General features: G+C 40.1%; 54 protein-coding genes and 3 pseudogenes (1 of these 57 running past the window's edge). 39 read left to right on the top strand and 18 right to left on the bottom strand.

Annotation, left to right across the window (positions count from 1 at the left end; translation table 11 throughout):
- Nucleotides 1–133, bottom strand: partial view of a hypothetical protein gene (locus tag Q0Y52_RS00280; RefSeq protein ID WP_297816451.1) — the start only. Its footprint begins 287 nt before the window's first position; 133 of the gene's 420 nt are visible here — the first part of the coding sequence; its start codon is at nt 131–133; its stop codon lies off the left edge, out of view.
- Nucleotides 134–1,427: 1,294 nt separating this feature from the next.
- Here Q0Y52_RS00280 and Q0Y52_RS00275 point away from each other — a divergent pair.
- The 18 genes and pseudogenes from Q0Y52_RS00275 to Q0Y52_RS00195 all read left to right on the top strand — a co-directional run bounded on the left by Q0Y52_RS00275 (nt 1,428) and on the right by Q0Y52_RS00195 (nt 14,923).
- On the top strand, nt 1,428–1,793 hold the full coding sequence (locus Q0Y52_RS00275) for a rhodanese-like domain-containing protein (RefSeq protein WP_297816448.1): 366 nt from the start codon (nt 1,428–1,430) through the stop codon (nt 1,791–1,793).
- 400 nt (nt 1,794–2,193) lie between these two features.
- Nucleotides 2,194–3,984 carry an acetate--CoA ligase gene (gene acsA / locus Q0Y52_RS00270; RefSeq protein WP_297816445.1) on the top strand — a complete coding sequence of 597 codons (1,791 nt, stop codon included), beginning with the start codon at nt 2,194–2,196 and terminating at the stop codon, nt 3,982–3,984.
- A gap of 20 nt (nt 3,985–4,004) precedes the next feature.
- Complete coding sequence (locus tag Q0Y52_RS00265) at nt 4,005–4,265, top strand: thiamine pyrophosphate-dependent enzyme (RefSeq protein ID WP_297816443.1); 261 nt, start codon at nt 4,005–4,007, stop codon at nt 4,263–4,265.
- Nucleotides 4,201–4,545 (top strand): annotated as a pseudogene (locus tag Q0Y52_RS19335) (thiamine pyrophosphate-dependent enzyme). Before Q0Y52_RS00265 ends, Q0Y52_RS19335 begins: the two are co-directional and overlap by 65 nt.
- The gene (locus Q0Y52_RS00255; protein ID WP_297816437.1) at nt 4,515–5,003 is read left to right on the top strand and encodes a thiamine pyrophosphate-dependent enzyme; all 489 of its coding nucleotides are present in this window, start codon (nt 4,515–4,517) and stop codon (nt 5,001–5,003) included. The pseudogene Q0Y52_RS19335 and the gene Q0Y52_RS00255 overlap by 31 nt, the downstream one beginning before the upstream one ends.
- A complete protein-coding gene (locus Q0Y52_RS00250) occupies nt 5,000–5,383 on the top strand; it encodes a hypothetical protein (protein WP_297816434.1) in 384 nt (127 codons plus the stop codon). Before Q0Y52_RS00255 ends, Q0Y52_RS00250 begins: the two co-directional genes overlap by 4 nt.
- Complete coding sequence (locus Q0Y52_RS00245) at nt 5,362–5,523, top strand: hypothetical protein (RefSeq protein ID WP_297816688.1); 162 nt, start codon at nt 5,362–5,364, stop codon at nt 5,521–5,523. The genes Q0Y52_RS00250 and Q0Y52_RS00245 overlap by 22 nt, the downstream gene beginning before the upstream one ends.
- Nucleotides 5,524–5,582: 59 nt before the next feature.
- The gene (locus Q0Y52_RS00240) at nt 5,583–6,059 is read left to right on the top strand and encodes a transketolase C-terminal domain-containing protein (protein ID WP_297816431.1); all 477 of its coding nucleotides are present in this window, start codon (nt 5,583–5,585) and stop codon (nt 6,057–6,059) included.
- Entirely contained in the window at nt 6,049–6,183 is a 135-nt protein-coding gene (locus Q0Y52_RS00235; RefSeq protein WP_297816428.1) for a biotin/lipoyl-containing protein, read from the top strand. Before Q0Y52_RS00240 ends, Q0Y52_RS00235 begins: the two co-directional genes overlap by 11 nt.
- Nucleotides 6,146–6,733: an E3 binding domain-containing protein gene (locus Q0Y52_RS00230; RefSeq protein ID WP_297816425.1), complete on the top strand. Its 588-nt coding sequence runs from the start codon at nt 6,146–6,148 to the stop codon at nt 6,731–6,733. Before Q0Y52_RS00235 ends, Q0Y52_RS00230 begins: the two co-directional genes overlap by 38 nt.
- Before the next feature lie 10 nt (nt 6,734–6,743).
- Nucleotides 6,744–6,995, top strand: a complete 252-nt coding sequence (locus tag Q0Y52_RS00225; RefSeq protein WP_297816422.1) for a 2-oxo acid dehydrogenase subunit E2 — start codon at nt 6,744–6,746, stop codon at nt 6,993–6,995.
- A complete protein-coding gene (locus Q0Y52_RS00220; protein WP_297816419.1) occupies nt 6,988–7,131 on the top strand; it encodes a 2-oxo acid dehydrogenase subunit E2 in 144 nt (47 codons plus the stop codon). Before Q0Y52_RS00225 ends, Q0Y52_RS00220 begins: the two co-directional genes overlap by 8 nt.
- A gap of 5 nt (nt 7,132–7,136) precedes the next feature.
- Nucleotides 7,137–7,262 carry a 2-oxo acid dehydrogenase subunit E2 gene (locus Q0Y52_RS19330; RefSeq protein WP_366939205.1) on the top strand — a complete coding sequence of 42 codons (126 nt, stop codon included), beginning with the start codon at nt 7,137–7,139 and terminating at the stop codon, nt 7,260–7,262.
- Nucleotides 7,259–7,462, top strand: a complete 204-nt coding sequence (locus tag Q0Y52_RS00215; protein WP_297816416.1) for a phosphopantetheine-binding protein — start codon at nt 7,259–7,261, stop codon at nt 7,460–7,462. The genes Q0Y52_RS19330 and Q0Y52_RS00215 overlap by 4 nt, the downstream gene beginning before the upstream one ends.
- Nucleotides 7,463–8,107: 645 nt before the next feature.
- Nucleotides 8,108–10,168, top strand: coding sequence for a DUF1302 domain-containing protein (locus tag Q0Y52_RS00210; RefSeq protein WP_297816414.1), 2,061 nt, complete (start codon nt 8,108–8,110; stop codon nt 10,166–10,168).
- Nucleotides 10,169–10,179: 11 nt separating this feature from the next.
- On the top strand, nt 10,180–11,547 hold the full coding sequence (locus Q0Y52_RS00205) for a DUF1329 domain-containing protein (RefSeq protein WP_297816411.1): 1,368 nt from the start codon (nt 10,180–10,182) through the stop codon (nt 11,545–11,547).
- A gap of 55 nt (nt 11,548–11,602) precedes the next feature.
- The gene (locus Q0Y52_RS00200; protein ID WP_297816409.1) at nt 11,603–12,601 is read left to right on the top strand and encodes a YCF48-related protein; all 999 of its coding nucleotides are present in this window, start codon (nt 11,603–11,605) and stop codon (nt 12,599–12,601) included.
- A gap of 6 nt (nt 12,602–12,607) precedes the next feature.
- The gene (locus Q0Y52_RS00195) at nt 12,608–14,923 is read left to right on the top strand and encodes an MMPL family transporter (protein ID WP_297816406.1); all 2,316 of its coding nucleotides are present in this window, start codon (nt 12,608–12,610) and stop codon (nt 14,921–14,923) included.
- 185 nt (nt 14,924–15,108) lie between these two features.
- Here Q0Y52_RS00195 and Q0Y52_RS00190 read toward each other — a convergent pair whose 3' ends face one another.
- Nucleotides 15,109–15,396: a hypothetical protein gene (locus Q0Y52_RS00190; protein WP_297816402.1), complete on the bottom strand. Its 288-nt coding sequence runs from the start codon at nt 15,394–15,396 to the stop codon at nt 15,109–15,111.
- Nucleotides 15,397–15,408: 12 nt separating this feature from the next.
- Here Q0Y52_RS00190 and Q0Y52_RS00185 point away from each other — a divergent pair.
- The 3 genes and pseudogenes from Q0Y52_RS00185 to Q0Y52_RS00175 all read left to right on the top strand — a co-directional run.
- Nucleotides 15,409–15,674 (top strand): annotated as a pseudogene (locus Q0Y52_RS00185) (IS3 family transposase); the annotation flags it as partial.
- A 769-nt stretch (nt 15,675–16,443) separates the two neighbouring features.
- Nucleotides 16,444–16,683 (top strand): type II toxin-antitoxin system ParD family antitoxin, encoded by a 240-nt coding sequence (locus tag Q0Y52_RS00180; RefSeq protein ID WP_297816399.1) that lies wholly within the window; start codon nt 16,444–16,446, stop codon nt 16,681–16,683.
- Nucleotides 16,683–16,976 carry a type II toxin-antitoxin system RelE/ParE family toxin gene (locus Q0Y52_RS00175; RefSeq protein WP_297816397.1) on the top strand — a complete coding sequence of 98 codons (294 nt, stop codon included), beginning with the start codon at nt 16,683–16,685 and terminating at the stop codon, nt 16,974–16,976. Before Q0Y52_RS00180 ends, Q0Y52_RS00175 begins: the two co-directional genes overlap by 1 nt.
- Nucleotides 16,977–17,360: 384 nt before the next feature.
- Here Q0Y52_RS00175 and Q0Y52_RS00170 read toward each other — a convergent pair whose 3' ends face one another.
- Nucleotides 17,361–17,726 carry a transposase gene (locus Q0Y52_RS00170; RefSeq protein WP_297816395.1) on the bottom strand — a complete coding sequence of 122 codons (366 nt, stop codon included), beginning with the start codon at nt 17,724–17,726 and terminating at the stop codon, nt 17,361–17,363.
- 141 nt (nt 17,727–17,867) lie between these two features.
- On the opposite strand from Q0Y52_RS00170, the gene Q0Y52_RS00165 reads away from it, so the two are divergent.
- The gene (locus Q0Y52_RS00165; protein WP_297816391.1) at nt 17,868–18,230 is read left to right on the top strand and encodes a hypothetical protein; all 363 of its coding nucleotides are present in this window, start codon (nt 17,868–17,870) and stop codon (nt 18,228–18,230) included.
- 623 nt (nt 18,231–18,853) lie between these two features.
- On the opposite strand, the gene Q0Y52_RS00160 is transcribed toward Q0Y52_RS00165, so the two are convergent.
- The 5 genes from Q0Y52_RS00160 to Q0Y52_RS00140 form a co-directional block, all read right to left on the bottom strand.
- Nucleotides 18,854–20,578 carry a hypothetical protein gene (locus tag Q0Y52_RS00160; RefSeq protein WP_297816388.1) on the bottom strand — a complete coding sequence of 575 codons (1,725 nt, stop codon included), beginning with the start codon at nt 20,576–20,578 and terminating at the stop codon, nt 18,854–18,856.
- Nucleotides 20,579–20,970: 392 nt separating this feature from the next.
- Nucleotides 20,971–22,152 (bottom strand): TerB family tellurite resistance protein, encoded by a 1,182-nt coding sequence (locus tag Q0Y52_RS00155; RefSeq protein ID WP_297816386.1) that lies wholly within the window; start codon nt 22,150–22,152, stop codon nt 20,971–20,973.
- Nucleotides 22,139–22,630 carry a hypothetical protein gene (locus Q0Y52_RS00150; RefSeq protein WP_297816383.1) on the bottom strand — a complete coding sequence of 164 codons (492 nt, stop codon included), beginning with the start codon at nt 22,628–22,630 and terminating at the stop codon, nt 22,139–22,141. Before Q0Y52_RS00150 ends, Q0Y52_RS00155 begins: the two co-directional genes overlap by 14 nt.
- 471 nt (nt 22,631–23,101) lie before the next feature.
- On the bottom strand, nt 23,102–23,275 hold the full coding sequence (locus Q0Y52_RS00145; protein WP_297816380.1) for a hypothetical protein: 174 nt from the start codon (nt 23,273–23,275) through the stop codon (nt 23,102–23,104).
- Nucleotides 23,276–23,481: 206 nt separating this feature from the next.
- Entirely contained in the window at nt 23,482–24,561 is a 1,080-nt protein-coding gene (locus tag Q0Y52_RS00140; protein WP_297816378.1) for a ParB/Srx family N-terminal domain-containing protein, read from the bottom strand.
- A gap of 670 nt (nt 24,562–25,231) precedes the next feature.
- On the opposite strand from Q0Y52_RS00140, the gene Q0Y52_RS00135 reads away from it, so the two are divergent.
- From Q0Y52_RS00135 to Q0Y52_RS00100, 8 genes are all read left to right on the top strand, one after another.
- Nucleotides 25,232–27,205, top strand: a complete 1,974-nt coding sequence (locus Q0Y52_RS00135; RefSeq protein WP_297816375.1) for a hypothetical protein — start codon at nt 25,232–25,234, stop codon at nt 27,203–27,205.
- A gap of 3 nt (nt 27,206–27,208) precedes the next feature.
- Nucleotides 27,209–27,925 (top strand): OmpA family protein, encoded by a 717-nt coding sequence (locus tag Q0Y52_RS00130; RefSeq protein WP_297816373.1) that lies wholly within the window; start codon nt 27,209–27,211, stop codon nt 27,923–27,925.
- Nucleotides 27,926–27,973: 48 nt separating this feature from the next.
- A complete protein-coding gene (locus Q0Y52_RS00125; protein ID WP_297816370.1) occupies nt 27,974–29,065 on the top strand; it encodes an HNH endonuclease signature motif containing protein in 1,092 nt (363 codons plus the stop codon).
- 152 nt (nt 29,066–29,217) lie between these two features.
- Entirely contained in the window at nt 29,218–30,423 is a 1,206-nt protein-coding gene (locus Q0Y52_RS00120; RefSeq protein ID WP_297816367.1) for a DEAD/DEAH box helicase, read from the top strand.
- A gap of 576 nt (nt 30,424–30,999) precedes the next feature.
- Complete coding sequence (locus Q0Y52_RS00115) at nt 31,000–31,839, top strand: transposase (RefSeq protein WP_297816364.1); 840 nt, start codon at nt 31,000–31,002, stop codon at nt 31,837–31,839.
- An 80-nt stretch (nt 31,840–31,919) separates the two neighbouring features.
- Nucleotides 31,920–32,936, top strand: coding sequence for an IS110 family transposase (locus tag Q0Y52_RS00110; RefSeq protein ID WP_297816361.1), 1,017 nt, complete (start codon nt 31,920–31,922; stop codon nt 32,934–32,936).
- Between the two features lie 421 nt (nt 32,937–33,357).
- Entirely contained in the window at nt 33,358–33,537 is a 180-nt protein-coding gene (locus tag Q0Y52_RS00105; RefSeq protein ID WP_297816359.1) for a hypothetical protein, read from the top strand.
- A 182-nt stretch (nt 33,538–33,719) separates the two neighbouring features.
- On the top strand, nt 33,720–33,920 hold the full coding sequence (locus Q0Y52_RS00100; protein WP_297816356.1) for a hypothetical protein: 201 nt from the start codon (nt 33,720–33,722) through the stop codon (nt 33,918–33,920).
- 194 nt (nt 33,921–34,114) lie between these two features.
- Here the strand turns inward: Q0Y52_RS00100 and Q0Y52_RS00095 are convergent, their stop codons facing one another.
- Nucleotides 34,115–34,762: a PEP-CTERM sorting domain-containing protein gene (locus Q0Y52_RS00095; RefSeq protein ID WP_297816353.1), complete on the bottom strand. Its 648-nt coding sequence runs from the start codon at nt 34,760–34,762 to the stop codon at nt 34,115–34,117.
- Nucleotides 34,763–36,336: 1,574 nt separating this feature from the next.
- Between Q0Y52_RS00095 and Q0Y52_RS00090 the strand changes: the two genes are divergently transcribed.
- Nucleotides 36,337–36,621, top strand: a complete 285-nt coding sequence (locus tag Q0Y52_RS00090; RefSeq protein ID WP_297816351.1) for a hypothetical protein — start codon at nt 36,337–36,339, stop codon at nt 36,619–36,621.
- Nucleotides 36,622–36,760: 139 nt separating this feature from the next.
- Nucleotides 36,761–37,917 (top strand): IS3 family transposase gene (locus Q0Y52_RS00085; RefSeq protein WP_297816348.1). Its coding sequence is split into 2 segments (ribosomal slippage): nt 36,761–37,007 and nt 37,007–37,917, totalling 1,158 coding nucleotides; the frame shifts between segments, so codons are not numbered across the junction.
- Nucleotides 37,918–38,123: 206 nt separating this feature from the next.
- Here Q0Y52_RS00085 and Q0Y52_RS00080 read toward each other — a convergent pair.
- The 3 genes and pseudogenes from Q0Y52_RS00080 to Q0Y52_RS00070 form a co-directional block, all read right to left on the bottom strand.
- Complete coding sequence (locus Q0Y52_RS00080; RefSeq protein ID WP_297816345.1) at nt 38,124–39,167, bottom strand: acyltransferase family protein; 1,044 nt, start codon at nt 39,165–39,167, stop codon at nt 38,124–38,126.
- Nucleotides 39,168–39,343: 176 nt separating this feature from the next.
- Nucleotides 39,344–39,514 carry a hypothetical protein gene (locus tag Q0Y52_RS00075; protein WP_297816343.1) on the bottom strand — a complete coding sequence of 57 codons (171 nt, stop codon included), beginning with the start codon at nt 39,512–39,514 and terminating at the stop codon, nt 39,344–39,346.
- A gap of 283 nt (nt 39,515–39,797) precedes the next feature.
- Nucleotides 39,798–40,673: pseudogene (locus Q0Y52_RS00070) on the bottom strand (transposase); the annotation flags it as partial.
- Between the two features lie 163 nt (nt 40,674–40,836).
- On the opposite strand from Q0Y52_RS00070, the gene Q0Y52_RS00065 reads away from it, so the two are divergent.
- Nucleotides 40,837–41,993, top strand: a protein-coding gene (locus Q0Y52_RS00065) for an IS3 family transposase (RefSeq protein WP_297816341.1) whose coding sequence is annotated in 2 segments (ribosomal slippage) — nt 40,837–41,083 and nt 41,083–41,993 — 1,158 coding nt in all. Because the reading frame shifts where the segments join, the coding sequence is not laid out codon by codon here.
- On the opposite strand, the gene Q0Y52_RS00060 is transcribed toward Q0Y52_RS00065, so the two are convergent.
- Nucleotides 41,968–42,396 (bottom strand): hypothetical protein, encoded by a 429-nt coding sequence (locus Q0Y52_RS00060; protein ID WP_297816339.1) that lies wholly within the window; start codon nt 42,394–42,396, stop codon nt 41,968–41,970. The two genes, Q0Y52_RS00065 and Q0Y52_RS00060, sit on opposite strands and share 26 nt — an antisense overlap.
- A 56-nt stretch (nt 42,397–42,452) precedes the next feature.
- A protein-coding gene (locus Q0Y52_RS00055) for an IS3 family transposase (RefSeq protein WP_297816336.1) occupies nt 42,453–43,621 on the bottom strand; the annotation gives its coding sequence in 2 pieces (ribosomal slippage) (nt 42,453–43,372 and nt 43,372–43,621; 1,170 coding nt in all).
- Between the two features lie 360 nt (nt 43,622–43,981).
- Between Q0Y52_RS00055 and Q0Y52_RS00050 the strand changes: the two genes are divergently transcribed.
- Nucleotides 43,982–45,057 (top strand): IS3 family transposase gene (locus Q0Y52_RS00050; RefSeq protein WP_297816334.1). Its coding sequence is split into 2 segments (ribosomal slippage): nt 43,982–44,165 and nt 44,165–45,057, totalling 1,077 coding nucleotides; the frame shifts between segments, so codons are not numbered across the junction.
- A gap of 79 nt (nt 45,058–45,136) precedes the next feature.
- On the opposite strand, the gene Q0Y52_RS00045 is transcribed toward Q0Y52_RS00050, so the two are convergent.
- Nucleotides 45,137–45,739, bottom strand: coding sequence for a hypothetical protein (locus Q0Y52_RS00045; RefSeq protein ID WP_297816331.1), 603 nt, complete (start codon nt 45,737–45,739; stop codon nt 45,137–45,139).
- Nucleotides 45,733–46,476 carry a hypothetical protein gene (locus tag Q0Y52_RS00040; protein WP_297816329.1) on the bottom strand — a complete coding sequence of 248 codons (744 nt, stop codon included), beginning with the start codon at nt 46,474–46,476 and terminating at the stop codon, nt 45,733–45,735. The genes Q0Y52_RS00045 and Q0Y52_RS00040 overlap by 7 nt, the downstream gene beginning before the upstream one ends.
- Nucleotides 46,477–48,905: 2,429 nt before the next feature.
- On the opposite strand from Q0Y52_RS00040, the gene Q0Y52_RS00035 reads away from it, so the two are divergent.
- A complete protein-coding gene (locus Q0Y52_RS00035; RefSeq protein WP_297816326.1) occupies nt 48,906–50,141 on the top strand; it encodes a site-specific integrase in 1,236 nt (411 codons plus the stop codon).
- Nucleotides 50,142–50,486: 345 nt separating this feature from the next.
- On the opposite strand, the gene Q0Y52_RS00030 is transcribed toward Q0Y52_RS00035, so the two are convergent.
- Together Q0Y52_RS00030 and Q0Y52_RS00025 are read right to left on the bottom strand one after the other, a co-directional pair.
- On the bottom strand, nt 50,487–51,101 hold the full coding sequence (locus tag Q0Y52_RS00030; protein ID WP_297816322.1) for a LysE family translocator: 615 nt from the start codon (nt 51,099–51,101) through the stop codon (nt 50,487–50,489).
- Nucleotides 51,102–51,608: 507 nt separating this feature from the next.
- A complete protein-coding gene (locus Q0Y52_RS00025; RefSeq protein ID WP_297816319.1) occupies nt 51,609–54,326 on the bottom strand; it encodes a cation-transporting P-type ATPase in 2,718 nt (905 codons plus the stop codon).
- A gap of 571 nt (nt 54,327–54,897) precedes the next feature.
- Here Q0Y52_RS00025 and Q0Y52_RS00020 point away from each other — a divergent pair.
- The 4 genes from Q0Y52_RS00020 to Q0Y52_RS00005 form a co-directional block, all read left to right on the top strand.
- Nucleotides 54,898–55,362: a cytochrome C gene (locus Q0Y52_RS00020; protein ID WP_297816316.1), complete on the top strand. Its 465-nt coding sequence runs from the start codon at nt 54,898–54,900 to the stop codon at nt 55,360–55,362.
- Between the two features lie 32 nt (nt 55,363–55,394).
- Nucleotides 55,395–55,778: an ATP-binding cassette domain-containing protein gene (locus Q0Y52_RS00015; protein ID WP_297816313.1), complete on the top strand. Its 384-nt coding sequence runs from the start codon at nt 55,395–55,397 to the stop codon at nt 55,776–55,778.
- Nucleotides 55,732–56,028, top strand: a complete 297-nt coding sequence (locus tag Q0Y52_RS00010; protein ID WP_297816310.1) for an ATP-binding cassette domain-containing protein — start codon at nt 55,732–55,734, stop codon at nt 56,026–56,028. Before Q0Y52_RS00015 ends, Q0Y52_RS00010 begins: the two co-directional genes overlap by 47 nt.
- A gap of 108 nt (nt 56,029–56,136) precedes the next feature.
- The coding region (locus Q0Y52_RS00005; RefSeq protein ID WP_297816307.1) for an ABC transporter permease at nt 56,137–57,671 on the top strand (1,535 nt) is incomplete at its 3' end.

The following is a 57,671-nucleotide window of genomic DNA, read 5'->3' as shown; positions in this document are numbered from 1 at the left end:
ATGGTGCATCTTTCCAATCAACTGTCTTTATGGAAAGCCGCTTCTCTAATTTATCACTCAGTAGGGTCACAAGGTTTTTAGGTACTCTCCCATCATAATCAAGTGATTTATCAACATCATCTCCTGTAACCAAGCTTGCTATATAATCCTTTTCAGATTCGCTTGCTTCTAGAGGATCAAAAAAGTGAGTAGGTATTGTGACGCTAATAGTAGCTTCCTTAGCCTTATAAAAGGATCGGAGTACATCTATGTACTAATCGTTATATGCGCAGAACAATCCTCATCTGGTCGCGTGCTAAAGAACTTGAAGGTGAAACCACCAGATTTTGATATGCATCAATACATCACTAAAAACTCACGTTAGAATTTAGATACGGTTGCTACAAAAAATAGCACTCAGAAGTTTTAAAGTCTAAAGATTATAAAGGACTCAGTAACGAAGTAGGCAAAGACGGTGTCCAAGACCGTCTTATCACAAAAGATTTATAAGGAATATAAAACTGTGAAAACGAATTCTAGCCCTAGTATTGAAAACAAAATAAATACCTATTCCTCATCCAATAAAGAAGTAAATCCTTATTGGCCAAAAGCTCTGGTCATACCATCATCTATAAATAGTAGGCCTGAACAGAAGAAACCTAAATCCTCCCTTTTTTTAAAATTAAGTAAGGCCTTAAAAAGTAAATTTATTTGTAATGATTCTCAGGCAAAATAAATGACTTGTATCTCATCAGTAGTTTCACAATACCTATGTTGACTCATTTTCTTTGTTTAAATGTGACGGCTATATGATTAGTCAGTCACTATTTGATGTCATAATTTAGAACGTGAATGCAGATATTAATGATAGCAATTGACTTAAAATACAAACAATTAATCATAAAGACATTATCTAAGAATTAATATTATGTATATTGTGACATTTCAGCCTATCAACTTTTGGCTATTATTTGGTATATTTTGACTCGGATCATTTCTTCTGTTTTGAACTGTATTTTAATTAAAGTGTATTGATTATTCATACAATTAAATATCGTGATTACTTTAATTTTAGCTGACCCAAAGCTCGCCTTTGTGGTGTCAGAATTCTGCTGAGCAGACTAAGAAGTTTTGTTTGGCATTCTTGGATAAATCTAAGAACAATCAATCGGCTAATGACACAAATGATACATATTGTGTGAGATCAATGCATTATTTTATATGAACTTGCGGAGTCTCGGTTAAACCTGAACTAGAGTTTGGTAGAGCGCACCGGAACATCGATTTCCCTTTACCCAACTGTGTTAATTTGGGATTCAAAAAATAGATGTAGAGACCTGATACAAAGCACTATTCCTGATCCGCCATATTATAATTGGTTGGGCTAAATTCAATAAAAAAGCGCAAATTTGATTAAAAATCGATTTTGCAAATGTACTGGATTTTTTATGTTAAAAACACTTTCACTGTTATTACAGCAAGCGACACAAAACGTGCAACTTATAACCGCCAAAAAAGCAGCTCTAGACCGCCTTAATAACAAAGGACTACTGATAGATGTGAGGGAATCAGCAGAACATTTCGCATCACCTGCTGTCGGTGCGATCAATATACCTCGAGGTGTACTAGAAATAAAAATGTTAGAAATAGAAAAAGATCCAACACGACCTATTTATCTTCATTGTGCATCTTCGCTGCGCGCTGCATTAGCGGCCGAACAATTAGCCAGAGTTGGCTATACAAATGTCAGCGTAATTAGTTGTAAGATGGATGAAGTACATAAGATGTACCAGTATTCAGAGGAATCACTCTAGGGTAGTAAAACTTCTCCTTTGTCTGCATAACATTTATTTATACTTAGTAAAATATCTACAGTTGATTCGGTTTTCCAAAAATTTTTATATCTTCAGTATCGCTGACACCTTTACTAATTAAAAACTAATATAAACATTTTTTGAAAATTTTGAAATTGCCCTGGCTGGAAGAGATTTCACAGATTTAAATTAAGGTAACTATCTCAAATATTTCTATATGGTGCATTAAACCCAAAAGTAAATGAGTGCCGTTTTTTTAAACACAAATCCAGAGCCACATACTCATTTTAGAATGTCATTAATCCATTATGGGATGTGGCTTTTAGTTTTAATTTTGATACAGATCAAATTTCCTGGAGCATGTTTGATTAGGCTAACTAGAGCTTCTTGGAAAATTGGAATGAGTATGGATTATGTCACGATTAAGAAAGGGACAAGTAGACAAGACAAGCCACCAAATATGCAAAGTTATCAGGAAAGTTATATTGATTTTAATTGGCAACAGGCCAATGCGTTAATTAAGGGTTACAAAAACGGTATAAATATTGGTTACGAAGCTGTCGATCGCCATGTTGAAGAAGGTTACGGTGATCAAACTGCGTTAATTTTTTTAGGTAAAAAAGACCAAAGGCATATTTTATCGTATCGCCAGCTGCAACAAAATAGCAACCAGTTTGCTAATCTTCTGAATGACTTTCAGATTGAAAAGGGGCACTTACTGTGTAGTTTGACCGATCGAAGCCCGATAATGTATACGGCTATAATGGGGTGTTTAAAATCTGGCGTAGTGTTCAGTCCATTATTTGCTGCATTTGGGCCAGAGCCAATAAAATCTCGCATGAAAATAGGCGGCGCCAGAGTACTACTTACAAGCGCTCGGCTTTATCGTAAAAAAATAGCGCCTTGGCGCGATGAATTAAAGTCTTTAAAACAGGTGTTACTTTATGACTGTAAAGGCCAATGTCCTGAGGGTTGTGTTGACTTAGACCTTGTATTAAAACAACACAGTGATGCATACCAAATATGTGAAACAAGCTCAAAAGATACGGCTCTTTTACACTTCACAAGTGGCACAACCGGTAAACCCAAAGGCGTGGTTCATGTGCATGAAGCAGTCATTTATCATAAATATTCAGGCTACTGTGCGCTGGATATTCATCCTCAAGATATTTACTGGTGTACCGCTGATCCAGGCTGGGTAACGGGTATTTCTTACGGTGTCATTTCGCCATTATGTAACCGCGCCACACTTGTCGTTGACAATGCTGAATTTGACCCAGTTCGATGGTATAGCATTTTGGAAGCAGAAAAAGTCAATATTTGGTATACCGCGCCTACCGCTATTCGGATGTTAATGAAGTCAGGTAACGAATTGTGCCAAGATTATGATTTATCAGTACTGCGCTTTTTGGCAAGTGTAGGAGAACCCCTTAATCCAGAAGTAGTAGTTTGGAGCCAAGAGTACCTAGGCAAACCTTTTCATGATAATTGGTGGCAAACAGAAACTGGTGGGATCATGTTGGCCAACTTTATTGGTGAAAATGTTAAGCCTGGTTCAATGGGCAGACCATTACCAGGTATTGAAGCCGCAATTATTAAGACAGATGACCAAGGAAATATCATCAGAGTTACCACACCTGGTGAATCGGGAGAGTTAGCATTTAAAAAAGGTTGGCCATCCATGTTCCGTAATTATCTGCACGAAACTGAACGATATCAAAGTTGCTTTAAAGGTGATTGGTACCTCAGTGGTGACTTAGCCTATCAGGATGAGGACGGGTATTTTTGGTTTGTGGGTCGTAGTTCAGACTTAATTAAATCTGCGGGTCATTTGATTGGTCCGTTTGAAGTTGAGAGTGCATTAATAGAACATCCTGCCGTTGTTGAAGCTGGGGTCATTGGCATACCTGACCCAGTTGCAGGAGAAATAGTTAAAGCTTTTGTGTCACTCAAATTTGGTTGCGTACCCGACTCTGATTTAATTAAAAGCATCATGGCCCATGCTCGCAAAAAATTGGGCTCTGCTTTAGCGCCAAGAGAAATTGTCGTTAAACAAAATATACCTAAAACCCGTAGTGGAAAAATTATGCGAAGATTGTTAAAAGCGCGCGAACTTGGCTTGCCCGAAGGTGATATTTCCACTTTAGAAAGTGACGAAAGCGATAGCATAAAAATAAGCAATGAAGACTAGCTAAATGAAGAAAAAACAATATGAATATTGAAAACAGTAAAGTCCATATGGACATCGCACACTTGCAATTCTTGTTCAAACAAATGTTACGCATCAGGCGTTTCGAAGAGAAGTGTGCCGAACTCTACACCCAAGAAAAAATCCGTGGCTTTTTACACCTCTACATAGGTGAAGAGGCTGTTGCAGTAGGTGTGATGCAAGCATTAAAAGCTGAGGATGCAGTATTTGCCCACTTACCGAGAACATGGTCATGCCTTAGCCCGCGGTTTAAGTATGGATAAAGTGATGGCTGAAATGTTTGGTAAAGTCACAGGCAGCAGCAGAGGCCGAGGTGGATCAATGCATATTTTTGATGTGGAAAAAGCGATTTTATGGAGGCAATGCCATTGTTGCTGGAGCCCTACCATTAGCGGTTGGTTTAGCTTTAGCCAATAAAATGCAGAAAAAAAATGATGTTGGTGGTATGTTTTTTTGGTGAAGGTGCGGGTAGCAGAAGGGGAATTTCACGAGAGCCTTAATTTAGCTCAGCTGTGGCAACTACCCATCTTATTTGTGTGTTGAAAATAACGGCTATGCCATGGGGCACTGCTCTGGCAATTTCAGAGTCGGAGCAACACATATTTCGTAAAGCACAAAGTTACGGTTTAATGTCACATGCTGTTGATGGAATGAATGTGGTCGAGGTCGAATCAGCTGCGACCCAATACTGTCAAAGAATTCGAAAAGGTGGTGGACCCTGTTTATTGGAGTGTAATACTTATCGTTTTCGTGGTCATTCGATGTTTGATACTCAGCTTTATCGTGAGTCTGATGAAGTAGAAGCATGGAAAAGCAAAGGCCCGATTATGAAGTTACAACGATGGCTTGAAGTGAACGGAAAGCTAAGTAGCGCTGAATTAAAACTGATTGAAGATCATGTGGCAGAAGAAATTAACCTGTCTGTATCTTTTGCCGAGTGTAGCGAGATAGAAGATATATCTGACTTATATCTTGGGGTTTATGCGGAGTCAGGATCTTGAAAAATAAAACTTTAACGTATCGAGAGGCACTCAAAACAGCCATTGGTGAAGCCATGCGTAACGATGAACGTGTTTTTCTGATGGGCGAAGATGTAGGTAACTACGGTGGTTGTTATGCTGTATCAAAGGGGCTATCAGAGGAATTTGGATCTGACAGAGTGATTGATACTCCCTTATCTGAATCAGGCTTTGTTGGCGCTGGTATAGGGGCGGCTATAGGTGGAATGCGTCCGATAGTCGAAGTGATGACTGTTAACTTTAGTTTGTTGGCACTCGACCAAATTGTTAACAATGCAGCCACGTTACGGCATATGTCTGGGAATCAAATTGGTGTGGCCTTTGGTTATACGTATGGCCACTGGGTTCCGGCAAACAATTAGCTGCACAGCATTCCCATAGCTTAGAAAATTGGTATGCACATGTTCCAGGCATCAAAGTACTCGCACCTGCTACAGTGGCAGATGCTCGCTATATGCTCCGTATGGCTCTGAAAGATCCAGACCCTGTCATACTCTTTTGAACATGTTATGTTGTATAACGCGACTGCTGCAATTCCAAAGCCTGAAGATTGGCCCAGATATGCATCAAGCGTGGGTCAGAAAAGGTGGTAATGATATAAGCTTAGTTACTTACGGTGGTTCGCTTTCAAAGACATTGCAAGCTGCCGGTGAATTAGAGGAGCAGGGTATAAGTGCAGAGGTCGTTGACCTAAGGTGTTTGCGCCCCCTTGATACTCAAACCTTGTTTAAATCGGTGAATAAAACCCATCGTGTATTAGTGATTGACGAGGGGTGGCGTACCGGAAGCTTAGCAAGCGAAATATGCGCACTAGTAGCAGAGCATTGTTTTTGGTCGCTGGATGCACCACCAAACCGAATCTGCAGTAAAGAAGTCCCTATTCCTTATTCGCAACACTTAGAACGCGCCGCCACACCACAAGTTGCCACAAATAGTCGAGGCCGCTTTGGTATTGTTGAACCGAGATGTTGCATAATGAAAATACTCACTATGCCATCTTTTGGCGCTGACATGGCTGTGGGCACTATTGTTAAATGAGAACGTGAAACCTGGCGACTCAGTATCTAAAGGCGATATTATTGCCAGCATTGAAACCATGAAAGGTCTTATTGATATGGAGGTGTTTGACGACGGTATCATTGTTACATTATTGGCGGGGTGAGGGGGATGAATTAGAAATTGGTTGTCCTATTGCAGAACTTCAGCTAAAAAATGAAGAAGATTCAAACAATAACCCTGAACAAATAATGGAAAGTGTTGTGCCGCATAGTCTTGAAGTTGATTCCAATAGAGCTGTTAGTCAAGAGATTGCTGGCCACTCATCAGATAGTCAACATGTTGAAGGTAAAGTGAGGAGGGTGCCCACAGACGTAGAAGAAAAAAGCAGTTATAGCCTAAATACTAAACGACCAAAAATATCCCCCGCAGCACGCAACAAAGCAGAACACTTAGGCATTGATTGGCGTCAACTTCCTCAAGGAACAGGGCCAGATGGCGCTGTGTTGTTAGATGATATTAATATTGCAGATAAACGACCTACAGAACCAGCATCAGATAACGTTAAAGACTCTAACGATATGATGCGAGAAGCCATTGCTTTGACTGTCAGTCGTTCAAAGCGAGATATTCCTCATTATTATCTGCAATTAGATATGTTGCTAGACAACACATTAAATTGGTTGAGCCACCACAATGTAGAACTGCCCCCCTAGTCAACGCATATTGAGCAATGCGGTTATCTATTCAGCTATTGCTCGTGCATTAACGGCGTTTCCTGCGTTTAATGGTTTTTATCGCGACGGACATTATCAGCCATCAGACTCTATACATTTGGGTAATGCAATTAGTTTGCGACAAGGCGGTTTGATGGTTGTAGCAATCCATGATGCGCAACGCCTAGGGCTGGTCGAGTTGATGGAAAAAATCAAAGATCAAGTAAATAGAGCCAGAAATGGAGGGGCTACGCATGTCTGAAATGCAAGATGCGACAGTCACCGTATCTAATCTTGGAGACAGAGGCTCAGACACTATTCAAAGTATTATTTTCCCGCCTCAGGTGGCCTATAATTGGTATAGGAAGGCCGCGCATTGTGCCCTGGGTAATCGATAAACAGGGTGACTAGTGCAACCATTGTCAGCATGAGTCTTGCCGCAGATCATCGAGTCAGTGATGGTCATTCTGGGGCCCGCTTACTCAACAAAATTAATGCACTTTTACAAACACCTGAGAGACTAGTATGAATAACAACCAATCATTGAAAGACCTAGTGTGTAAGCTAATATTAAATATTGCACCTGAAGCAGATGTGCAGCATCTCGATCCTAACGAGGAATTAAGAGAAGAGCTTGATTTAGACTCGATGGATTTTATGAACCTACTGGATTTAATCGTAAAAGAAACCGGTGGTGAATGTGCGCTGAGAGTGATTATGCAAAAGTGAATTCCTTACAATCTTTGAGTGAATATATTGACAGGCCGAAAATAGTTTATTTTTAAAGTGATGGTGAGCTTCAAACAATATAAAAATTTATCAACTCATGCCCATGGGCCTTAATTAATTCAGCAGTCTGACCAATTTGATTAAGACCCTTGAGAATTTTTTCATTATTTATAGCAAAATTTTTTAGGAACCTGTCTTGGTAGCTTCTCAAAATTTTTACTCGTCATAACTGTTGTTATTAATCCTTCCCCAAATTAGCCCTTAGACGTTCTTTTAAAGATACGAGTACTTAATGAAAGCTCAACACATTTGGTGTTGGTATTGGCTGTAGTACTCAAAAAAGTGTAACGCCAGAAAATACAAGACCCAAATTACAATCAACTAAGTGTAATCTTCTTTTTTACATGACTTTCCAAGGCGAATATCATATTTCTGGGTGAGTGATAACCATAGAATTAGGCTCTGATTTTTTAAATTTAGATTTGTTTTTAGACAATAAGACACAGTCATAACTATAAAACGCTGCATGGATATATTAAGCCTTCATCTTACTACTTTTTGATCTCTGTCAATTTTTTTGAGGGGCCCACGGCATACGCCTAATGAAGAGTTTACTTTAATGCTAGAAAATTAGGGAGAGTTAGCATGAGCCATGGAACCACACTATTTAAAAAAACCTCTATTGCTCTGGGGATAGTTACTTTAGTAAGTACAAAATTTGTTTCTGCCGCTAGTTGGAGTAGTGGAGACTGGTCTGTTAGCTTTGATTCCAATTTTTCACTTGGCACCAGTATTAGAACAGAAACACGTGACTTATCACTAGTTGGAAACAGTAACCAATCACAATTTGACTGGACTGGTTATAATCCAGCCACTAACCCTTTATACAGCCCAGCACAAGTGTGGGCACAAGCCGACGGGGCTTATTCTACTAATGGTGATTTGGGCAACCTTAACTTCGACAAGAATAATACCATTTCTACTCTGTTTAAAGGGGTACACGAATTAGACCTACAGTATCAAGATATGGGGGTGTTTTTACGGGGAATGTATTTTTATGATATGGAGTTGAAAGACAAAACACGGGATTGGCAAAATCCTATTACTGCACAAACACAGGACCCTTGTGAGTCGCCAACGGCTAGTGATGAGTTATGTTCAGATGTGCGTTTGTTAGATGCATTTTTTTATTCTGACTTCTACCTAGGGGATGTTCCAGTGAGCTTGCGAATTGGTCAGCAGGTTATCAGTTGGGGAGAAAGTACCTTTATTCAGCACGGTATTAATACTATCAATCCAGTCGATGTTTCTAGGGCACTGGCACCAGGTGCTGAGTTAAAAGAAGTGTTTATTCCAATTGGAACTGTCTTTGCTTCTTTTGGATTAACAGATGAATTCAGTGTGTCTGTTTATTATCAATATGAGTGGGAACGTAGTCGTTTACCGCAAGCGGGGAGTTACTTTGCAACCAATGACTTTGCAGGTGAAGGTGGGCAAAGTAGCAATATTCAACTTGGCTTTAGTGGCAACCCAGATATTGATTTAGACATTTTATTGGCTAGTCTTAATGGCTTAGGTGATGCGCTTCGCCTGGGTGCCGATGCATCATTAATTGGTCTGGCTTATCTGGCTAATTCAACTAAAGTTGCATTAAGAGGCTATAGCGACAGTGCCCACGATGATGCAGATGATGATGGGCAATATGGTATCAAACTGTCATATTTCGCTGAAAATATGAATGAAACTGAGTTTGGTTTATATCTGATTAATTACCATAGTCAACGTCCTTTGATTTCTGGTGTAGCCTCAAATTTCACTTCTGCTGCTATTGGTGCTGATTTGGGATATATCGCAGGGCAAGAACTCACTAAGGACAATGTAACGGACCTCCAAGCCTTTACAAAAACACGTTTTGTCTACCCTGAAGATATTAAATTATATGGATTGAGCTTTAATACTAATTTGGGGGATACCGCTTTGGCGGGAGAGATTGCATATCGTGTGGATGAACCCTTACAGATAGATGATGTGGAGTTGTTATATGCCGCCATGCCTCAACAACTAGCCATTGCTGGTATTGCCCCACCATATGCGGGTATTTCTCAACTTGATAATTATCTGGGGTATGTGGTTGGGCCCGGCGAGACAGCCCAAGGGTATTTAACTTCAGATACAGTACAAATTCAGGCCACGGCTACTCATATATTTGGCCCTGTGTTAGGCACTGATAATCTAGTGATTTTAGCAGAGCTGGGTTACGTAAGTATTGAAGATTTTCCTGACCCCAATTTAATTCGTTTAAATGGTCCAGGAACAGCGCGTAGCCCCTCACTTCAACCTACAGCTGACGGGGATCCTCGAACTGCATTGCATACAATAATATCGAACGGCCCTGAACTTAATCCCTTCCCAACTAACAGTGCTTGGGGTTACAGACTATTAGCCAATGTTACTTTTAATAATGTGTTTGCAGGAATTAACATCAACAACAGGTTCACTTTTGCACATGATGTTGATGGCATTACCCCAGACCCCATGTTTTTGTTTGTTGAAGGACGAAAATCGGCCAGTGCTTCTGTAACGTTTGACTACCTGAATAAATGGTCTGCAACAGCTGGTTATAACGCTTTTTGGGGAGGAATAGGTACTACCAATGCTCTCTCAGATCGTGATTTTGTTTCTTTTAACCTTAAATATTCAATATAGGACGTCAAATCATGATGAAGAAAATAAATCTGGTTTTTGCCGCTTTAACCCTCACAATTGGCGCAAGTCATATACAAGCAAAAGTCTCTGAAGAAGAAGCAGCAAAGCTAGGTAACGAACTTACACCTTTAGGCGGGGACAAATCTGGCAATGCTGATGGTAGTATTCCCCCTTGGACTGGGGGTATTACCAGCCCACCCGGGGGATATCAGCCAGGTGATAACCATCCCAACCCTTATCCTGATGACAAACTGTTATTTGAAATAACAGGGGCAAATTATAAAGAATACACTGATTTTTTGAGTGATGGCCAACAAGTATTATTTGAAACATACCCCGACACTTATAAGCTACCTATTTATCCTAGTCGTCGCTCTGCTTCATCACCACAGTTTGTTTATGATGCCACTAAAAAAAACGCACTCAGTGCTGAATTAGTACAAGGAGGAAACGGTATTAAAAATGCTATTATTGGTATTCCTTTTCCTATTCCCACAAGTGGTGTGGAGGTAATTTGGAATCATATATTACGTTATCGCGGAGAAACCATTAAACGTTTTGCTGGCCAAGCTTCACCGACCGCTAGTGGAGACTATAATATTATTGGTTTTGAAGATGTGTTGCTAGTCAAGTATTCAGCTAAAGAAGCCACTGCCGATCAATTGTTTGAAGAAAATATTTTGATGAAGTTTAAGCAAAAAATTACTTCGCCAGCGCGTCTGGCTGGTACTGCATTGTTGGTGCACGAAACGATGGATCAGGTTAGAGATCCTCGCCAGGCATGGACTTATAATACGGGCCAGCGTCGCGTTAGAAGAGCACCTAACATTGCTTATGATGCCCCGGGAACTGCTGCTGATGGATTAAGAACCACTGACGATTTTGATATGTTTAATGGTGCACCAGACAGATATAATTGGGAATTAAAAGGTAAAAAAGAAATGTATGTGGCCTATAACAATTATCAGTTACACAGCAGCAGTGTAAAGTACGCTGATATACTTAAGCCTAGGCATATTAATCCAGATTTAACGCGTTTTGAGAAGCATAGAGTATGGGTGGTAGAAGCCACATTAAAAGATGAGTTTAGGCATATCTACCATAAACGCATTTTTTATATAGACGAAGATAGTTGGCAAGTTCAACTTGCTGATATGTATGATAGTCGAAACGAAATATATCGGGTGGCCATTGCATATGGCATTAATTATTACGAAGTGCCAGCACAATGGTCAACCCTAGATGTTTTACATGATCTTAACTCTCGTCGTTATTTAGCATTAGGCTTAGACAATCAAGAAAACATGTACCAGTTTGGCATTGAATTAGATGACCGCGAGTTTACGCCCCAAGCATTGCGCCGTGAAGGAAAGCGTTAAGTCATCTAAAATGGTGGCAATGCCAACCGTTTTTTTATTCATAAAGAAGCCTCATATGAAAATAAGAACAGCTAGTTTTATCGCGGTCATATTATTCATCACCCCTTCCTTGGCTAAGGTTGACGTGCAATCTTATCCAGCCCCCTTAGTATCTAGCTCACTGCTTCTAGATATTGCTCAGTCCGACTCACGGCTGATTGCTGTGGGGGAAAGAGGGCATGTTTTATTATCAAAACACACTCAGGATTGGTCTCAGGTTGTAGTCCCTAGTTTAGCCACTTTGACCGCTGTCGACTTTAATGGAGATAAAGGCTGGGCAGTGGGTCACGACACCACTATTTTGATGACGAACGATGCTGGTGTGAGTTGGTCATTGCAATACTACACGCCACAAATAGAACGTCCCTTGTTGGATGTTCATTTTTTTAATGCTAACCATGGTATTACTATCGGCGCGTATGGCACTTTTCTAAGAACCCAAGATGGCGGTGCAAGTTGGGTATCTGAAATACATTCAGAATTTTTGAGTCAGGACGATCTCGATTATTTAGAAGAAATTAGATTAGAGGACGAAGCCTTTTATATAGAGGAATTAGCCTCAATTTCACCTCACTTAAACAGCGTTTCACAAAGCGGTGAACGATTATATCTGGCTGGAGAAGCAGGGCTGTTGGCCATAAGTGATGACATGGGACATACCTGGCAGCGTATGGATATTGATTACTACGGTTCTTTTTTTGACTTCGCTAAAACCGAGTCAGGCAGAGTTTTCGCTGCGGGTCTTCGTGGTCATTTATTTGAGTTGGACCATGATAAACAACAATGGAATACGATTAATTCCGGTAGCACCTCTTCTCTTAACGCCATTATTTCTATTGATGAAAAAAACTCGATGATTTTAGGTAATAATGGTGCCCGGGTTCGTATCTCAGAAACACAAGTAACTTATACCCAAAGTGATGATGGAAAAGCGATCCTCAATGGTGTTTTTCAAGACGGGCAGGTTGTTGTGGTCACAGAAATTGGTATTAAATATATACACAAGGATTTGTAATTCGCCATGTCTACAATCATCAATTTTACCGAGTCACTCATTTTTAGAAACAGACTGATCGTTATTTTTATATTTTTAATCGCTACCCTGTTTCTAATTTACCAAGCATCACAGCTTAAATTAGCGGCTGGTTTTACTAAAAATATTCCCTTGACCCATGAATATATGCGTAATTATATGAAACATGCTAAAGACTTTGGCGGGGCAAATAATGTATTAGTATCGGTGTGTGACAAGGATGGGGATATTTTCAATGCAGCGTTTTTTAATACCCTAAAAGAGGTACATGACCAGCTGTTTTTTATTAATGGTGTAGACCGCTCTTTGGTTAAATCTTTGTTCTCTTCGTCTACACGATTTACCGAAATTGTTGAAGGCGGGTTTGCAGGCGGTCCAGTGATACCTGCTGATTTTAAAGCGACCAATCCGGCAGCCTTACAAACCGTTTCCCAGAATATAAATAAAGCAGGAATTGTTGGACGATTGGTGTCTGATGATTTTAAGTGTGCGATGGTTACCGCGCAATTACTGGAACTGGATCCCGATACAGGGAAAAAGCTAGACTCCTTGGAAATTGCTGAAGAACTTGAACAACAAGTGCGCGTTAAATTTGAAAACGAACGGGTCAGTATTCATATTATCGGCTTCGCCAAAATGATTGGCGATGTGGCTAAAGGTGCACAAGGTGTGTTGGTGTTTTTCGCCATCGCCATCGCTATCACTGCGGTTCTGGTATTTTTCTTTTGCAAATCAATGATGTTAACTCTGCTACCTTTATTGTGCTCGGTAATAGCGGTTATCTGGCAACTGGGCTTGTTAACCCTGCTAGGATTTGGATTGGATCCTATGTCAATATTGGTGCCTTTTTTGGTCTTTGCTATAGGTATCAGTCATGGGGTACAGATGATTAATGCTTTGGGTAAACAGGTGGTTGCTGGCAGTGACGTAGGACCAGCAGCACAACTGGCTTTTCGAACTCTGTTGATTCCAGGTGGCATCGCTTTGTTATCAGATACAATAGGATTTATGACCTTATTGGTGATTAATATTGGCATCATACGGGAGCTTGCGATTACCGCAAGTATGGGGGTGGCGGTGATTATTTTGACCAATTTGGTCTTACTTCCTGTGCTTATGTCGTTCGTGAAACTTGGCGATAAATACAAGAATAAGTTTAGTCATAAAACCCAATGGTCTACAAAATTTTGGCATGTCATAAGTGCCTGTGCTAGCCCAAAGGTTGCGCCTGTAGTCTTGGTTACCACAACAATATTGTTTGTATTTGCATGGTTTCAAGCACAAAACATGAAAATTGGCGATCTCCATGCTGGGGCACCTGCATTACATAGCGACTCTCGTTATAATCTTGATACTGCTTTGATCACCAGTAAATATGGTATCAGTGTGGACTATTTATCCATACTAGTAGAAACAACACCAGAAGCCTGTACATCATATCAGGCGATGAATGCCATTGATGAATTGCAATGGAAAGTATCCAATATTCAGGGCGTACAGTCTGCTGTTAGTTTGGCATCCGTTGCCAAATTAATTAATGCTGGTTATAACGAAGGTAATCCTAAGTGGCGTGTTTTACCCCGTAACCAACAAACATTAGTACAATCTATCTCACGTATCCCTACATCTTCAGGTCTGCTTAATGGTGATTGTTCAGTGATGCCCATCATTTTATTTATGCAAGATCATAAAGCAGAAACGATTAGCCGTGTCATTAATGCAGTTAAGGCGTTAAGACAGGAATACCAAACCGATAGTTTACAATTTAAATTGGCGTCTGGGCCTATTGGTGTCATGGCTGCACAAAATGAAGCGGTGGATGCAGCGCAAGAGCCGATGATGCTCTATGTATTTGGCGCTGTTATTTTATTATGTTTAATCAGCTTTAAGTCACTACGGGCGACACTTTCAGTGGTGATCCCTTTATACGTGGTGTCGGTGATGGCTCAAGCGTTGATGACCTATTTACATATTGGATTGACCGTTGCTACTTTACCCGTCATAGCCTTAGGAGTAGGCATAGGGGTTGATTACGGTATCTATATATTATCGACCATGAATAATAAACTGAAGGAAGGCATGGCTGTGCGCCAAGCATATTTTGAAGCACTGATAGAACGGGGCAGTGCGGTATTATTTACTGCCGCCACGTTAGCCGTAGGGGTGAGTACCTGGGTTTTTTCAGCCTTAAAGTTTCAAGTGGATATGGGGGTTTTACTCACTTTCATGTTTGTTGTAAACATGTTGGGAGCTATTATTGTTTTACCAGCGCTGGCTTCGATTTTTTGGCGCAAACAAGGCTGATTATTATGAGCATAATCATGCGTATAATGACGAGCTAAGCCTAGAACTAACACTTTGCAGCACTGTAATCCCAACATCATAATCCCAACACTATAATCCCAACACCCGCGGTTGAAATCGTCTTGCCTTCGACCTTATCCACACACGGCGCGAGGTGTTTGTAAATAGACCAGTTGATAAGTTTTTTAGTACTTTTCAACATCGGCAGTTGCACGTGAATATTTCCCTCCTGTTACAGATAAGAGCGCATCAATGAATGCTACCCACATGTCATACCTTAATTGCTGCTGTAGTGTAGGAGAGGGTGCTTCATATCGTGTTGAGTGTGGGTCGATAACTTCTGCACTGCCATCAAACAGGGCTTGACAGATTACATTAACAGAGCATTTTTTCGAAATGTCCGTAATGATTTTTTTCTTGTCCTTGATGTCAAATGGAACACAATATGCAACTGCTTGTGGTCGCGTATGCATAACCGTTTCAACAAAATAGTCATCATCTCACATGGCTTTGTCGGCATCATGAGTAAAAAGGATGTTGCTGGGACAATGCTGTAGCAGAAAGTTTCTTTGGAAGTCTAAAACAAGAGCGAGTGTATTGGCGTAATTACTCAACCCAATTTAGCGCCCAACAATATATCTTGAATTACATAACCATGTGGTACAACAGCCATAGACTTCATTCGTATTTGGATTACCAAAGCCCTAATGACTTTGAAAGACAAAACAATGATTTACAAAAAGTAGCTTAACTGGGGGGGCGTTTTAGGTTGACCACGTCACCCTATTTATTTAGGGCTTTTTTTGCTTGAAATTAAGTGATTTGTATTTATAAGATTTTATAAGGCTAATCCCATAAACCATAAACCATAAACCATAAACCATAAACCATAAACCATAAACCATAAACCATAAACAATAGCGTGGAATACCGAACAACTTATTTGACACTAAGCGTGGATATCAAGGTAGTTGGAGTTTCTAATAATGTTTATCAGAAAGTTCAGTAAGGCGATCTAGCCTTTCAGTTATTTCATCAAGCTGTGTGAAATGAACGTTTAAATTTGAGGTTATCCATTCTTCTGTCAGTTTATCAATAGAATCTTTTGTATTTGACGGCTGAAGAATTACAGAAAGAAGAATGGAAAATAAAATTATTTGGGAAATGTCGATTGGGAATTGCGAAAGTTCGATGCTTGGAAAAGCATATAGGACATAATTTATTCACTAGAAGTGAGGCATAAGAAACGCCTAATAAAAAAACACATAGAGAGAAATAGCAATTATGGCTATGGATACCAAGCTGGATATTAGTACACCATACTTGAAATTTTCTAAGCTGTCTTTAATGCTCACGAAAGCCTACTTTTGATGTATAACGCCCAATTAACAGGCAAAAAATAGTTGGTTAAAATAAGCGACGCAGGAGCAAAAACCAACTGTTTTTTGTCCTTTAGAATGACTTGTTATATTTTTTATACCATAATGTAATATATATAGGTACTTATAGGGTTTGATATCATGGCTAAAAACACAAGCGTAACATTAGGCGATCATTTTGATCAGTTTATAAACCAACAACTTAATACTGGTCGTTATGGCTCAGCAAGTGAAATTATTAGAGCTGGATTAAGAGTGTTAGAAGATCAAGAAGCTAAACTTTTAAACTTACGCAATATGCTAATCCAAGGCGAACAAAGCGGGGTTGCCGAATACAGCTATGACAATTTGTTGATTGAGATAGATAAAGATAACCATTAATGAATAAATTTTTACTATCTTCGAAAGCCAAAACCGATTTAATTAAAATAGCTAAATATACCCAATTAACTAGGGGAATAGCTCAACGTAACGATTACCTAAAAGTATTAGATAGCATATTTCAATTGTTAGCTAATGAACCTGAGTTAGGGTTTAATTGTGATTACATTAGAGAGGGTTACAGTAAATACCCACAAGCTAGTCATGTGATTTATTACAAAGAGTATAAAAACAGCCAAATATTTATAGTGCGTATATTGCATAAAAGTATGGACGTTAAATCCGCACTCTAGAAAAATATAACGCTTTAGTGTTTGTACGGCGTGCTTTTCAATGCCGTGTAAACCTGTGTTGAACGTTTTCAATTGCCGCATCTCTAAATTTTAGTTTGATTCATGCTGTAGGAATTTGTAATTTTTGCAAAGACGAGGTGGGCGACTAATTTATTGGAGAGGTTTACGATTACCTATTTATTATTCATCACTTTCTATTTCTCACGTCGACGAGTACTGCAAATTAGCTGTGTCATTCCAGTTTCGCTAGATCTGCATTCCAGAGTTGTGTCACTTCTATTCCAGCGCTGGAATTGGGTTGTTTGAATATCAATAAGTGAAGTGGTCAAGTCATTCTGGCCACGGGTTTGTAGTACTGATGCCGATATTCCGATTCATTTGGTGTCAATCCACCATTATATGAATGCGGCCTAAACTCACTGTAATAGCCAATAATATAATCATTGATAGCGTGCTTAGCTTGACTAAAACTGCAATAGCCAGTTGTTGGTATATTTCCTTCTCAAGCTCAGCTCGCGCAAGCTTCTTCTTTAAATCCTTAATTTCTAGCTGGTCAGGCGACATTGGGGTTTGCTCAACTCTCACGCCTTTACGTTCTTGTTGAAGTTGTTTTACCCACTTTCCTATCGTTGAAAAACCAACCCCAATTGCCTTAGCAGCTTCGTCGTGAGTGTAACTTTGGTCAACAACCAGTTGTACTGTTTCCAATCTAAATTCAGGACTAAATGTCCGTCTTATTTTTTTACTCATCTTTGGCACCTAATCTTGCTATGCTGATAGCATAACAATCTCTTGTTAGGTGGCCAAATTAACTATGCCACTTCACCTAGGGGTGAGTTCGGCCTAGGTAGCATTAGATAAGAAGCATGTTTCATTTCGAGGTTGGATAATATGGGAAGTATGGTGGAGGCGACTTGCGCATGTGGTTACTCCTCAGGGGTTATGGGTTTAGGAGGAGATCGTGGTAATTATCTTACTTATTGTGGATTTCCATGCTATTGCAGCGCCTGTAAGAGTTTATTTGTGGCTAACATGTATGCTCCAGATGTATTATGTGCAAATTGTGATGCCAGTTCTGTTGTGCCTTATGATGATCCTATCCTTGAGCTAACACATGGGGTAGTAAACGAAATATTCTCTTGGAATACTACAAAGAGATTAGGTAGAGAATTGAAGCTTCATGACAGTAAGTATTTGTGTCCGAGTTGTGATGATGTCTCTCTCACGTTTGAAAGCACAGGTGTTTTCAGTTAAAAGTTCATTAGGATAACAGGTTGGATTGGCAAACTATTTCATTTATGAGGGGGAATTGTGAAAGTAGATGACCATAAGTGATATGCAAAGGCGGGCGCTGACTGATTTGCTACCACCGAAGTAAGAAAGCAATCAATGGGGTCTAAGTGAGCCTGCTACAGTTTTACTGACCACAGTTTTACTTGTTTGTAGATGTTCGGTGGTTGTTATGAGTTTGAATTAACACAGTATTGCCCGCTAAATGACTTCATCACTAACAAAATGTTTGTAGTTGTAGCTTTTAAACCTTCATCTGTAGAGCAACAAAAAATTTTATCTTCATAGAATTGACACTTTTGAAAGATTTCACCAATGTGTTGAATCGGCCAGTTAAACTCACAGCCAATATCAGACATTAACTGTAGACTTAATTCAGGCGGAAAAAGCCTAAAAATGCCTTCCATAGCATTGCCAAAGATGTGGGTAATCGACTCTTACGATGAATGTCTACGTAATTCGTGTAAATGCTTAAATTAGCTGACGTATAAGTTTTAAAGTGACTCTGCCACCACTTTCATCCCCAACTTTACGCGTATCGATTCATAGTTGTCTAAAGAAATATGGCCAAGTTTAAACCAGTAAAGCTAGCTTTGCGTCGACAGGAGAGAGATCATCGCGGCTTCTTGTTCATTAATCGACCGACCGATATCTCTGTGAAAGTCTTCTCGACTCAGCTCCTCTTCAAGAATCAACATTAACTTGTCGACACTGACACCAATAAACAATCCGCTTAAGATTCCAACTGCTGAGCCAAAAAAAGTTCCGACAACAGGAAATAAGCTGCCGATCGTAGCACCGGCGGCGGCTCCAGCCAGAGTCGAACCGGCTTTAGCTGTTGCGGCCTTGGTCATTGCAATGGTGGCAATTTTAAGTGTCCCTTTAGCGACCAATTTTTTCGATATTGCTGCTGCTACGATACCACTTACAGCGCCAGCACCGAAGCGAGCCTGTAGGTCTAGCTGTGGATCAAAATGGATCATGGTAGGTGCTGATTCGAACTCCTTGATGCGGAAAAATAACGGCTGCTCCCAATTCGTGTTTTCGGCAAGGATCGCTGCTCGTTCTTCTGTGTGTATATCCAACTCTCTAGAAAGCACTGCAAGGGTACCTTCCATATTTTTGAAAGGCTCTCCTATTTCAAGGTAGTCCTTAACGTCTTTTTCCAGCGCGTCCTCCAAGTTGCCGGTAAGCATAGCGCCAAGTCTAAAGTATTCTGCTGGCAGGCTATAGTAGTGATCTAGATATCTATCAACATTCAGACGCACCTGTTCAAAGCCCTGTCGTATTTGTTTAACTAGTTGAGCGTTATGTTCTGAACGATTCGTTAGCAAACTCAGGTCATGCTCTTCTAGTTTTCTGCACGTGCCAGGAAGAGCTATTGTTTCTTCACAGTTCTCGAGTAGAGTGATCTTAGAGCGCGCAAATGACTCCACCGACAATACAGTCGCAGGTAAAATGAACGCTACTATCAATGTGGCAAAAGCAGAGCCGAAAATCACGGTACTACCGGAAAGTGGAGTCGGTTGTCCACCGATCTCAGCTGAGCTAAATATTCTCCGGAGCTCACTTCTTGGGATCACAAAAAAACTTAAGGTTGCCGAAATCCCCCAGAATATGCCAGCTGAAACTAGGGCAACTGCAGCCGATTTCCATAAAAGTCCGTGACCGTCTAATAGTGCAGCTAACGCTGACTCTCTAAAAACCTGCACATACTTCATGAGGTAGACGCCAAGCTGCAAGAGAAGGCTACCACTTTTGCTAGCTTCTACTGAGCCTAGTTCCGCAAGTCTACTGGAGATACTCATGCCGTTCTCGAGGGCATTAGGAAAAATAAAGAGATAAACCAAGATTGATATTACGGTTGCCATCCATCTAGCCAAAATGATAGCGCGATATGTAGCCATAAAAGTTTTGTATTCGGATTGAGTAAATCGCAGCAGCAAAAGAAAACACATGTAGAAAGAGACTACAACGATCGCTATAGAGAGCCATTCGGCTTGTCTGATACCAGCAAACCATATGGCAGTGGAAACCCCTAAGGTTGTGGCTATTAATAGCCATTTAATGAGAGACCCTGCACGTCTCATGGTCCACCAGTATAGAAGACCTCGCGATTTAAAGGATTTACCGCGTTCGATCTTGCCAACTATCGCGCCGTAGTAGCCAGACAAGAATATGGGGGTTCCAAAAAAAAGCGCCCCAATAATCAGAAACCAGGGCAGAGCTTCCAGACTATTTGTTTGATACCACCATCCAGCGGCACACCATACGAGTGAAAACAGCAAATATTTAAATAGTGCGGGCATCATGTCTCATCTTTTCTTATAGGAAGCTGTGGTGGTGAATGCAGTCGTAAAAAAAGTGTCTTTGTTGTTTTACATACCGTTTCTCAATACAGGATGCAAAAAGTGCTAAATGGCCTTCAGGTGAACACAGAGTACGCTGAGTGTTATTCACATCATGTATTAGAGGTGTGTAGATAAATAAAAACTCATTTCCATAAACTAATTTAAGAAGTATTAGGCTCAGACTCCAGGCTATGGGCACAAGTATTAAAGGATATTGGACTCCGGCCAGTATACTTATCAAAACGACTATGGATAAAATGCGGTACAGGAAAAACTTACTCATTATATTAAATCCAGATAACTTTGTTTAATAGGGCAGGCCAAGTCATCTTGGCTCGAAGGACCTTGGATGTTCATGAACGATTATTACTACCCTCATCGTTTTTATTCACTTTCATAGACAGTGAATTCCATAGTGACTTGGCTGCTTTGGAGGTGGTTTCTTTGGCTACGGCCGCATATTTAATTCCACCATCTACCCCCGTTGAAGCAATCTCTCTGGACTTGTTAGTGAATTGTGCGGTGCTTGTTTTGAGAGCTCTGGTTACTTCTGATTCTGAAAACTCTCGTAATAGTTGGGAGGATTTATCTACTGCACTTTTTCCCGTATCAGCCACATATCCCGTGCCCGCAGATAGACCTGATGCCGTTGCGTTTCCGATTGATAATGCAACGCCTGCCGCTAACTTTGTTGATTGACTCAAGCGCTCAGATGCAGCAGTAAGCGCATTGGTAACTGAAGAGCTTCCGCCCGCTTTTTCGGACTCACTGATTAATAAGCCTGTGAGGTAATTTAACTCTTCTACTTCTTTCTCATCTATAACGCCATCTGCTTCTATGACCTCACGAAGGTGCTTAATGAAGCCAGTCATTATCGCTTCTTTGTCACAGTCCTTGCTTTTTGCACAATACGACCCGAGCGAGCCAGCTAGCTTTGAATATGATACTAAGTCAGTTTGGGTTCGATATTCGTCGATTAGTCTGCTAACGAAACTAGGGTTATAACCCCATTCTTCAGAAAAAAAACGCTTAATTGCTCCTAATTCTGACGTATGCATGCTGCCACCAGCATTTGCCATTTTTAAACTGACTGGGAGCATCAGCTCAATCAAAGCAACTGAAATTATATCTAGAGGAGTGTTTATATACTTGGGAATGACAATTAGGCCGTTATCTTTGCTACTCTCGAATAGACGACTAACGCCGACATATGCGCCACCTGATATAACTCCAGCAGCGATCACCCAGCCAATGGGCGTAACTGCAGTTGTGCCTAAGCCTACAACAGACAATGTGCTGGCCATGAATCCGCTACTGGCAAAAAATGTACCGGCCACTGCCCCGCTAGATGCTATAGCTGAGCCAGTTGCGCCAACGCCGATGGCCTCACTGAATGTTGTCATATGCTCTCTGGCCCGAAGCAAACCGTATGCACGTTCACCGATACCGAGCTTTGCCTTAAATTTTAATGGCTCGTTAACGATTACTTCTTCGTTTTGGTCAAAAAAATCATCTAGGTCATTAGCTAACGACATTCGCGTCACTCTTCAGTGGCTGAAACATTGCTGAAGCCTCAGCAACTTTTTTGGCTAGACTATTGTCTCGAAGATCATCCATATATCCAGTCGCAAGGCCAAAGGCTGCTGCTATTGGCAAAACGAAGGCACCCAGTAATCCACCGATTAGAGGTATAGACGTCACTAACGCGCCAACAATTAATCCTAAGACTAATCCAAATGTTGCGTTAGGAAACTTGGAGACAATCATGATCACAATTTCCACGATTTTCTTCCCAATTCGAATAACCATTTCTCCAACTCTAACAGCCGTCTTCAGGATAGAAGCGATTAGTGCCTTGGCATCCGCGGGAAGGTCTAGGTTGTCGATGTAGGATTGAAGCTTGGTGTCACTAACGCGGTCCTGCGTCAATGCCTGCAATGCTTCAAGATTCTCATCCGGAATTTCTACTTCTATCGTTTTTCCAGTGTTGAAATCTTTAGTAAATGCCTTCATTGGTCTACTCCTGTAATTTCTGCTCTGTCAATATCAGCTGCGGGTATAGGTAAAATAAAATATCATTTTTTCTAAAATCAAATTACATGATGCCTCATATTTTTATTACCATCTATTTTATATCTTTGAGGGAGTCAGCGTTGGCTATTTATCTATTCGGCCATGGTGTGACTCATGTTCACATAAAAATATTACGTTAGGTGTCTGCGTCATTGATACCCAATAATATGGGTTATGCATAGTGTCATAATGTCATAGTGTCAAAAAAAGTAATTATGACACCAAAAACCGACTGATGTATTAGCATTACACTGTTAGCAAATTAACAACTAATATAATTGTTTTGCGCAAGCAATTATAAAATTCTCTCACGCGTGAGACAGGCTTACCGTCACACAAATCACATATCCAAAAAAAAGAATTGATTGATATTGACGTTGTTAGTTGGTGTTACCAAATGGTTTTTTTGGATTAACTGCTGTCATCTGCCTCAGAAATGGTATTTCTAAATTGTTCAAGAACTGTGCCCATGTCAATGAATATGCCTTCTTTGGCATCATCTATGCCTAATCTATAACCTTCTTCAAATGCCCACTCTAATTTATCTAGAATGTCACCTTGACTTATATTATTTGATGCTTTCAATTGCCTACTCCTTATCCCTGACATTGATATACTTCATATCCATATAAAAGCGATTGACATGTAATTACTCTATACTATGAACACATTCACTGTATTTTTATCATACAAAAAAAAATTTTGCTATCGAAATAGTGCTGTTTATCGCGTGCAGATAAACAGCACTTTAAGAACATTATGCCAAAATAATTGATCCATGTGAATACTGATTATTCTTGATTTTCGAGGAAGTCGATAACATTGTTCATCACCTCTGTTACCTCTTTAGTATCGTTCCAATTGATACTTTCCCAGTTAATTCCCATATCCAGGCTCTGCAAATTACAGGTTAAAAGTTGCTGTATGGTATTGCTCGATTTTATCTTTTTAATACGCAGTGGAGTAGGAGAGGAGCTAACAAGTTTTTCACCCGATAATAGCATTTCTATTTTCTGAGCGATTGCACGTTTGTCGTGGATATTAAGCAGTGTCTTTTCATGCTCTTCTTTATAATCGTGTTCGATTTGAAGTACTATTTTCTTTGTTTTTACAAACGGGTATTGCAAACCATTATTATAGGCTTCCAATACACATGGGTAACGAGTGAGAACATTATAGTTGTCGTAAGCCCCCATTGAGATACCCATGATTGACACGGTTTCTCTAACCGATATAGAACTTCGCCCTAATTGTTTGTTAGCCGAAGACAAAGCATCAATTTCAATTTTTGCGGCATTAAAAGCACACAATTTTCCGTACTGGGGTAGGTCTTCACGGCTAGAATTTTCTTGAAACTGCTTTATTTTTTGCATCAAGGGCTGGGAGTCATATACCTTAAATTGGCTAGGAGCATGATTGCCTTTTGAATAAATTAAAGCGAAAAAACGCCTGTGGCCAGTTAATACCTGATAGTTGTCGTCTTCCAATGGAAAAATAGTGGGTACCTGAATAAGATCAGACACCTTAATATTATTCGCCAATTCTGTGATTGAATCGATGTTTTTATTAACATTACGCCACTCTGGTGTGTCATACTTCATACAGTTGATAAAACATGATTTACCTACCAACACATGTCCTTCACCCTTGTAGATATCAGCTAACTGGCGTTTGGTGAGCAGACGTTTTACAAATAAGTCTGCGTGTTCATCATCAATAATGATGGCCGGGAAGTACCTGAAATTGGTTTCGTCAGGTAACACATGATTTAAAAACAAAACTTTATAACTAAAGGTATCGTCGCAAGGGATGGCCTGATTGTTATGTTTAAGACCTGAAATAAGTCTCTGAGTTAAGCTTATATTTGACAAAAAACACCACCTAAAGATTGTAATAATGCTGTTATTCGCATTTATTTACATTCTAATCAATTTTGAGAATTTTTGATAAATTAATTTACAGTTACTAGCGACAATTTTAGCTTAGTTTATCATATTAACGTGCATTTTTTGTTGTATGTAGTAACGTATCAGAGTTTCTAATTATTGTTGAATACTTGACCATGTATTTGTAAAGTGGCTACATAGCTGGTGTTTCGGTACAAAGAAATATTAAAAATTATTTCTCTAGTCGTTATGGTGCATTGAATATGGGAGGGGTTTGTGAATTCACTTCTCTTGCTTCACATAAAGTAACAGCTAATTACTGGTCAAAACATTTTTAGCTAAAGCTGAGGTGTTACTTATCTTGCGCTATTGCATTTTAAAAATTGGCAATACGTCTTTTTCAAATTAAGTAAAACAGTCACGTGAGTTTTTTAATAATTATAGGAATTAGTAAACTTGTTTTATATAGCCACTTCTTGTTTGGCCAACCACTTTAATTAATTGGTTTTGCGGAAAGTAACATGCTCAACACATGGAGAAAATAGACAAGTAAACAAATCATTAATACTCACTATAAAACATCCACACAAGGCACTGACAACTTAAAACAGTAATGTGTCAGTAAAAGAAGTATCCAAAAGCTAAAGGAGTCGTAATGATAGCAAATGGAATAGAAGGTATATTAAAAATAACCCAAGCCTCGATTTTATCAGAGATTGTTTGTGGGATAATTTTGCTGGTTTTTGTGTTTGGTTGTTTCTTCTCAATTAAATCTAAATACCCCAATTTTGTTTCTTATACGCCTGCATTACTTACATCGTTAGGTATTTTCGGAACATTTGGCGGCATTGTTATTGGATTGATGTTGTTTGATGAAAAAGATATCGATGGCAGTATTAGTCTATTGTTGGGTGGTTTGAAAACAGCTTTTGTTACCAGTTTGCTTGGAATTCTAACCTCCATCATTTTTAAAGGGCTGCAATCGATGGGTTTCTTATCTCCCAAAAAAGAAACAACCCAAATAGATAGCGCTACTCCAGAGGATATTCTTGCCGCAATTACTGGGCAAAATCAATCTTTAGTCTCTTTAGTTACAGCGATAGGCGGTGACGGTGACGGTTCATTGGTTAGCCAACTTAAATTAATGCGAGGTGATGTTAATGACAATCAAAAATTAACGTTAAAGGGCATGGAGCGGTCTGAGGAACATTTGAAATCTATGGATGAGAGTATTACATCCCAGAAAGAGAGCTTTAATACTTTCTCAGACAAACTTTGGATTAAGCTACAGGACTTTGCAGATACATTATCTAAATCAGCAACAGAAACGGTTATTGAGGCACTTAAGCAGGTTATTACCGATTTTAATAACAACTTAACCGAACAGTTTGGTGAAAATTTCAAACAACTTAACGAGTCAGTTAAAGAGTTAGTTATCTGGCAAGAAAACTACAAAGTTCAAATCGCAGATATGACAGAGCAATATAAGCTCGGTGTTTCATCTATAGCCGCAACAGAAACGTCAGTAACAGCGATTAGTCACGAGGCTAAAGTTATCCCTGAAACTATGACTAATTTGAAACAAGTGATGGAAGTAAACCAGCACCAGTTGGCTGAGCTTGAACGTCATCTTGAAGCATTTAAAGATATGCGGGATAAAGCCGTGGAAGCAGTGCCCGAAATCAGGACCCAAATTCAGGAAACGGTTGATACAATTTCTAATTCTGTGGCCCTTGCCAACAAACATTACGAGGCACTTCTAACAGAGTCAGATACTCATATTCAAAAAACCGCTGAGACCATTTCCGAGTCGGTTGCCCTTGCCAATAAACATTACGAGGCACTGCTAACAGAATCAGATACTCATATTCAAAAAACTGCTGATACTATTTCTGAATCGGTTGCCCTTGCTAATAAACACTACGAGACACTCCTAACAGAGTCAGATACCTACATAAAATCTCATATTATATCCTCTAATGATTTACTCGATAAATTTGTCACAAATACCAAAGAAGGTGTCAACACTATCGGTGAGAAATTGGCAGAAAGTGCAAATCAAGTTGAGAAAGTGATTACAGAGGGTGCCAAAGAATTTGAAGATAAAGTACATCAAACAAACGGCGCGCTAACTTCTACAGCAGATCATGTGACTAGCCAAACAGAAGTAATAAAAAATGCACTTAAAGATACCGCAGACGACTTAAGCCAGCATGTCAGGGATATGATTAATGGCTTGATTAGTGATTCAAAAGATATTTCCACTACACTCACCGATGCCAATAAATCATTAGTTACAGATACTTCAAACATTAGAGACGGTGTAGTTAAAAGTATTGAAAATATGCAAAGTCGCCTTGAATCATCACTGGAAGATGTATTTTCATCACAAACTCAGCATATGCAAAAAGTATTCTCAAATATTGACTCTGGTTTAAAAGACCAAGTGAGTAAAACGGGGGACGCGGTTGAAAAACAATTAGGCATGATCGACCAGTCTATGCAGCAGGAGCTTAATCGTTCGATGAAACTTTTAGGCGATAACCTAGGAAGCATAACGCAAAAATTCACTACAGATTATAAGTCATTGGTCCGTGAAATGACGAACGTAATTAATCAGGCTGCCTGATAGATGTCTTCAAATAATTCAATTTTTGGCTCTTCCAAGCCTACAGAAGATGGTGAACATTGGTTGTCGGTGTCGGATCTCATGGCGGGGTTGATGATGGTTTTCTTGTTTGTTGCCATCGTGTTTATGCGTCATGTGTCAATTGAGCGCGATAAAATCAAAGACGTGGCAGTCGCTTATCAGGAAAACCAGGTAGCTATTTTTGATGCACTCAATACTGAATTTTCTAGCGAACTCAGTATATGGCAAGCGTCAATCGACAAAGAAACTTTATCTTTTCAATTTGATTCACCTGAAGTGCTATTTGATACCGGAAAAAGTACTCTAAAAATTGAATTTGAACAGATCTTAGCCGACTTTATTCCTCGTTATCTCAAAGTACTTGACCAATACCGCAAGAGCATTGATGAGGTCAGAATTGAGGGGCATACGTCATCCGAATGGGGCATTAATACCCATGCAGATGACGCCTATTTTTTTAATATGACACTGTCTCAAAACAGAACACGTAGCGTTCTAAATTACAGTTATTTTTTAAAACAACTTACAAGCGAACAAAAAATCTGGATTAAGTCCTCTTTTGCCGCAGTAGGCTTAGCGTCTTCAAGATTCAAATCTAATGCTGATGGTACCGAAAACAAACAGAAGTCGCGCCGTGTTTCATTTCGTGTGATCACCAATGCTGACATTCAAATACGTAAAATCATTGATGGCCTTTAAATGAAGCTGACTGTCGATTTTTCGATATTAAATAATGCTGTTAGCCAAATGGGGGCAGACTTAATAGATTTTTCGCATTCAGTCAAACTGGACATACTTGACCCTATTGACGCACTTCTTGGCGAAGGCTTCGAAGTTAATTTTAAGGATATTGAATTTGAAACAGGTCTTGCGAGTTATCAAGGCAGACAGGTTCTCCTTTATATAAAAGATCATAGTTACAACGAGAAGATATACGCCGTAATCGAAGATGGAACAAAGGGAAATAGGTTTCATATTGCTGATTGTGAAATGTTAGAGCGCATGAGACAAAAAGGCCGATTTGACAGATATGTGGTTACGAACAAGTTGGATGGAATATTTGCCGTATCTGGCACTAATAATTCAAATGAATTAATAGAGGGGGATACCAATCTAAACGTTTGTCAGTACTGCTTGGATGCGCTTAATTATAAAAAGTTTTCTTCAATGCCGAGAGGGGCAATCAGGAAAAAATTTGTTTCCACCTTCGAACTCGCAGAATTTTTCGACACCTACAGTTCTTTTTTCAAGTACATGCCCACCGGCGTTGCGAATAATGCCAGCGCAGGTTACACCGATGATTGGGATGATATTTCAAGGAAAATTAGAGCGCAATTTAACTATAAGTGCCAACAGTGTGGCCTGGATCTCAGCAGTCACAAAGGGTTGTTGCATGTTCACCATATTAATGGAGTGAAGTCTGACAATAGCAGTCGTAATTTAACGCCACTATGTGCAGATTGTCATAGAAAGCAGCCAGATCATCAGCACATGTTTATTAAACATGAAGAAACAAAAACGATTAATCATCTGCGGCAGGAACAAAAACTTAACAAAAAAGAAAATTGGAAGGACATCTATGCTTTGGCTGACCCTGCCATGAATGGCGTTATCGACCTATTAGAAAAGCACCAGGTATCCCTGCCAGAAGTGGGTGAAGAAATTCAGAACGATAAACAAGAAGTTGTCACAGAGCTTGAACTCTCTTGGCCATTGAAAAAAGTAGGAGTAGCGGTAGACAAGACATCTGCCTTAGCAGCAAGCAAACAAGGTTGGAAAGTTTACAGTATGCGCCATGCCCTCAGTCAAATGGATGATTTGGCGCAAAGCTTAAGATAATACAAATAGTTTTAAAATTCACAACCGTAATTTTAGAGCCCAATAATTCGTAAAACAGCAAATGTGGCGCATAGCTCAACGCTATTTGTCATTGTGAAACAACATTTCTAACGTAATACAAAGTTATTTGCACAGGGAAAAGAGATAACAACATGAACGTAGCCTATAGAAAACTAATCACCTATGCCCCAGGCATGCGCATTGTCGTGCGAGATGCTGAGTGGATAGTGCGCCGCGCCGACCCAAGTGCCGACGGCGGTTACTTAATAGAATGTGAAGGCCTATCTGAATTAGTCCGTGGTAAAGAAGGGCGCTTTTTAACCTCTATTGAAAACGATCCTGCCATTGGTGCTAAGCCCATTGAAATTCTAGATCCTGCCACAACAAAACTGGTTGAAGACAGATCATCCAATTACCGTGGTACCTTGCTTTATATCGAAAGTTTACTGCGTCAACGCGTACCAACCGATGAGAATATTCACTTTGGCCATCAGGCCGCCATGGATCCCTTACCATTCCAATTAGACCCGACACTCACGGCGCTTAAACAGCCGCGTCAGCGTATATTAATTGCTGACACAGTAGGCTTAGGTAAAACCTTAGAAGCGGGCATCTTAATGTCTGAGCTGATGCGCCGTGGCAAAGGTAAACGTATTTTAGTGTTAGCGGTTAAATCTATGCTGACTCAGTTCCAAAAAGAAATGTGGAACCGTTTTTCAATACCATTAACGCGATTAGACTCATCAGGCTTACAACGCGTACGTAATAAAATACCTACTAACCATAATCCGTTTCATTTCTTCGATAAGTCGATTATCTCTATCGATACCCTGAAACAAGATATCGAATACCGTCATTACCTTGAACAAGCTTATTGGGACATTATTGTCATTGATGAAGCCCACAACGTGGCTGAACGTGGCTCTAACTCACAGCGTAGTCGTCTTGCCAAGTTATTAGCCAGCAAGTCAGATAGCCTTATTATGCTTTCTGCAACGCCTCATGATGGTAAGCCTGAAAGTTTTGCTAGTTTAATGAACATGCTTGATGCCACCGCTATCAGTAACCCTAAAGAATACAAACACGAAGACTTTAATGAGAAAGGCCTTGTTGTTCGTCGCTTTAAAAAAGATGTCAAAGATCAAATAGCCAAAGAATTCCCTGAACGTCAAATAGAAACCATACGTTCAAACGCAACAGCAGTTGAAGAAGACGCTTATCGTGAACTGCTGGGTGCGAACTTTGGCAGTTTAGACAAAAGCAGCGAAGGCGGACAAAATCACAGTCGCTTATTCCGAGTCACATTAGAAAAAGCATTATTTTCAAGCCCCATGGCCTGTTTATCTACAGTAGAATAAAGATTGGGGTCAGGTCTTGTATTTTGTGCAAAACTCAAAATCTGACCCGTAGGTTTCGAATTTCTAAGCGGATTGACTCGATAAAGGCTGACATTAAAATATTGCCAATGTTTTATGGGGAACTCACGCAAAATGTGTGGCACTTGTTATCATATTTCTCTTGTAGGTTATTGTTAGATATGGACTTAAAGTCAAAGCATATTTTTATGAAATTTCGTATTTAACCGGAATAGCGGTTTCCACTTGTCAGAAACATCCTGAAAATGACTTTCATATGCGCTAAGACTATGAAATGATTATATTTTTACTTTTTCGGAAATTTTAAGTCGAATTGAATTCGCACTTAACCCGATTTCCGACTAATAAACTGTTATACGCTATTGGAGTTCCGAGTTGTGACACTATTTCGAACGGGAAAAATTACGTGCCATTCGGGTCAGGTCTTTAATTTTGAATATAAGTGCTACTGGACTATATTTAATTAATCTTGGATTAAGAATCTGCACAACACTAGATGATTTTTCTTTTTCTGTTAATTAATTCTTTTGCACATAAAGCAATTAGTTGGAGAACATAATGAGCCGTCCTTTACGTTTGGAATTTTCTGGTGCGCTTTATCACGTCACTTCTCGAGGCAATGAACGCAAGGCTATTTACATCCAAGAAAATGACTTTGAGCTGTTTCTAAATATATTAAGCGATGTTTGTGAAAAATTTAATTGGGCTATTCATGCGTATTGTTTAATGACAAATCATTACCACTTATTAATTGAAACTCCAGATGCAAACTTGAGCAAAGGCATGCGACAACTCAACGGTGTTTTTACACAATCGATAAATCGAAAGCATCAGAGAGTAGGGCATTTATTTCAAGGCCGTTTTAAAGCAATACTTGTTGATAAAGATGCTTACTTGCTAGAACTCACTCGTTACATTGTACTTAACCCAGTTCGAGCAAGAATGGTTGATTCCCCCAGTGAATGGTTATGGAGTAGTTTCCACCATATGGTTGGTCGAGAAATGTCTCCACCTTGGTTAGCGACTGATGCATTATTACAACTATTTTCTTCTAATAGAAAACAAGCAATTTGTGAATATAAGAAATTTGTTGATGAGGGAGTCGGTGTAACTGTATGGGACAATTTACAACATCAAGTATTTTTAGGAGATGATGATTTTGTGGAAAAGTATCAACCTCTACAAAATTCTCGATTAGGGGATTTAAAAGAAGTACCATTAAAACAGCGCCGTTGTACTCCAAAGCCTTTGTCGCAATATCAAGAACAAACCTCCTCTCGCGATGAAGCAATGCTAAATGCCTATAAATCTGGCGGTTATACATTAAAGGAAATTGGGGATCACTTTGGTATTCATTATTCTCGAGTAAGTCAGATAATATCAAAATTAAAGACCTGATAATCATATAGTAAGTTCCTACGATTCACGTTCAAGCCTAGAGTGTATGTTATACACATAGCTAAAACGAGGGCTTTAAAATGAAACTATATGGTGGCATTGATTTACACTCCAACAACTGCGTTTTTTCAATTAAAGATGAAGCAGGTGTTGTTATCGCTCGACGAAAGTTACCCAACGATTTAAACCAAATATTTCTGTTTCTTAAACCATTCGAGAAGCAATTAACAGGTTTAGTTGTTGAGTCTACATTCAACTGGTATTGGCTCGTTGATGCATTAAACGACGCTAACTACCAGGTGCATCTCGCTAATACGACGGCCATTCAGCAATACTCAGGTTTGAAATACTCCGATGATAAAAGTGATGCTGACTGGCTTGCTGAAATGCTGCGATTAGGTATTTTGCCTGAAGGTTATATTTACCCGAAAGAAGACAGAGCAGTCCGTGATTTAATGCGTAAACGCATGCAGCTTGTTCAGCAAGCCACTCTCAATCTTTTGTCTATTCAAGGGCTATACATGCGCCATCTGAGTTATAAAATGAGCAATAACAAGATAAAACAGTTAACCCCTGCAGCAATTGAAAAGCATTTCCCATTACCAAATACAGCGCAGGCAACAATTTGTAACCTTACCGTGATGAAGTGCCTAAAAGCGCAAATTAAACTATTAGAAAAAATAGTATTAGCACAAGTTCAATTAACACCCGATTTTCAAGAGTTGATCACCATTGACGGTATTGGCAATATTCTCGCGCTCACTATCATGTTAGAAACGGGTGACATTCATCGCTTTAATAAAGTAGGAAATTACGCTTCCTATTGCCGTTGCGTCAGTGGCGCTCGTTATAGCAACGGTAAAAAGAAAGGTAAAACCAATTCCAAGAATGGTAACAAATACCTAGCCTGGGCTTTTGTTGAAGCGGCTAACTTTGCCATTCGTTATAACAAAACGGTTAAAAGTTACTATCAACGAAAATTAGCTAAAACGAATAAAACGGTTGCCATTAAAACCGTGGCCCATAAATTGGCAAGAGCTTGTTTTTATGTATTACGAGACAAAGTACCGTTTGATGCAGAAAAAGCATTTTGTTAAGAATTTGGCATCGTTCATGAGTTACAAATGGGGTTGGTAAAACCACTAGATCTGATTGGGCCTTGAACGATACCATCTTATTTGTTGTAAAAAGATATGCCCAAGGTTAAAGCCATAACGGGTTGGACGGTTTGAATAAAGCCGAACCATAGATCTGTTAAGTTGCAGAAAAATCTGCAAAGAACTGGATTAATCTTGGCACTAAATAATTACTGAGGCTTATAAAGCCAAGAGCCGTAGTCATACTAATTTGCATGACTACACCGCTTTAATTCAGATGGGTGACTGGTGCATATTGACACCAACATTGTGATTTTTAGGTGTGTATTAATAAGCAACAAATTAGCGGTTCATGTACAACTTAATACTTGGTAAAAAAATACCAAGGAAATTTACATACTTGCTTGACCGGAACTAACTAATGGGTGACCCGAATGGCACGAATGGCATGCATGACCCAAATGGCATGCACATAAAATATTTTATGCAACGTAAAGCTTCGATGAACACCATTGTCCAATTTCTTACAAATCGACCACAGCTAAATGAAGGTGGTCGGTCTGTTTTGGGATACCAAAATTTATCTGAAAGTTTACGTTAGCCTGAGAAGGTTATCTTGGTTCTGTCCAAATCCAATTTAGAGGTAATTTCCAGCTTGAATCGCTATTCATTTATTCTGTTTAAAATAACTATGCCGTTTTGGAATGCTTTTGGGAGAAAGCGAGCGAAATAGGGATAGTTGCGCCGAAAGGCATCCTTAAAAAAGTCATCGCCATAGAGCGGGTGTGTGACCAATTTAACGTCACCCTAGGCGCTGCGGCGATTCAATATCCACTGTGCTTTGAAGTCGTCAAAAGCGTTGCTATTGGCATGACGAATGCATCTCGTATTGGAAAAAACAATGATTGGTATCAAGAAGATATTCCGGAAGCATTCTGGCAAGCACTTCAACAGCAAGGTCTAGTAGAAAAAATCGGCCGTTAAATATTTACTTAAAATAAAAAGGTGGGGCATGATCATTTCGTCATTGCCGACTGCAAAAATCAATTCGTATCCTCGTACCTGCAGTACCATTATCAGATCTTAATGGTGTGACCTTCTTGGTATATATAATAATGGCCTAGAAAAGCCCCCCCCCCCGGCTGGCTAGGTGGGCTCTTAAATATTAACGAGTGAACTTAGGCTTTTGCTTTACGACGGCTAAAACCTAGACCTGCTAGAGCTAATCCGAGTAGAGCAAGGCTCGCAGGTTCCGGAACAGCTGTTAGCTTTAAATCATCAAAGCGTATAGCTAGTGGGCCGAATGCTAGATTGTTTGGATCGGGGTAACCGTTAGTTAATTGCACTGTAAGGATATTCTTTCCATCAATAAAGTTGTCGGCAATACTGAATGCATGAAGCGACTTAAAAGATGAAACACCAAAAGGTAAAGTTACGCTAGTTTCGATATCATTCAGATAAACAGTTGCCCAATTATCAACACCCCACAAACCTGTAATCTCGGCAGTGTTCGCATCATAGCCGGTTAGATCAAATGTTGTTGAGAATAAGGCGTCTCTATATGTGGTGCCGCCAGCTCTATCGGTTGATATCCACTGGGAGTTGTCGTCATTATCAAAATAGGCGTTGTTGTAGTAAGTTTTTGCATCACCGTTTGGTGGGATAACGTCCCAGTTACCATCTATGCCACCAGTAGCTGCGACCAAAGCCCCTGTGCCATCAAGACCTGTATTGTATAGTTGACCTTCGATTACCATAGCGTTGGCGGATGAAACGAAAGACAAGCTTAGTACCAATGCTGCTCCACATTTGTTTAGTGTATTCATTATTTCACCCTTTTTGTCTTTTTAAAAAAGCCTGATCCGTAGGCTAGGCATATTTATAATTTAATGCTTCTTAACTAAAGCAAGTATAATGCCATTAATATAATATAAAGTATATATTTTACAGTGTGTTGTAGAATTTTTTTCAAAGGGGAATTTACAATATGTAAAGAATGTCGACACTTTTTACTTGTGCATATTAAAACTTTATCGGCCTTGGGACCCAAGCCCCAAGTAAAACTCACCCGTTTTCATGGTGTTTTTCGGCGAATAATCAGGGCAAAAGCCGGGACACCCATATCTTTTTATGATATTGAGAAAAGCGAAAAAGGGCAAGAATGTCGGCAATAATTTTTGGGGTTGCAGTAATTTCCCGAAGTGCAGGGCAGTAGTTGGAGTGTGAATATGGGTAACTATTAAAGTAAAAAACGACAGTATTGTGAGTAATGGCGTGTGATATTTGTTGTTTAAGTCGATTAACAATATTACTTCTAACGTAATGATTTTAAAAGATCTAAGATATGGGTGTCCTACTTTTTATTCCAACTGAAACAGTGATTAATCTAGCGTTCTCTTTTTGATTATTGAACTTTTCTAAATGATTTAGAGATCCCTCAATTGCCATAACACTTTACGTAAATTTACAAGAATGTATGCAAACCTAGTAAATTAGTTTATGAATTACATTCGTTTTAGTCTGCAGATATTTACATGAAAACATTACTGCATTTCCTAATATTTGTTTATTGTACTGACTATTATTGTATTTATTTGAAATGAATATCAGGCGTGTCATATTGATTTTTAATGATTACCCACTCAGACAAATAGTTTTGATTTTATCAATATGACACTTATTGTTTGAACTCGTTTGGGAGGCGAAATCGAGATAGCCTCTTACGCTCGGTATTGGGAGAAAGCGAGCTAGAACGAAATCGAATCAAGAGGTGAATAATGCAAAATGTCTATGGCGGTTTGTGCCCCTTTATAATATTAGTTGTCTACAAATATCGTTCATACTGATATGTAGACATGCACTCATTAAAAGTATCACCAACGGCTGCTTTGAGCTTGAAGCCGCCTGTCAGATTAATATAATAATCTAGGGTACAAACTTGTTCTCTCTATCTCGCTATCGGCGAAGGGATTCTCGATCACGAAAGAGTATGGCCCAATCTCTTTCCTGCCCTCGTTGCCGTTTTGGCCACAGCGTATTAACCATTTCCGCTGCTTGGCGCATAACGCATCTTACATGGGTTCACTTACATTCATCATACTGACTCCCTAGCACTTACACGACTTGCGTGGTTGTCAGGAGGAACTTCCTCTCGCGATTCATTTCCCGTCCAGCGGACTTTGTTACATTGTCAGACTCGCTACTTTATTCAGAGTCATAGGGTCATCTGGTGTTACAGATGGTTCACTCTTATCGCGGTGAACAGCGTTACATACGACTTCACGTCGCACGGGCGAAAGCGCCTTAGCTAAATTGTTCAAGCAGTGGTGCCGAACGGGTCATCCGAACGCTGACCTACCTCCATAAAAAGCACCCGAAGCGAAAACAAATCCTGACGGAGTTGAATTACTTCAAAAACAATTTGTCACGAATGAATTATGCTGAACTGGCCAAAAATAATTTACCTATTGGGTCTGGTGTAACGGAGGCATCGTGCAAAACCTTGGTGACACAACGGATGAAATGTTCAGGCATGCGATGGGATATTGCGGGTGGTCAGGGAGTTTTAACGGCAAGAAGTTTAATTCAAAGTGAACGGTTTGATGAGGGTTGGAATTTGCTGTCTGCCAGCTACAAAGAGGAAGTGGAATTGCCAGAAAATGTGGTCTTATTCGGGCGCAAATAATTTGTCAGAAACTGGGATACACCCGAAGCTCACCCTATAGCGTATGAAAATTCTTTAAGAAAAGAGTCCGGATGGATGTTGTGGTTGAATTAACCGGACACTTCAATAAAGGATTATAATCCTGTTAATTGAGGTGAATATGACTAAACGAACAAATAAACATTATCCCGCAGAATTTAAACAAGAAGCGGTCGCTCTGGTAATAGAGCAAGACTATCCAATCGTACAAGCTGCTGCATCTTTAGGTGTGACAGACAAACTACTTTACAACTGGGTAGCTAAGCATAAGAAACAGGCACTAGGTGATGCATTATCTGGTGATGAACGGGCAGAGTTAATTCAGCTCAGGAAAGATAGTAAACGTCTACAAATGGAGCGTGAAATCCTAAAAAAGGCCAGTGCCTTCTTCGCGAAAGAAATGAAGTAAGATATTCTTTTATAAGTGAGCTTGATGCTAAGTATCCGGTGTCAGTTGCTTGTAAAGTGATGGAAGTGAGTTCGTCAGCATACTACGCATGGCTAAAAAAACCTGGTGAACTCATTAGCGCTCAAATGCTAAGACTGTATCGACGAGCCAAAGCATTATTCAAGGCAAGTCGAAACAGTTTAGGCAGCAGAGAGCTTGCTAAAGCACTACGCAAAGAAGGCTTTGAAATAACGCGGTATCGCGCCATTAAGTTAATGGAACGGCTTAAATTAGTTGTGACTCAGCGAATAGCTTATAAAGTGACAACCAAGCGCAAACACAGTGATGCTGTGGCTGACAACTTGCTAAATATGAATTTCAATCCTGTTGGACCCAATCAAATTTGGGCGGGTGATGTGTCCTATTTAAAGACTGGTGAGGGCTGGTTATATCTAGCAATTGTCATGGATTTGTACTCACGCCGTATTGTGGGCTGGCATATATCAAAACGCATGACGCGTGATTTGGTCGAGCAAGCGCTGATAAAGGCTCATAACTTACGCAAACCACCAAAAGGTTTGGTGGTTCACAGTGACAGAGGCTCTCAGTACACGAGTAAAGGCTTTAGAAATCTACTGTCGCGATTAGGTTGTCGAGCTAGTATGGGGGATGTTGGAGCTTGCTGGGATAATGCTGTTGTGGAGCGCTTCTTTGGAAGTTTAAAGCATGATTGGTTGTTTAAAGTACCGCAGCCCACTCGAACACATATGCGAGAAGATGTTGCTAGGTACATGAAATATTATAATGTTGAGCGACTACATTCAGCTAATTTGGATCAATCGCCAATTGAATTTGAAAACTCCTTTAGAAAAGTGTCCGGTTGGACTTGACCAGAACAGGAGTTGACCAGTACACTAAATATAAAAGGCATTTAAAGACAAAAGTTTCTAAACTTAAACCAATAACCCGCTTTAGGATCTAGAATTAAATAAGATCCGAAAGTGAGGCAGGATAAAGAGACCAATCAGTTTCGGATGTTGTTTTGTGGCGGATCCTTATTATGGCTACAGTCATTTCAACAAAAATGAATTACTAATCATGCCGATTTTTCTTTATTTAAAGTAGGAAGCATAAGTAAAGACAAAATATGACTGGATGCTACTCCCTTTTTTATAATTATTGGTAAAGTAAAACTTAAGATGAAAGAACACAATGAGCAAAATATTAGCCAATTGTCGCTAGAGGAATATGAAAAAGAATAATTATAAAACCATCCCCCTATCGGAATATGAAAAAGCAATATGAACAAACTCGCACTTCCTAACGACTGCAACCCATTAGCGACAAAATTAACTTTGGTACAAATCCAAGAAAAACTAATCAGCAGATATATACCACAAATAGATGCTAAAACTGTCGCAGGAAAAGGTTGAAATACCCGCTCATTAAAATCCAATTTCGCATCCGTAAAAGTAATGATGGTTATTAAAATAACAAAAGTCATAAACGTATAATAAACATTCGGTTTAAACTTGAGAAGAGTCGCTCTTAATAGATAACCAGCTAAAAAATATGGCAAGCTCATTGGTAAAATATCTATAGAAAAAGGTAACCCTGGTAAGTTAACTTCGAGTCCCAAAAGTTGAATAGGAACATTATAGACAAGATCGATTATTGAACTACCGAATACAAGTAAAATCAATAACATTAGCCATTGAAATAAGCTTGGTATCTTTAAAAAGGGTGTATAACTGCATAATAAAAATGCAGAACAAAAAAGTACAAATAAATGAGTAAGGTACCACAAGGCGACCCATTGAATTGTTCCTCCGTTACCCCAAAACATCCCCTTCAAGTACCAAAGTAACATTTCATTTTGCGTTAATAAATTAATAATAGATAAAGCAATAAGTACAACAAAATAAGGCTTTAATAAGGCATTAGTTTTTTTTAAAAAAAACTTAGTAGGTGGGGCAGCAAAACTGAAAAAAATACCTGATAAAAGAAAAAACGTTGGCATTCTAAACAAGCCCATTGGTTCAATCAGTTCCGGAAATATATTTTTAAGATTAGAGTGATGTAATGCTACTAATAAAATTGAAAGCCCTTTTGCTGTATCTATTAAACTAACTCTTTCCACGTTTTTACCTATTCTACTCTGAAGTATTTAAACAATTTAATAAATGCAAACTTGCATAAAAGAATGCATACAAACCAATGACCATTTACTCGCTATTTCTTTAATTGTCATTTAGCTACGATTTGTTTTAGTAAACAACTATACCCTCACTCCATGTCCACTTTAGCCGCTGAACCCTAAAACTTGGCTAACCAATTATCAAGCCTATTCACTTCAAGCCCTTTATCTGCTGCACTATCCTTTGGGCGAATACCATTTCGTATAATCAAAGCGCCGGGGGTTTTAAAAGGTTCCGCAGGGAATGAAGCTAACTGATTAGCTGAGAGTATAGGCAGAATAAACGCCATTTATCCTGATAATCTAAAGTATGCAGTCTATGCAGTCAGTCTTTTTTCTTCATATTCAGCCATTATTTCTCTTTTATGTCGATGTTCCATCAAAATTCAGACTTTTTTTGTCTATTACTTGACTGCTTTTTGGCAGTTTAAGCTAAAAAGACAATACTTCCCATGCTGTTATACAAACCAGCTCTTTTGATTTATTCATTTGTGATCATTCAAACAAGTTAAATTGAGGTGGTGCGCGGCTTTCTGGCAAACGTTCTCTATCAATTTTGCTGGTTTTTTTGTTCAGATGGCTGAAGATCTTTTCGATCACCACAGGGTCTTCAATACTCGCAATAACCTTAACCATACCGCCGCATTGAGCACAAGTTTCAATATCTATCCCAAAAACCCGTTTGAGCCTTTGCGCCCAGGTCATTGATTTACGTTTGTCACTGGTTTGTTTTTGGTTAGTGCCATCCGGTTTTCGATGTGCCCCCTGCTTTCTTTGTTTAGCCTTATAGGGGGAGATCTCAGCTCTGTTTTTGCTATTTGGCGCAAAAACACCATGACTAATTCATCGGGAATGAATTAGGACAAGCAAAGATTGCCCGTAGGGTGAGAAATAGGGATGTTTCTCATCTAACTTGGTGAGGTTTACTCGGGGTTTAGGTACCAAGGCAGCTAAACGGGCGATAAAATCCAGCGGTTCAAAGATCACATGGGTGGTACCATCACGATAGGGTGTTTTAAGTTGGTAACGAATTTTCCCGTAAGTCGTTATTGCCAACCTTTTTTCTGATACTGTAGAGCGGGACTCTCTTCAAAATAAGTAACGGCAAAGTCTTTCGAGTTTATTCCTATCCTGAGCGTCACTCATTACACCCGCATGAAGATTGAACCCTGCTACATTTGCGACACGGTCTGATTCAACACCTTGGTCTATCTTAGGAGCAATGGTTTGTAGCGTAAATACCTTTCGCCCCTGCTGTGAACCTGTCGCTATACGGTAGGTAATTGAATACCCGTGAATTTGTAACATGGGATCTTCTTCTAGCCCATCCAAAGACAAGTAGTCATTTTCTATATCTCTTACGAGTAAACCCTCACGCTCAAGAAAACCAGCAACACGCTGGCTAATTCGGTGAGCAAGTACATTCAGTTCACTTTTTTCGGGGCTTTTATCTGATGACCAATTCATCGGGAATGAATTAGGACAACCAAAGGTTGCCCGTAGGGTGAGAAACAGGGATGTTTCTCATCTAAACGCGTTTTGCAATAGTTGTTGTGGTTGAATTAACCGGACACTTCAATAAAGGATTATAATCCTGTTAATTGAGGTGAATATGACTAAACGAACAAATAAACATTATCCCGCAGAATTTAAACAAGAAGCGGTCGCTCTGGTAATAGAGCAAGACTATCCAATCGTACAAGCTGCTGCATCTTTAGGTGTGACAGACAAACTACTTTACAACTGGGTAGCTAAGCATAAGAAACAGGCACTAGGTGATGCATTATCTGGTGATGAACGGGCAGAGTTAATTCAGCTCAGGAAAGATAGTAAACGTCTACAAATGGAGCGTGAAATCCTAAAAAAGGCCAGTGCCTTCTTCGCGAAAGAAATGAAGTAAGATATTCTTTTATAAGTGAGCTTGATGCGAAGTATCCGGTGTCAGTTGCTTGTAAAGTGATGGAAGTGAGTTCGTCAGCATACTACGCATGGCTAAAAAAACCTGGTGAACTCATTAGCGCTCAAATGCTAAGACTGTATCGACGAGCCAAAGCATTATTCAAGGCAAGTCGAAACAGTTTAGGCAGCAGAGAGCTTGCTAAAGCACTACGCAAAGAAGGCTTTGAAATAACGCGGTATCGCGCCATTAAGTTAATGGAACGGCTTAAATTAGTTGTGACTCAGCGAATAGCTTATAAAGTGACAACCAAGCGCAAACACAGTGATGCTGTGGCTGACAACTTGCTAAATATGAATTTCAATCCTGTTGGACCCAATCAAATTTGGGCGGGTGATGTGTCCTATTTAAAGACTGGTGAGGGCTGGTTGTACTTAGCCATTGTCATGGATTTGTATTCACGCCGGATTGTAGGTTGGCATATATCAAAACGCATGACGCGTGATTTGGTCGAGCAAGCACTGACAAAGGCTCATAATTTACGCAAACCACCAAAAGGTTTGGTGTTTCACAGTGACAGAGGCTCTCAGTACACGAGTAAAGGCTTTAGAAATCTACTGTCGCGATTAGAGTGTCGAGCTAGTATGGGAGATGTTGGAGCTTGCTGGGATAATGCTGTTGTGGAGCGCTTCTTTGGAAGTTTAAAGCATGATTGGTTGTTTAAAGTACCGCAGCCCACTCGAACACATATGCGAGAAGATGTTGCTAGGTACATGAAATATTATAATGTTGAGCGACTACATTCAGCTAATTTGGATCAATCGCCAATTGAATTTGAAAACTCCTTTAGAAAAGTGTCCGGTTGGACTTGACCAGAACAAAAGGTGTTATATTTTCATTCTCAATTTTTTTATTCTTCTTTAGTAATTTTTCAACTTCGGTTTTTTGAAGTGAATGGATTTCTGTTGAATTGACTGATTCGGTATTAAAGTTAGGTATAGTGATTTCAATATCTAAACCATTATTAACTTTTGACTCCTTAATATTTATGCTTGGTTTTTCAATGAGCAGTCCATCAGCACTTGTCTTAACAGGAAATTCAATCTCTACAATATTTTCTTTAACTGAAACCTCATTAGGATGTTCAGTTATCAAAGATGTTATGCTTTCAATCTCAATTTTTTTATTTGTCTTTAGTAATTTTTCTCTTTTAGGTTCTAACTGAGTTCGAGGTAACAGTATTAAAATAAGATAAACAAAAATTGCAGCCAACATTATTAATAATAAAATTGAATAGCTCTGACGTGGTCAACCTAATACGACCACCTCAGTTAAGCTACTTTTTGTAATTCATTGTTTTGTTGTTCAAAGTTATTAGGACTTTGGTAATCCAAGTACGAATGAAGTCTATGGCTGTTGTACCACATGGTCATGTAATTCAATATATCTTGTTGGGCGCTAAATCGGGTTGAGTAATTGCGCCAATGCACCCGCTCTTGTTTTAGACTCCCAAAGAAACTTTCTGCTACAGCGTTGTCCCAGCAACACCCTTTTTTACTCATGCTCCCTACAAAACCATGTGTCTTTATAAGGCGTCGATAAGCTTTGCTGGCGTACTGTACGCCTTGGTCTGAATGCACAATCAATCCTGCTTTGGGTTGTCGTTGCCATATCGCCATGGTTAATGCGTCACAGACTAAGCTGGCCTTCATTCTTGAACTCATACTCCAGCCCACAACTTTGCGTGAATATAAATCAATCACCACCGCTAAATACAACCAGCCTTCTGATGTCCAAACGTAGGTGATATCTTGCACATAAGCTTGGTCAGGCTTTTGTGCGACAAAGTCTTGCTTAAGCACATTGTCATAAATAGGCTTCTTATGGTCACTGTTGGTGGTGGCTTTATATTTCTTTTTATACCGCACCCACACACCAGCTTCTTTCATCAATTGTGCTGTTTTCCTGCGACTCACTGGAAAGCTCAGCGCATTCAATACTTTTTGAATGCGTCGTTCTCCATAGGTATTATCGCTGAACTTGGCGATATCTTTTACCCATTCCAACATCTCTTGATGCGTTAGATCATCAGGTTTATCCGTTTGGCGCTTCTGGTAACTGTAATAATTGTGACTTTGTACACCCAGCAACCTGCACATTAAGCGCACTGGCCAGGTCTTCTTATATCGGGTAATAAACGAATACTTCACTTCGTTTCTTTGGCAAAGAAGACCGTCGCTTTTTTTAATATCTCGCGCTCCATTTCGAGACGCTTGACTTGCCCCTTCAAGCTACGGATTTCAGCTTGCTCGGGTGTTAGGGTACCGTTACCTCTAAAAGCATGACCATCATCATCTTCGGCTTCTTTAAGCCAACGACCGAGTATCTGAGGGCTGAGACCTAAATTCCTAGCAGCCTCGACTCGACTGTATTTTTGCTCTACCACCAATGCGATGGCATCCAATTTAAATTCTTTTGAATATTTCTTACGTGCTGTCATTATCTATCTCCAGTTAAGGCTATTATGTCTTAACTAGGGGGGTCGTATCTATTCAACCACGTCACTCACTCACTTAATCCTCATATTATTTATCTGTTTAAAGCAACAGTTTTATGTTTTTTGGTAAACTAACAAATTATCAAATTTTGGCTTTGGTCCTAATAGATATGAATATCAATTTTCCATACCTTATTTATCAATCACCTATGTTTTGACAACGTTAACATTTATGCGCCTTTTGATACAAATATGATCTTCCCCTAAATTTGTAGACACTTTTTACTTAGAAACCGAAGTAAGGTAAAAAGTGTTATGAATAAAAAATATCCCAATGAATTTAAGTAAGAAGCCGTTCGCCAAGTGGTTGAAAAAGGCTATTCCGTACCTGACATTTCTAAGCGTTTAGGCATATCAGATAAATCACCTTATGACTGGGTGAGTAAAGCCAAAATACCCGCCAGTCAATCCGCAGAGCAAGAAGAAATACGTAAGCTTAAAGCTGAGTTAAAGCGAGTAACTAAAGAGCGCAACATCCTAAAGGAGGCCGCCGTGTAATTTGCAAGCGAGTCAAAGAAAAGTACACGTTCATAAAATCACGACTCCATGTTTATCGCGTTAACACCATGTGCAAGGTGTTAAATGTCCACCGCAGCGGTTTTTACGCTTGGTTGAAAGAGCCTCAATCTGATGCAGAAAAAGACAATGTACGATTGCTTGAACAGATTAAAGCCAGTTATGTTCAAAGTGGCGGTGTGTATGGCAGTCCACACATCACACATGAGCTGCGTCGTTCGGGTGAAACATGCGGTGAAAACCGTGTTGCTAAGTTGATGAAGCAAGCCAAACTCAGAGCTAATATTGGTTATAAACGGCGCTACTTTAAGCCTTCTACGCCTCATATTGCAGCAGATAACCATCTACAGCAGCAATTTGTTGTGTGCGAGCCTGATACCGCTTGGGTTGGAGGTATTACTTACATCAAGACTTATGAGGGATGGTTGTATCTGGCTATCGTATTGGACTTGTTCTCACGCAAAGTGATTGGTTGGTCAATGCAGCCAACTATGACATCGGATATTGTGATTAAAGCGCTGCTCATGGCAGTATGGCGACGACCCAAAGCAACACAGGTGATTGTTCATAGCGATCAAGGGAGCCAATATGCAAGCGGTGATTATCGAGATTTCCTAAAAGCGCATAATCTGACTCCGAGTATGAGCAGACGAGGACATTGTCTAGATAACGCTGTGGCAGAAAGCTTTTTTCACTCTATTAAGACTGAACGTGTAAAGCGAAAAGTGTACGCAACCCGAAGTGAAGCCAAAGCAGATTTGTTTGATTACATAGAAGTGTTTTACAATCGAACTCGACTGCATAGCCATCTTGGCCATGTGTCTCCAGATTTATATGAAATCATGTATTCACAGGCAAGCTAAGTGTCTATAAAATTGGGGGAAGATCAGAGCTTGTCCCATGGAACTTTATAAATATTCACTGAAAAAACTGTCTAATTGATTAGTGTGAGGTCGCCTGAGTACATTGAAACGAATATCTTCGATAGACAAAGCCCTGATTCTCAATAGAACCCCATCCATGCTTGGTATGAAAGGAAAAGTTAACGTTGTGGCTGAGATGCACATGCACTTCTTCGCTTTCGAACCTCTTGCTCCCTTTCAAGGCGCTGGTTGAACATTCTGTTTCGATAGGCCTAAACCCTAAGGGGGAGAAGGGGTCCTGGCGAGACGGCCCGTGCTTACAATATAAATCTGCACCATTATTAAAACCAAGTGCACGTCCTACGCTGTTTTTGTCGAGCATGTTATTGGCATCTACTTTGAGTTCAAAAGATGAATTCTCCTGTCTGGGATTATCAACAAGGCAGACCCACAAGGCTTTACCGCCACTTGGTGGTGGTGATGAACAGGGCGCATCGATACAGAACTGTAAGTCAGTGGAATCCGAATTGCCTATGTACTCTGACGTTTTTTCAATACATTCAATCGAAGACTCGCAAGCAGCGTCTTCCCCAGCAGTTACTGACTGAGCTAGACCGCCTATTAAGATCCAGTAGTAAAAAAACAATCTGCACAGATGTTCTAAGCCTGTTTTTTCTACCATGGCCACAACTCAACTACAGTTTCAATATATACGGTGGTCTGCTTGACCATTTCATCGTGAAGGCTTGGCGGTAACCTAGTGGGTGTTTGTGATGATGGGGGAGCCTGTTTTGGCAGACCCACCTCTTCACAGAGGTTAAAAGAGGTGCATGCCTCATAAATCGTGCCGCCGATGGTGACTTGTTTGGACTCCCATCCCTTGCGCATTGAGGTTTCAGTTGACTTGAGTGTCTGGCTTGTTTTTTCTAGTTGATCTCTCCATTCTCGACAATATTCTTGGATCTCTGAGGCATCATAATTATCTACGCCCATGGTCTCTGTCAGATCATCCACAAACCCCATGATGGCACACATATCATCAAGTTCTAGCGCCGTTACCACTGCGATCGTACCTACTCCTATCACCGGTATGGCCTCAGCTGGCATACTGGCGATGTTCCTCATCGCACTTGTTTGCGCACGGCCCACAACTCGATTCCGAGCTAATTTAGCTGCGACCTTTCCTTTATCTAATTTTGTTGTGAGTCGGGTGTTTCTTTGAGAAAGGTCCATATTCTTTCTCGTGAGTAAAGCTTCTGTAGTCTCTACCCCCACCTTTGCTAGAAAGTTAGTAGCAAGCCCACTCAAGGTTGAGCTTGCTAGGATGCTTAAAGAAAGAAACGCCGACAGTAATATTGGAATAACCGATACAAGTACGAGAGCGGCTAATCCACTAATACGAAATGCAGAAATCTTCATTGTAGTTTTTTCTCTTATTATTCAGGGTATTTAATGAGACCAGTGTGCCTGCTAGCAGCGTTGGTGATTAACTCAAACGTTGTTTTACGACTAGGCCTGAATTTGACCAACTGCGGCAACGTCTGGACTATATGTAAAATAAAAAGTCATTATTCCTAAATCTAAATATCATACCTCATGTTTTCCATATTGATATCTATTTTATATTCTTATGGGAGTGAAAGCTGGCTATTGTTCGTCAATTAATCAACTATTTTTAAGTTGTTATTCCAAGTAATGGACGCAACTTAGCCTCGTTAACTTCGTCATTTTTCGTTTATGGCATAATTTATAATTATGTACGTTCATTAGATGTCGTCAAAAGCTGAGCAGGTTTTTGAAAATCCCATGACACAACAAATATAGGGGTAGGGGGTTCAACAAAATATTCTCAGTATCGAATAAGTACGTTGTCGATAAATTTTCTGGCACCGTTAACTAGTGATTCTTTAATCTTTGCCACTGATATTTAACACACAGCCTTCAAGTCTAGGTTCTTGTCTGAAAGTCCCAAATATCAGACATTAAGAATCACGATGTAAAAGCTCAGCTATTTTCAAAAACAACACTATAAACGCAAGTTCCAAGAATCGTTGAATATCAAACATATTGTTTTCATGTGCGGCATGCTCAGGCTTATCCACAAACAGCTACCAGGATCCATCGTCCAAAGTGTATGGAGGTATTAATATACGAGTATTGCAAATTAGCTGTGTCATTCCAGTTTCGCTAGATCTACATTCCAGAGTTGGAATAGAAATGACATCATCAAGAAATGACACAACATCATTATCCAATATATAATTTAACATAATATACATTATAGGAACTATAGAGTATGAATGTATATTGGTAATAGGTTGAGTGTTTGAACTGCAACTAATTCAATAGTATTGATAGGCAATACATTTATAGGACGCTGTGTAATTCGTTTGGGACTTACATGGTGTTAGCTTACTTCATTCACACAGCAACATGATAATGCCAAATGTTGCCTGAACTAATTATGGATGATTGTCTGTAGCAATTGCTGTTGCACTTAATCTATGCACATGTGGCTGACTTCTATTCCAGCTGACTGCAACTCAAATGGCTATGAGGATTGTCAGCTTAAGTGAATAACCATAACCAGTGATTCTTTCAGTGTTCAATGCTATTTAGGCCTTACTATTGTATTTAGTTTTTGCATATGTAAGTTTGCCGCTGACACCTCACCAAAATAACTGTCTACCAGTTTTCCATCTTGTGATTAATACAATGTTATGGATAAACTATGAGCATCCATAATGGTGGCCATATCGCCGTTTATATCATGCTTGATAAACTGCTTATCGATGTTTAATGTCCGCCCCAGATTTAACATAATAATATGTACGTCTGTATTGCGATCTTGTGCATAGGTAAATACATGAATTTCTAATCTACATGGCGGGCACCAAGTGGCTCGTAAATTTATGACTGTGTTCTTATCTTTACTGATCGACTGAACATTGATTTTTTAACCATCGAGTTACACTAATACCAAGTCCGGCATAACGTCTTGGGCTCGCATGCACTGAGCGCCGACATATTTATAATAAAGAGTCATGGTGTTATTACCACTGCGTAATAGTACCAATTAGCATGTTACTGTGATTAAGTTTTATCAATTCAAGACTATCAGATAGTCAAAATACAGCGAGAATGTTTAGTAAGTTTATCAGGTTGTTTTATATGCGTATAATTAGCGTTATACGGCTATATCTTTATATGTAACCAGCTATGTTAAATTTAGGGTATATAACTAACAGATTACAATTGGATTACTGTGACTATTTTGGCGAAATAACGGTTATAAAATAAGTAAATATTTACGTAGTGTTTGCAACAAATTAGTCAGTAAGCGCGCTGTTAAAAGCCATTAAAATTGGTTAACGCAGAATTTAAACATACGATGGCAGCAACAATGTATCAGCAGTACCATCCACCCACCTCCATTCTGCAAGCTAGATACAACGGTATCTCTTAAATAAGCTATGAGTATTAAGTTATTTGGATCTGACTTTACTAAGGCTGAACATAGTACGCTTCTATTATTTTGCCTAAGAAGGATGAAGGTATAATACAACCTCCCCGCTTCATTCCTATTGTACTTTGTAGAAGTAAGCTTATGTGACAGTGTTTTTTTAGCGCCTAACTTCAGATCTAATGGCTTTGGGTATATTCCTAAGATAAAGACTAAATAGCATGATAAGCAATCAGATACTGTGGTAAAGAGCCCAGAGCTAAGATTAAGATAATAAGTGCGCTAGAGAGTAGCGGTTAAGAGGATTTAAACAAAAATTATATCAACTGGATAAGTATACAGTTAAAATCATTTATATATACTTATGTCATGTTTAAACATCACTATGAACCAAAATTTCATGCCTTTATTTCCCCATGCAAATCAGCTTGATTTGGGAGTTGATTACATCAATCAACATATCAGTGAGCTAGACAGAAGCATTCCTGACGCTGCTTACAGCTATGAACTGGCAATAGAATATTTGGCTGAGAATCGCTTTAACGCCAATAATTTCAAGTCTATTCGCGGTGAGTTAAATGTGTTGTTTAACTGGACTTGGTTTGTGTGCGGCATGTCCATAGCTGAGATTGATCGTATCGCCTTGCGTAAATTCATTGATTTTTGTAATCAGCCCCCTGCCCATCTTATTGCACGCACCTCCTATCCATTTTTTATTACCGAGGCGAAAACGACTCTATTGCAAGCTAATCCTAAGTGGCAGCCTTTTGTTCATCGTGGTTTAGGTAAATACATACGTAAAACAAGTACCTTAAAAGCTCAGCTTTCACTGTTGAGCAGTTTTTTCTTATTTCTTAATGATGTGGAATATCACGATAAGAATCCTGCTGCGATTTTATTGCGTCGGTTAAATGTTAACAATACTCATGTAGCGGATCCAGAAGTGGGGGAAAAGGCATTGAGTTCCCTGCAGTGGCGGAGTGTATGGGATGTTGTCAATGAGTTGGCAGACAAACAGCCAGAGAAACATCAGCGCAGTCGTTTGTTGTTCGCCCTACTCTACTTACTTTACCCCAGAGTGTCAGAAATAGCAGCAAGGCCTGGCTTTACACCCTTAATGAGTAGTTTTTTTAAACATAGAAGCGGTAATTGGGTGTTTAAAATCCCCCGTAGTAAAGGTGGGAAAAGCCGTATCATTCTCTGTCCAGATGAACTTCTTCAGTGTTTAAAGGACTATCGTCGTTATCTGGGGTTAAGCGATTTGCCACAGCCCGATGAAAAAATCCCATTATTTGTGCGCCATAAGGCTGGCACTCATGGCCGTGATACGGGCGTGTTAAATGCTCAATTGGGAATTGAAGCAATTCGTAACATCGTACGTGAAATTTTTGATTTAACCGCCTCTAAGCTTACGTCAGATGAACCACACGCCGCCGGCGAATTACGTCAATTCAGCGTGCATTCGTTGCGCCATACTGGCATATCTACCTCCATCGCAGCGGGCACCCCTTTACAAGTTGTGATGAAAAATGCCGGGCATGCTGATCTATCAACCTTATCGATTTATATTAGTGCAGACTTACAGCAACAAGTTACGGCCACGGTAAGCCGTGACCTGTAGACTCGAGCCCCTCGATATTTACTGAGCTTGTGATGAAAAAGTTGTTGAATCATTGTCCCCTAAAGTATTGCTCCACCTCAGATAAGTCTGTTTAAATAAAAGCCATTCATCACCATTTACTAAAGTAAAAATTCAAAACTGGTTTACACAATAATTTGCCTAGCAATGGCAGGAGTAGGACCAGTATTATATAAATCCCGTTGATAACCACACGGAAAGTAATCAACTTTCACTTCCACAAAAGTAAAAAAGAAAAGTAGATATGGAAAATATGAGGCAAAATGGAATATCATCTTTTTGAAAAATGATATTTTACTTTACCTATACTCAAGGATGACGAGATTGTTAAAGCGTCACTACCCGAATACTTAACGCAATAAACACCACACCGGCGATTTTGTCGATTAGCGGGCCTTTTTCAGCTAATGCAAAACGCTCACGGGTACCGTGAACCAAACCGGCCACAATAATATACCAAATGGTATCAATGGTCAGCACGGTACCAGCCATTAAAGCACCGCTACTGAAGTTCATTCGCTCGTGGGTGATGAACTGACTGAACAATGCGGCAAAAAAAACCGCCAGCTTGGGATTTAAAAATGCAATAGAAAAACCATCTCGAGCAGCAGCATAATAACTGGTAGGTTGCTTTGAGTCGGTATCGGCCTTAAACGGATTGCCCTTGGACATGAGCGCTTTTACCCCCATATACAACAAATATAAGGCCCCAGCATAAACCAGCCCCTTAAATAGTAACGGCGAACTTAACAGTAAACCCGACAGCCCAACGATGGTTAATACCGCATAAACCCCAACACCCAACCCATGACTCATGGCCACTACTATGCCGTGTTTGGTCGAATGAATACTGTGTCTTAGTAACACAGCCAAGCTCGGTCCTGGCGACATCGCGCCCAAAATACAGATTGTGAGCAGTGATAACCAATCGGTGAGTGTCATATTTTATTCAACCCTAATAGTCGCTGTAATTATTCTAAGTTTTCACTGGTCATGCTACTGAGTGACGCCAGTTTACCCGCACCTTAATGGTTTTCATATTGCTGTGTACATCATCAAAAACCGTGTGAAAGCCATCTACATCTGGGTTGAACCAAAGAACAGAAAAAACTGACTGCCATCGGAGCCGATTGGGAAAGTGACTTAGTTGCTAGACTACATTTTTTGGTGTGTAGATCCCAATAGTATTTGGCTGTGAATCGTTGTTATTGAGCAGCAGCTGATCAAAATCTACCAACAATCATAACAGGGTATTGGCATTATTTTCATATTGGTATCTAGCAATACCAATGGTTTTTGATTATTTATAAAATAGATAATGGTAGATTTTTTATGCACACTGAAAACTAAATAACCCAAAACTAGAATGGGAAGATTAAGTGTAAAATTTCACTCTATAACAATATGAAAGTATTTCTCAGCTACAAATGTTGTTAAGCATGCTAGTCCCTATCCTGTTCTTGTTCGCTGACACGCCAGTCTTACCTGCTTTTCGACCTCAATAATTGCAAATAGTGTGACACCTACACCCACAATCATCACACCATCCCAAAATGGAATGGCGGCGGTAGCAAATACCGATTGTAGTGAAGGTAGGTAGGTGATTGCGAACTGTGCAGCAGTGACAGCAATCACCACCGACCAGACTACTTTGGTACCGCGTAACGCTTTGAAGGTCAGTGAGGAACCGTAAATATTACGAATAAAAAACAGATGAAATATTTCCATTACCACTAAGGTATTAAGAGCAATAGTGCGTGCGAGTTCTACTGAGTAATCCTGGTCGATGGCGAAGTGGTAAGTACCAAATACACCACACAAAAACAAAAAGGACACCAAAATAATATGCCAGACCAAATCATTGGTCAGTAGAGGTTCTTCTCGCGCCCGCGGTGGGCGGCGCATGGTATTTTCTTCGGTCGGTTCAAATGCCAATGCAATGCCCAGAGTGATAGCAGTAATAAGGTTGACCCAAAGGATTTGGATGGCTGTAATTGGCAGTGTCATGCCCAGCAGCAATGCCACTATTATCGTCATAGCTTCTCCCGCATTAGTGGGCAGCGTCCAACTGATGACTTTCTTAATATTGTCGTAAACAGTTCTACCTTCGCGCACGGCAGCAACTATAGATGCAAAATTATCATCCGTCAGTACTAGTTCGGCTGCTTCCTTGGCGGCCTCACTGCCATTAAGACCCATGGCGATGCCAGCATCAGCTCGTTTCAACGCTGGCGCATCATTGACCCCATCACCTGTCATGGCTACTGTAAAATCGTTGGCTTGCAAGGCCATGACTAAACGCAGTTTTTGTTCCGGACTGGTGCGTGCATAGATGTCGCAGTTCATGACAGCTTTGCTTAAGGTTGCGTCATCCATTTCATCGAGATCTAAGCCGGTGAGCACGGTATCAGGATTTTGCAAACCAATTTGCTTGCCGATTGCAGCGGCGGTTTTAGTATGATCACCCGTTATCATTTTTACACTGATACCTGCGTTTTGGCATTCAGACACCGCAATAATTGCTTCATCTCTTGGAGGGTCAATCATTCCCACCATCCCCAGCAGGGTTAGCGAAGCATGGACATCCGTATGTTCCAGTACCGTATTATGCGGCACAACCTGTTTGACGGCAAAAGCCAGTACCCGTTGACCGAGGGTGGCGACTGATTCTGCTTGGTTGTTCCAATATGCCGTATCTAGAACTTCTATGGCTCCATTCGCTCCGCGCTGGTTTATACACATAGTTAAAAGCTTTTCCGGTGCGCCTTTGACAAATACCCACCCATGTTGTTCATGATCGTGATTCAGGGTGGCCATAAATCGATTTCGGGCATCAAACGGGATCGCATCGGTACGTGTCCACATGGCCTGCACTTGGCGGATGTCTACATCCATTTTTCCGCTAAAAGCCAATAGCGCGCCTTCCATTGGATCACCTTCTACCATCCACACTTCGTTGTGTTTGCGAAGCGCACCATCGTTGCAAAGTGTGGCAGCTTGGGCGAGTTCTTCCAGTACAGTATGTTCGCCAGGAGAAACATGAATGTCGTCTAGCTTTAGCGCTCCTTTAGGCTCATATCCGCTACCTTCAACAGTCAATCTGTAACTGTGGGTAATCACTGTGGCCACCATCATTTCATTACGGGTCAGTGTGCCAGTCTTATCGCTGCAAATTACTGATACTGCACCCAGTGTTTCAATAGCAGGCAGACGCCGCACAATTGCATTGCGCCTGGCCATAGCCTGCACACCTATTGCTAATGTTATGGTTAAAACGGCAGGTAAACCCTCGGGGATCGCTGCCACTGACAACCCCACAACGGCCATAAACATTTCTTTAAATTCATGATGCCCGACGAAATAGCCAAATACGAGCAGCAAGACCGCTATAATAAGGATCAGCAAGGTAAGCCATTTTGCGAATACGCCCATCTGAGTGACTAGTGGCGTCGTCAACGTTTCTACTTTTTCCAATAGGCCGCTGATCCGACCAATCTCTGTGCATGACCCGGTAGTCACTACCACTCCTTTGCCTTGGCCACTGGTAATAAGGGTGCCAGAAAAAGCCATGCAATACCTATCCCCAAGCGGTGAATCCTTGTTCACCGCAGTTGTGGTTTTGTCTACTGGCATTGATTCACCGGTTAAAATCGCCTCCTGTATTGCCAAGCTGTGAGCGCTAAATAGTCTTAGGTCTGCAGGTACCTTGTCGCCTGCCTCCAATAATACAATATCACCGGGAACCAATTGCTCGCCATCGATTGTCACTCGCTGGCCTGCACGAATGACTTTAGCTCGAGGGGCTAACATATGTCGAATGGCGTTCATGGCTTGTTCGGCCTTACCTTCTTGAATAAAACCGATAATGGCATTGGCAATGACTACAGCCAATATCACACTGGTATCAATCCAATGCTCAAGCATTCCGGTAATCATGGCAGAAGTAATCAGTACGTAGATTAAAATATTGTGAAATTGCAGCAGTAAGCGCATAAAGGCATTACGTCGAATAGGTTGTGGGAGTTGATTAGGCCCATGGGTCGTTAGACGTTTTATGGCCTCATCCGGTTCTAAGCCAGTGACAGATGTGTGTAGGTTTTCGAGGGAAACCTTTGCAGATACATTATGCCATGAGGGGGGAGTTGGAGCTGATTTTACTTGCTTCATAAATGCCTCCATTATTGAGGCACTGAGATAAAGGTCGGTAAAGGAATGAGTTGAATCCACCCTACATTAAAAAAATTGCATTTACATAGAGTGATTTTTTTGAAAGCCGCCGGACTGCCCTCTTTTATAATCATGTTCCTGATCCATGTTAAAAGTATTTAGTTTGGTAATGTAAATTTAGAAATTATAATTACATCAAAAAATGTCAGTCAATTGACCAGTATCAATAAACTGGATTTCAAATGAGTTGGCTTTTTACTGGCAAAATTCAATACTCGTGAATGATAAGCACTAAGCTATTATTGGTGTGATGTTCCATTTAGTTTAGATACTTTGCCTTCTTGCTATTAATAACTTCTATCAGGTATCTAATTTGGGTCGAGTCTGTTTTTTAATTAATGGAATTCACTACACGTCTCACTAGCCATGAATAGTGTTCATGAACCGGTGTAAGAAAAAACCGAGATGGTCAATCATTGATCGTCATCAATAAATTTCTTCTGTTATATGCCATCGTAAAGTTCGACACTATCCTTTTGGGTGAGTGACGTTCGATTCAAGGAGATGACATATGAATACCCCTCTTTCTTTATTACTTGTTCTGTTAACACTGGGTTTATACGCTTGCGAGTCAGGTCCAGGATCGCCAAAAGGTTTTAGCCTTCCAGAGGGCGACATTGCTATGGGAGAAACAACCTTTTTGAAGTATCAATGTCTGGCTTGTCATACTATTGAAGGGGTTGAAGATGAATCTATTAACAAGGTGTTCGAGCAGCCAGTGAGATTGGGAGGTAATTCCTCAATCGTTAAAACTTATGCCCAGTTGGTAACATCTATTATTAATCCGTCACACAAACTCGCCCCTCGCTCTATCAATTTAGAAAGTGTGGCAACTGAGGACGGAATTTCTAAAATGCCGGTATTTAATGAAGTAATGACTGTCACTGAACTGATTAATATTGTTGCTTTTTTACAACCTAAATATAAAGTCAAACCTATGCAGTACACTCAATATCATCATTACCCTATTCCGTAACATCGCATTTTATATTTTCGTTGAGCCATTATATGCATAAGGTTTCCCAATCAGAGTTACAGCCTGGAATACCACCCGCGTTAGCGGCCTATAATTTGACTAAAATTTACCACAGCGGTGAAGTGGAAGTGCAAGCTCTTAGAGGGGTGAACTTCGAACTTTATCCAAAAGAGTTGGTGGTGCTGTTAGGTGCGTCAGGGAGTGGCAAGTCTACTTTATTAAATATATTGGGAGGGCTTGATTTACCTACCTCAGGTCAGATACTTTATAATCAACAAGACTTGAGTCAGGCCAGTGAACATGAACTGACACGATTTAGGCGTAAACATGTAGGCTTTGTATTTCAATTTTATAATCTGATCCCCCAGCTTGACAGCTTACGAAAACGTTGCGCTGGTTACGGAGATATCCCCTAATCCCATTGCGCCTGAAGCAGCGCTAGAACTCGTTAAACTTGGCGATCGTATGCATCACTTCCCCGCCCAACTCTCAGGCGGCGAGCAACAACGTGTAGCGATTGCGCGGGCAATTGCCAAACAACCTGATATCTTATTATGTGATGAACCAACTGGTGCATTAGACAGAAAAACTGGCATTTTAGTACTAGAAGCCATCGAAAACATCAACCAACAACTTGGTACAAACTATAGCTGTCATTACGCATAACTCCGTAGTCGCCAGTATGGCCGACAGAGTGGTAAATATTTCTGATGGTCAGATAGCCAGCATACACAAAAACTCCACTCGTGTTTTGGCCAAAGAGCTAAAATGGTGATGGAAGTCTTAAACAAAAAGTTAATACGAGACTTATGGAAATTGCGTGGACAAGTTTTAGCCGTTGCCCTCGTTATTGGTTCAGGTGTTGCAACCTTAGTTATGTCGTTGTCAACTATCGAAGCCCTTGAAGACACCACTGAAGCCTATTATCAACGTTATCGCTTTGGCGAAATATTTGCATTTGCCACTCGTGCCCCATTGCGGTTAACCAACCAAATTTCACAAATAAACGGCGTACAAACAGTTCAGACGCGAATAAGTAGCTATGCAAATATAGACATTAAGGGTTTTAACCAACCGGTCATAGCACAACTTATGTCAATCCCAGATAAAGGCCAGCCTTTACTGAATCAGTTGGTATTGCGAAAAGGCGGCTGGGTAAGCCCTGGACGTGATGATCAGGTTATCCTCAATGAGCCTTTTGCCGAAGCCCACAAACTTGATATTGGTGATACGGTCAGTGTCATTATGAACGGTCACAAAAAAGATTTTTATGTGGTGGGGATCGCCCTAAGTCCAGAATTTATCTACGCCATTGGCCCCGGTGCGCTGATGCCTGACGATAAGCTGTTTGGCGTGATGTGGATGTCAAATGATGTGCTTGCAGCGGCTTATGATCTGCAAGAGTCCTTCAACTATCTAAGTTTAACGTTAACACGCAATACCCTGCCTGCAGATGTGCTTAATAATGTTGATGTTTTACTTGAACCTTATGGTGGAGTCAGAGCCATTAAGCGCGAAGATCAAATATCAAATTGGTTTGTGAAAAACGAAATAGAACAGCAAAAAAGTATGGCAACCATATTGCCCACTATCTTTATTACTGTAGCGGTATTTTTAACTAACATGGTGTTGTCACGATTAATTGCAACACAAAGAACCGAAATTGGCTTACTCAAGGCTTTTGGTTATGGCAATTTTCAAATCGCCTGGCACTACATTAAAATGATGTTGGTGATTGGGATCATAGGTGTGACAATTGGCTCAGTTATTGGCGCTTATTTTGGTCGTCTTAATACGGTAATGTATGCTGAACTGTTTCGTTTCCCTTTGCTGATTTATCGTCCCAGCCCTTTTGCTTTCATTATTGGTGGGTTAGTCAGTTTAATCGCTGCAATTTTGGGTGCGTTAACGGCCGTTAGAACCGCTGTTAAATTACCCCCAGCTGAAGCGATGATACCTCCCTCCCCTGGCATTTATAAACAAACCTTTTTATCGTCGCTGGGCCTAGTTAGATTGTTGGATCAGCCTACTCGTATTGCATTACGTCAAATATCTCGTCGGCCACTGCGTTCATTTTTAACCAGTGCTGGGATCGCCATGGCAACCGGCTTAATTATTATGACCTTGCAGTGGGACGATTCGTTAACTCATCTTAAACGCGTATATTTTTTTGATAGCCAGCGGCAACATATTACAGTGGGTGTGGTTGACTCTTTGCCGCTACGTGCCATTTATGACTTCGAAAAATTACCTGGCGTCCTAACAGCTGAACCCATAAATGCAGTTAATGCGGATTTTAGTTTTGGCTC

The organism is uncultured Paraglaciecola sp., assembly GCF_943787955.1.
Taxonomy (GTDB): Bacteria; Pseudomonadota; Gammaproteobacteria; order Enterobacterales; family Alteromonadaceae; genus Paraglaciecola.
This window is presented reverse-complemented; position numbering and strand designations above follow the sequence as displayed.

Bases quoted from the DNA above. Each gene is read 5' to 3' on its own strand.
- Q0Y52_RS00275 (WP_297816448.1), top strand. From the start codon at position 1,428: ATGTTAAAAACACTTTCACTGTTATTACAGCAAGCGACACAAAACGTG.
- acsA (WP_297816445.1), top strand. From the start codon at position 2,194: ATGAGTATGGATTATGTCACGATTAAGAAAGGGACAAGTAGACAAGAC.
- Q0Y52_RS00265 (WP_297816443.1), top strand. From the start codon at position 4,005: ATGAATATTGAAAACAGTAAAGTCCATATGGACATCGCACACTTGCAA.
- Q0Y52_RS00240 (WP_297816431.1), top strand. From the start codon at position 5,583: ATGCATCAAGCGTGGGTCAGAAAAGGTGGTAATGATATAAGCTTAGTT.
- Q0Y52_RS00220 (WP_297816419.1), top strand. From the start codon at position 6,988: ATGTCTGAAATGCAAGATGCGACAGTCACCGTATCTAATCTTGGAGAC.
- Q0Y52_RS00215 (WP_297816416.1), top strand. From the start codon at position 7,259: ATGAATAACAACCAATCATTGAAAGACCTAGTGTGTAAGCTAATATTA.
- Q0Y52_RS00210 (WP_297816414.1), top strand. From the start codon at position 8,108: ATGAGCCATGGAACCACACTATTTAAAAAAACCTCTATTGCTCTGGGG.
- Q0Y52_RS00205 (WP_297816411.1), top strand. From the start codon at position 10,180: ATGATGAAGAAAATAAATCTGGTTTTTGCCGCTTTAACCCTCACAATT.
- Q0Y52_RS00200 (WP_297816409.1), top strand. From the start codon at position 11,603: ATGAAAATAAGAACAGCTAGTTTTATCGCGGTCATATTATTCATCACC.
- Q0Y52_RS00195 (WP_297816406.1), top strand. From the start codon at position 12,608: ATGTCTACAATCATCAATTTTACCGAGTCACTCATTTTTAGAAACAGA.
- Q0Y52_RS00190 (WP_297816402.1), bottom strand. From the start codon at position 15,396: ATGCATACGCGACCACAAGCAGTTGCATATTGTGTTCCATTTGACATC.
- Q0Y52_RS00180 (WP_297816399.1), top strand. From the start codon at position 16,444: ATGGCTAAAAACACAAGCGTAACATTAGGCGATCATTTTGATCAGTTT.
- Q0Y52_RS00175 (WP_297816397.1), top strand. From the start codon at position 16,683: ATGAATAAATTTTTACTATCTTCGAAAGCCAAAACCGATTTAATTAAA.
- Q0Y52_RS00170 (WP_297816395.1), bottom strand. From the start codon at position 17,726: ATGAGTAAAAAAATAAGACGGACATTTAGTCCTGAATTTAGATTGGAA.
- Q0Y52_RS00165 (WP_297816391.1), top strand. From the start codon at position 17,868: ATGGGAAGTATGGTGGAGGCGACTTGCGCATGTGGTTACTCCTCAGGG.
- Q0Y52_RS00160 (WP_297816388.1), bottom strand. From the start codon at position 20,578: ATGATGCCCGCACTATTTAAATATTTGCTGTTTTCACTCGTATGGTGT.
- Q0Y52_RS00155 (WP_297816386.1), bottom strand. From the start codon at position 22,152: ATGTCGTTAGCTAATGACCTAGATGATTTTTTTGACCAAAACGAAGAA.
- Q0Y52_RS00150 (WP_297816383.1), bottom strand. From the start codon at position 22,630: ATGAAGGCATTTACTAAAGATTTCAACACTGGAAAAACGATAGAAGTA.
- Q0Y52_RS00135 (WP_297816375.1), top strand. From the start codon at position 25,232: ATGATAGCAAATGGAATAGAAGGTATATTAAAAATAACCCAAGCCTCG.
- Q0Y52_RS00130 (WP_297816373.1), top strand. From the start codon at position 27,209: ATGTCTTCAAATAATTCAATTTTTGGCTCTTCCAAGCCTACAGAAGAT.
- Q0Y52_RS00125 (WP_297816370.1), top strand. From the start codon at position 27,974: ATGGGGGCAGACTTAATAGATTTTTCGCATTCAGTCAAACTGGACATA.
- Q0Y52_RS00120 (WP_297816367.1), top strand. From the start codon at position 29,218: ATGAACGTAGCCTATAGAAAACTAATCACCTATGCCCCAGGCATGCGC.
- Q0Y52_RS00115 (WP_297816364.1), top strand. From the start codon at position 31,000: ATGAGCCGTCCTTTACGTTTGGAATTTTCTGGTGCGCTTTATCACGTC.
- Q0Y52_RS00110 (WP_297816361.1), top strand. From the start codon at position 31,920: ATGAAACTATATGGTGGCATTGATTTACACTCCAACAACTGCGTTTTT.
- Q0Y52_RS00105 (WP_297816359.1), top strand. From the start codon at position 33,358: ATGGGTGACCCGAATGGCACGAATGGCATGCATGACCCAAATGGCATG.
- Q0Y52_RS00095 (WP_297816353.1), bottom strand. From the start codon at position 34,762: ATGAATACACTAAACAAATGTGGAGCAGCATTGGTACTAAGCTTGTCT.
- Q0Y52_RS00075 (WP_297816343.1), bottom strand. From the start codon at position 39,514: ATGGCGTTTATTCTGCCTATACTCTCAGCTAATCAGTTAGCTTCATTC.
- Q0Y52_RS00060 (WP_297816339.1), bottom strand. From the start codon at position 42,396: ATGTTGGCTGCAATTTTTGTTTATCTTATTTTAATACTGTTACCTCGA.
- Q0Y52_RS00045 (WP_297816331.1), bottom strand. From the start codon at position 45,739: ATGGTAGAAAAAACAGGCTTAGAACATCTGTGCAGATTGTTTTTTTAC.
- Q0Y52_RS00040 (WP_297816329.1), bottom strand. From the start codon at position 46,476: ATGAAGATTTCTGCATTTCGTATTAGTGGATTAGCCGCTCTCGTACTT.
- Q0Y52_RS00035 (WP_297816326.1), top strand. From the start codon at position 48,906: ATGAACCAAAATTTCATGCCTTTATTTCCCCATGCAAATCAGCTTGAT.
- Q0Y52_RS00030 (WP_297816322.1), bottom strand. From the start codon at position 51,101: ATGACACTCACCGATTGGTTATCACTGCTCACAATCTGTATTTTGGGC.
- Q0Y52_RS00025 (WP_297816319.1), bottom strand. From the start codon at position 54,326: ATGAAGCAAGTAAAATCAGCTCCAACTCCCCCCTCATGGCATAATGTA.
- Q0Y52_RS00020 (WP_297816316.1), top strand. From the start codon at position 54,898: ATGAATACCCCTCTTTCTTTATTACTTGTTCTGTTAACACTGGGTTTA.
- Q0Y52_RS00015 (WP_297816313.1), top strand. From the start codon at position 55,395: ATGCATAAGGTTTCCCAATCAGAGTTACAGCCTGGAATACCACCCGCG.